At 58.2% G+C, this 57235-nt stretch carries 54 protein-coding genes and 1 pseudogene (1 of these 55 cut by a window edge); 45 read left to right on the top strand and 10 right to left on the bottom strand.

All coding sequences use genetic code 11. The features are described 5' to 3' along the window. On the top strand, window positions 1-6 hold the 3' end of the coding sequence (locus ADS46_RS03715) for a GntR family transcriptional regulator (protein WP_066316418.1). 672 nt of this gene lie to the left of the window's left edge; only the last 6 of its 678 coding nucleotides appear in the window; its start codon lies beyond the left edge, outside the window; the stop codon is at window positions 4-6. A 214-nt stretch (window positions 7-220) separates the two neighbouring features. Next, on the top strand, window positions 221-1414 hold the full coding sequence (locus tag ADS46_RS03710; protein ID WP_066316417.1) for a DcaP family trimeric outer membrane transporter: 1194 nt from the start codon (window positions 221-223) through the stop codon (window positions 1412-1414). A 166-nt stretch (window positions 1415-1580) separates the two neighbouring features. Here the strand turns inward: ADS46_RS03710 and ADS46_RS03705 are convergent, their stop codons facing one another. Continuing rightward, complete coding sequence (locus ADS46_RS03705) at window positions 1581-2816, bottom strand: thiolase family protein (RefSeq protein ID WP_066316416.1); 1236 nt, start codon at window positions 2814-2816, stop codon at window positions 1581-1583. An 84-nt stretch (window positions 2817-2900) separates the two neighbouring features. Beyond that, complete coding sequence (locus tag ADS46_RS03700) at window positions 2901-4709, bottom strand: feruloyl-CoA synthase (RefSeq protein ID WP_234346758.1); 1809 nt, start codon at window positions 4707-4709, stop codon at window positions 2901-2903. A 145-nt stretch (window positions 4710-4854) separates the two neighbouring features. Here ADS46_RS03700 and ADS46_RS03695 point away from each other — a divergent pair, with 145 nt between their 5' ends. From ADS46_RS03695 to ADS46_RS03650, 10 genes are all read left to right on the top strand, one after another. Continuing rightward, window positions 4855-5358 (top strand): MarR family winged helix-turn-helix transcriptional regulator, encoded by a 504-nt coding sequence (locus ADS46_RS03695; RefSeq protein WP_082925971.1) that lies wholly within the window; start codon window positions 4855-4857, stop codon window positions 5356-5358. 201 nt (window positions 5359-5559) lie between these two features. Beyond that, window positions 5560-6159 carry a TRAP transporter small permease gene (locus tag ADS46_RS03690; RefSeq protein ID WP_066316410.1) on the top strand — a complete coding sequence of 200 codons (600 nt, stop codon included), beginning with the start codon at window positions 5560-5562 and terminating at the stop codon, window positions 6157-6159. Further along, a complete protein-coding gene (locus ADS46_RS03685; protein WP_066316407.1) occupies window positions 6159-7478 on the top strand; it encodes a TRAP transporter large permease in 1320 nt (439 codons plus the stop codon). The genes ADS46_RS03690 and ADS46_RS03685 overlap by 1 nt, the downstream gene beginning before the upstream one ends. A 169-nt stretch (window positions 7479-7647) precedes the next feature. Further along, a complete protein-coding gene (locus ADS46_RS03680) occupies window positions 7648-8478 on the top strand; it encodes a p-hydroxycinnamoyl CoA hydratase/lyase (RefSeq protein ID WP_066316404.1) in 831 nt (276 codons plus the stop codon). Window positions 8479-8523: 45 nt separating this feature from the next. Beyond that, entirely contained in the window at window positions 8524-9972 is a 1449-nt protein-coding gene (locus ADS46_RS03675; protein WP_066316402.1) for an aldehyde dehydrogenase, read from the top strand. Between the two features lie 55 nt (window positions 9973-10027). Next, window positions 10028-11074 carry a TRAP transporter substrate-binding protein gene (locus ADS46_RS03670; RefSeq protein ID WP_066316401.1) on the top strand — a complete coding sequence of 349 codons (1047 nt, stop codon included), beginning with the start codon at window positions 10028-10030 and terminating at the stop codon, window positions 11072-11074. Window positions 11075-11307: 233 nt separating this feature from the next. Further along, entirely contained in the window at window positions 11308-12336 is a 1029-nt protein-coding gene (locus ADS46_RS03665; protein ID WP_066316397.1) for a TRAP transporter substrate-binding protein, read from the top strand. A 6-nt stretch (window positions 12337-12342) separates the two neighbouring features. Continuing rightward, on the top strand, window positions 12343-12870 hold the full coding sequence (locus ADS46_RS03660; RefSeq protein WP_066316396.1) for a TRAP transporter small permease: 528 nt from the start codon (window positions 12343-12345) through the stop codon (window positions 12868-12870). Continuing rightward, a complete protein-coding gene (locus ADS46_RS03655) occupies window positions 12860-14149 on the top strand; it encodes a TRAP transporter large permease (RefSeq protein WP_066316392.1) in 1290 nt (429 codons plus the stop codon). The genes ADS46_RS03660 and ADS46_RS03655 overlap by 11 nt, the downstream gene beginning before the upstream one ends. Before the next feature lie 121 nt (window positions 14150-14270). Beyond that, on the top strand, window positions 14271-15362 hold the full coding sequence (locus ADS46_RS03650) for an NAD(P)-dependent alcohol dehydrogenase (RefSeq protein WP_066316387.1): 1092 nt from the start codon (window positions 14271-14273) through the stop codon (window positions 15360-15362). A gap of 149 nt (window positions 15363-15511) precedes the next feature. Here the strand turns inward: ADS46_RS03650 and ADS46_RS03645 are convergent, their stop codons facing one another. Further along, window positions 15512-16441 carry a helix-turn-helix domain-containing protein gene (locus ADS46_RS03645; protein WP_066316382.1) on the bottom strand — a complete coding sequence of 310 codons (930 nt, stop codon included), beginning with the start codon at window positions 16439-16441 and terminating at the stop codon, window positions 15512-15514. 143 nt (window positions 16442-16584) lie between these two features. Between ADS46_RS03645 and pobA the strand changes: the two genes are divergently transcribed. Next, window positions 16585-17769, top strand: a complete 1185-nt coding sequence (gene pobA, locus ADS46_RS03640) for a 4-hydroxybenzoate 3-monooxygenase (RefSeq protein WP_066316379.1) — start codon at window positions 16585-16587, stop codon at window positions 17767-17769. A gap of 142 nt (window positions 17770-17911) precedes the next feature. On the opposite strand, the gene ADS46_RS03635 is transcribed toward pobA, so the two are convergent. From ADS46_RS03635 to hemC, 4 genes and pseudogenes are all read right to left on the bottom strand, one after another. After that, complete coding sequence (locus ADS46_RS03635; protein ID WP_066316375.1) at window positions 17912-19171, bottom strand: heme biosynthesis HemY N-terminal domain-containing protein; 1260 nt, start codon at window positions 19169-19171, stop codon at window positions 17912-17914. Further along, window positions 19168-20667, bottom strand: a complete 1500-nt coding sequence (locus ADS46_RS03630; RefSeq protein ID WP_082925970.1) for a uroporphyrinogen-III C-methyltransferase — start codon at window positions 20665-20667, stop codon at window positions 19168-19170. Before ADS46_RS03630 ends, ADS46_RS03635 begins: the two co-directional genes overlap by 4 nt. Window positions 20668-20683: 16 nt before the next feature. Next, window positions 20684-21462: pseudogene (locus tag ADS46_RS03625) on the bottom strand (uroporphyrinogen-III synthase). Continuing rightward, entirely contained in the window at window positions 21459-22403 is a 945-nt protein-coding gene (gene hemC / locus ADS46_RS03620; RefSeq protein ID WP_066316372.1) for a hydroxymethylbilane synthase, read from the bottom strand. The pseudogene ADS46_RS03625 and the gene hemC overlap by 4 nt, the downstream one beginning before the upstream one ends. A 138-nt stretch (window positions 22404-22541) precedes the next feature. Between hemC and ADS46_RS03615 the strand changes: the two genes are divergently transcribed. The 8 genes from ADS46_RS03615 to ADS46_RS03585 all read left to right on the top strand — a co-directional run bounded on the left by ADS46_RS03615 (window position 22542) and on the right by ADS46_RS03585 (window position 31115). Continuing rightward, window positions 22542-24974 carry an EAL and GGDEF domain-containing protein gene (locus ADS46_RS03615; protein ID WP_066316369.1) on the top strand — a complete coding sequence of 811 codons (2433 nt, stop codon included), beginning with the start codon at window positions 22542-22544 and terminating at the stop codon, window positions 24972-24974. 105 nt (window positions 24975-25079) lie between these two features. Next, window positions 25080-26486 carry an argininosuccinate lyase gene (gene argH / locus ADS46_RS03610; protein ID WP_066316368.1) on the top strand — a complete coding sequence of 469 codons (1407 nt, stop codon included), beginning with the start codon at window positions 25080-25082 and terminating at the stop codon, window positions 26484-26486. Further along, on the top strand, window positions 26483-26593 hold the full coding sequence (gene lptM, locus ADS46_RS18435; protein ID WP_082925969.1) for an LPS translocon maturation chaperone LptM: 111 nt from the start codon (window positions 26483-26485) through the stop codon (window positions 26591-26593). The genes argH and lptM overlap by 4 nt, the downstream gene beginning before the upstream one ends. Continuing rightward, the gene (gene lysA, locus ADS46_RS03605) at window positions 26594-27865 is read left to right on the top strand and encodes a diaminopimelate decarboxylase (RefSeq protein ID WP_066316367.1); all 1272 of its coding nucleotides are present in this window, start codon (window positions 26594-26596) and stop codon (window positions 27863-27865) included. It abuts the gene before it with no gap. Continuing rightward, complete coding sequence (gene dapF / locus ADS46_RS03600) at window positions 27865-28698, top strand: diaminopimelate epimerase (protein ID WP_066316366.1); 834 nt, start codon at window positions 27865-27867, stop codon at window positions 28696-28698. Before lysA ends, dapF begins: the two co-directional genes overlap by 1 nt. A gap of 74 nt (window positions 28699-28772) precedes the next feature. Continuing rightward, the gene (locus tag ADS46_RS03595) at window positions 28773-29483 is read left to right on the top strand and encodes a DUF484 family protein (RefSeq protein WP_066316364.1); all 711 of its coding nucleotides are present in this window, start codon (window positions 28773-28775) and stop codon (window positions 29481-29483) included. After that, window positions 29476-30381: a tyrosine recombinase XerC gene (locus ADS46_RS03590; protein WP_066316362.1), complete on the top strand. Its 906-nt coding sequence runs from the start codon at window positions 29476-29478 to the stop codon at window positions 30379-30381. The genes ADS46_RS03595 and ADS46_RS03590 overlap by 8 nt, the downstream gene beginning before the upstream one ends. Continuing rightward, a complete protein-coding gene (locus ADS46_RS03585; protein WP_066316357.1) occupies window positions 30378-31115 on the top strand; it encodes an HAD family hydrolase in 738 nt (245 codons plus the stop codon). The genes ADS46_RS03590 and ADS46_RS03585 overlap by 4 nt, the downstream gene beginning before the upstream one ends. Here the strand turns inward: ADS46_RS03585 and yihA are convergent. Then, the gene (yihA, locus tag ADS46_RS03580; protein ID WP_066316354.1) at window positions 31109-31744 is read right to left on the bottom strand and encodes a ribosome biogenesis GTP-binding protein YihA/YsxC; all 636 of its coding nucleotides are present in this window, start codon (window positions 31742-31744) and stop codon (window positions 31109-31111) included. The two genes, ADS46_RS03585 and yihA, sit on opposite strands and share 7 nt — an antisense overlap. 216 nt (window positions 31745-31960) lie before the next feature. On the opposite strand from yihA, the gene ADS46_RS03575 reads away from it, so the two are divergent. The 10 genes from ADS46_RS03575 to dtd all read left to right on the top strand — a co-directional run bounded on the left by ADS46_RS03575 (window position 31961) and on the right by dtd (window position 40634). After that, on the top strand, window positions 31961-32581 hold the full coding sequence (locus ADS46_RS03575) for a c-type cytochrome (RefSeq protein WP_066316351.1): 621 nt from the start codon (window positions 31961-31963) through the stop codon (window positions 32579-32581). A 105-nt stretch (window positions 32582-32686) separates the two neighbouring features. Beyond that, window positions 32687-33319, top strand: a complete 633-nt coding sequence (locus ADS46_RS03570; protein ID WP_066316349.1) for a thiol:disulfide interchange protein DsbA/DsbL — start codon at window positions 32687-32689, stop codon at window positions 33317-33319. A 35-nt stretch (window positions 33320-33354) separates the two neighbouring features. Next, window positions 33355-34164: an endonuclease/exonuclease/phosphatase family protein gene (locus ADS46_RS03565; protein WP_066316346.1), complete on the top strand. Its 810-nt coding sequence runs from the start codon at window positions 33355-33357 to the stop codon at window positions 34162-34164. Window positions 34165-34263: 99 nt separating this feature from the next. After that, window positions 34264-34824, top strand: a complete 561-nt coding sequence (locus tag ADS46_RS03560) for a TRAP transporter small permease subunit (protein ID WP_066316345.1) — start codon at window positions 34264-34266, stop codon at window positions 34822-34824. Further along, window positions 34824-36233 carry a TRAP transporter large permease gene (locus tag ADS46_RS03555; protein WP_066316343.1) on the top strand — a complete coding sequence of 470 codons (1410 nt, stop codon included), beginning with the start codon at window positions 34824-34826 and terminating at the stop codon, window positions 36231-36233. The genes ADS46_RS03560 and ADS46_RS03555 overlap by 1 nt, the downstream gene beginning before the upstream one ends. A gap of 177 nt (window positions 36234-36410) precedes the next feature. After that, window positions 36411-37523, top strand: coding sequence for a TRAP transporter substrate-binding protein (locus ADS46_RS03550; protein WP_066316342.1), 1113 nt, complete (start codon window positions 36411-36413; stop codon window positions 37521-37523). Between the two features lie 116 nt (window positions 37524-37639). Then, entirely contained in the window at window positions 37640-38470 is an 831-nt protein-coding gene (gene thiD, locus ADS46_RS03545; RefSeq protein WP_066316340.1) for a bifunctional hydroxymethylpyrimidine kinase/phosphomethylpyrimidine kinase, read from the top strand. A 102-nt stretch (window positions 38471-38572) separates the two neighbouring features. Continuing rightward, a complete protein-coding gene (locus ADS46_RS03540) occupies window positions 38573-39415 on the top strand; it encodes a universal stress protein (RefSeq protein ID WP_066316339.1) in 843 nt (280 codons plus the stop codon). Window positions 39416-39484: 69 nt separating this feature from the next. Continuing rightward, a complete protein-coding gene (locus ADS46_RS03535) occupies window positions 39485-40144 on the top strand; it encodes a chalcone isomerase family protein (RefSeq protein ID WP_234346757.1) in 660 nt (219 codons plus the stop codon). 52 nt (window positions 40145-40196) lie between these two features. Then, window positions 40197-40634 carry a D-aminoacyl-tRNA deacylase gene (gene dtd, locus ADS46_RS03530; protein ID WP_066316337.1) on the top strand — a complete coding sequence of 146 codons (438 nt, stop codon included), beginning with the start codon at window positions 40197-40199 and terminating at the stop codon, window positions 40632-40634. Between the two features lie 8 nt (window positions 40635-40642). Here dtd and ADS46_RS03525 read toward each other — a convergent pair whose 3' ends face one another. Then, window positions 40643-42589 (bottom strand): ABC-F family ATP-binding cassette domain-containing protein, encoded by a 1947-nt coding sequence (locus tag ADS46_RS03525; RefSeq protein WP_066316336.1) that lies wholly within the window; start codon window positions 42587-42589, stop codon window positions 40643-40645. A 29-nt stretch (window positions 42590-42618) separates the two neighbouring features. Between ADS46_RS03525 and ADS46_RS03520 the strand changes: the two genes are divergently transcribed. The 7 genes from ADS46_RS03520 (at window position 42619) to ADS46_RS03490 (ending at window position 48906) form a co-directional block, all read left to right on the top strand. After that, window positions 42619-43206: a TIGR02444 family protein gene (locus ADS46_RS03520; RefSeq protein WP_066316335.1), complete on the top strand. Its 588-nt coding sequence runs from the start codon at window positions 42619-42621 to the stop codon at window positions 43204-43206. A 171-nt stretch (window positions 43207-43377) separates the two neighbouring features. Then, window positions 43378-44400 carry a TRAP transporter substrate-binding protein DctP gene (gene dctP, locus ADS46_RS03515; RefSeq protein WP_066316334.1) on the top strand — a complete coding sequence of 341 codons (1023 nt, stop codon included), beginning with the start codon at window positions 43378-43380 and terminating at the stop codon, window positions 44398-44400. 257 nt (window positions 44401-44657) lie between these two features. Beyond that, the gene (locus ADS46_RS03510) at window positions 44658-45236 is read left to right on the top strand and encodes a TRAP transporter small permease (RefSeq protein WP_066316332.1); all 579 of its coding nucleotides are present in this window, start codon (window positions 44658-44660) and stop codon (window positions 45234-45236) included. Between the two features lie 30 nt (window positions 45237-45266). After that, on the top strand, window positions 45267-46550 hold the full coding sequence (locus ADS46_RS03505) for a TRAP transporter large permease (protein WP_066316331.1): 1284 nt from the start codon (window positions 45267-45269) through the stop codon (window positions 46548-46550). Window positions 46551-46571: 21 nt separating this feature from the next. Further along, entirely contained in the window at window positions 46572-47015 is a 444-nt protein-coding gene (locus ADS46_RS03500) for a universal stress protein (protein WP_066316329.1), read from the top strand. Window positions 47016-47163: 148 nt separating this feature from the next. After that, window positions 47164-47844 (top strand): FKBP-type peptidyl-prolyl cis-trans isomerase, encoded by a 681-nt coding sequence (locus ADS46_RS03495; protein WP_066316327.1) that lies wholly within the window; start codon window positions 47164-47166, stop codon window positions 47842-47844. A 3-nt stretch (window positions 47845-47847) separates the two neighbouring features. After that, the gene (locus ADS46_RS03490) at window positions 47848-48906 is read left to right on the top strand and encodes an alpha/beta fold hydrolase (protein WP_066316325.1); all 1059 of its coding nucleotides are present in this window, start codon (window positions 47848-47850) and stop codon (window positions 48904-48906) included. Here the strand turns inward: ADS46_RS03490 and ADS46_RS03485 are convergent. Further along, window positions 48903-49493, bottom strand: coding sequence for an SCO family protein (locus tag ADS46_RS03485; RefSeq protein ID WP_066316323.1), 591 nt, complete (start codon window positions 49491-49493; stop codon window positions 48903-48905). The two genes, ADS46_RS03490 and ADS46_RS03485, sit on opposite strands and share 4 nt — an antisense overlap. Window positions 49494-49609: 116 nt before the next feature. Between ADS46_RS03485 and ADS46_RS03480 the strand changes: the two genes are divergently transcribed. The 7 genes from ADS46_RS03480 to ADS46_RS03450 all read left to right on the top strand — a co-directional run. Next, window positions 49610-50527 (top strand): AEC family transporter, encoded by a 918-nt coding sequence (locus ADS46_RS03480; RefSeq protein ID WP_066316321.1) that lies wholly within the window; start codon window positions 49610-49612, stop codon window positions 50525-50527. Between the two features lie 401 nt (window positions 50528-50928). Continuing rightward, window positions 50929-51840 carry an ectoine hydroxylase gene (gene thpD, locus ADS46_RS03475; RefSeq protein WP_066316319.1) on the top strand — a complete coding sequence of 304 codons (912 nt, stop codon included), beginning with the start codon at window positions 50929-50931 and terminating at the stop codon, window positions 51838-51840. Between the two features lie 567 nt (window positions 51841-52407). Then, window positions 52408-53331: a 5-dehydro-4-deoxyglucarate dehydratase gene (kdgD, locus tag ADS46_RS03470; protein ID WP_066316515.1), complete on the top strand. Its 924-nt coding sequence runs from the start codon at window positions 52408-52410 to the stop codon at window positions 53329-53331. Window positions 53332-53355: 24 nt separating this feature from the next. Then, window positions 53356-54348: a TRAP transporter substrate-binding protein gene (locus tag ADS46_RS03465; protein ID WP_066316314.1), complete on the top strand. Its 993-nt coding sequence runs from the start codon at window positions 53356-53358 to the stop codon at window positions 54346-54348. Between the two features lie 52 nt (window positions 54349-54400). Continuing rightward, window positions 54401-54928, top strand: coding sequence for a TRAP transporter small permease (locus ADS46_RS03460; RefSeq protein ID WP_156524467.1), 528 nt, complete (start codon window positions 54401-54403; stop codon window positions 54926-54928). 9 nt (window positions 54929-54937) lie between these two features. Next, window positions 54938-56218 carry a TRAP transporter large permease gene (locus ADS46_RS03455; RefSeq protein ID WP_066316311.1) on the top strand — a complete coding sequence of 427 codons (1281 nt, stop codon included), beginning with the start codon at window positions 54938-54940 and terminating at the stop codon, window positions 56216-56218. A gap of 40 nt (window positions 56219-56258) precedes the next feature. Then, on the top strand, window positions 56259-57235 hold a 977-nt coding region (locus tag ADS46_RS03450; RefSeq protein WP_066316509.1), incomplete at its 3' end, for a mandelate racemase/muconate lactonizing enzyme family protein.

Here is a 57235-nt window from a genome sequence, read left to right as displayed (position 1 = left end):
CTCTGAAGCGAAGAGTCATCTAGTTTCAATGTGTAATTAAACCAAAGTATTAACCATTTAAAATTTAATTTAATCAATAGCTTGGGTTTTTAAATTAGATAAGACCTCCGCCTTAATTGACAGGTGGAGGTTTTTTTTGCAGCTTTAGTACGTAATGCGGATCAACGTTCGCATTGAGAACAAATACAATTGGACTCGACACTAAAAGCAGAGATCAACAATGAAAATGAACCGTTTTGTTGCATGCGCCCTTCTGACACCCTGCGCTTTTGCTGTTCAGGCTCACGCCTTTGACGTAGTGGAAGCAGGGCAACCCGTGGTGACCGGTGAGCCAAGCCGTGTAGGCCCGCCCTGGAACCATCGGTCGACGATCAATATTCCCGGCACGCAAACGGATATCGCCTTCGGGGGGTACGTCAAGCTTGATGCCTTTTACGACTTCGATTATGACCTGGGCACATCGACCGATCCTTACGCGGTCATGAACCCTGGCAATCAGACCGATGGCCGCACCAGCTTTACGGCCTATGAGTCTCGCCTGAATTTTCGCACGCAGACCCAAACCGACTATGGGCGTCTATCTACCTACTTCGAGGGGCATTTTGTCCCCGACGGCAAGTTTGGCCTGCGCCATGCCTACGGAGAGCTCAATGGATTTCTTGCCGGGCAGACATGGTCAAACTTCATGAGCTTTGTGGGCGGTACGCGCACGCTGGCGTTAGGCGATCCCAAGGGCTACGCCTTCGAGCGGCAGGCGCAGTTACGCTATACGCAACCGGTGGGCGCCGGTACGTTTTCTGCTGCCCTGGAAAACCCCACCACCGTCATTGCCCGCAATGACGCCGACGTTGCCGATGGCGAGAGCCAATTGCCCGACTTGACGCTGCGCTATGAATACAAGCGCCTGTTTGCCCTGTCGGGGATAGCGCGTCAACTGTCGACCAATAACATCACCAATACCATCGATGACGAAGCCACTGGCTATGGGGTTCAGGCGCAGTTCAATATGCCTTTCAGCTCGACGACCAGCTTGCGGGGCAGCGCTACCTTTGGCGAGGGCATCGGTAACTATATGGGGAATCCCGGCAATGTGGGTCACCGTAATGCCCCGGATGTTTATGTGGACGGTACTGACATCGAAACGATCGAGACCCAGGCGTTTGGTCTCTCGCTCAATCATTACTGGACGGATAGCTGGTTCAGCTCTGTAGGCGTTTCGCGCCTTGAGCAGGACCTGCCATCAGACTATGGCGATCATTTCGAAACCCTTGACTACGCGTTTGCCAACGTCATCTGGGATGTCACCGAACGCATGGCGGTCGGTCTCGAATACCAGCATGCCGATATCGAGCAGGTGAATGGTGATGCCAATGATGCAAGCCGACTGCAGGCAAGTGCCACCTTCCAGTTCTAGCGATCTACGCTTTGCAGTGATGTGAAGGTGTCAGTGATGTACCGCTGTTTTGATCACGTTTTGGGCTGGCACTTTGCCAGCCTTTTTTGCGCATGTGTGCAGGGGTAGCGGGAAGGGTTTGCTACGCAGCTGCTCAGTCGCTTGATAGTCGCCGTGAGCCCAAGGCTTATTCGGGCATGTGCTCAAGCAGTATGGCCATGCCTTGTCCGCCCCCGATACAGGCGGCGGCGATGCCATAGCGCATCCCATCGCGTTTGAGCTGGCGAGCGAGCGTCATCGCGAGACGCAGGCCGGTCGCGGCCAGCGGATGGCCAATGGCGATGGCACCGCCATGGACGTTGAGTTTGGTGAGGTCGAGATCCAGCTCGCGGGCGACGGCAAGCACCTGTGCACCCTGAGCCTCATTGATCTCAAGGCGGTCAATATCGTCGAGCGTGAGGCCACTGCGTTCCAGCAGCAGACGAATAGCGGGGGCGGGCCCGATACCCATGAGCTCGGGGGCGACGCCGACCACGGCGGTGGCGCACAGGCGTGCCAGAGGTGGCGTGCCCATGTGCGAGCCCGCCATCACCAGCGCCGCTGCGGCACCATCGACAACGGCGGCGCTGTTGCCTGCGGTTTGTACGCCGTCGTCGTATACCGGCGGTAACGGGGTCAATACGCTCCGTGGCGAAGGCCGGATATGCGTATCCTGGTCCACGCGGTTGATCTTGCGGGGTAGACGTATGCCCCGGTCATAATAGCCAGGCAGGGAGAAGGTTTCGTTGCCAACCGCTACGATCTCCGCAGAGAAAATCCCTTGCGCCTGGGCGTCGACCGCACGGGCGAAGCTGCGCTCGGCAAAGGCGTCTACCTGCTCACGGGTGATGGCATAGCGCTGTGCCAGGGTGTCGGCGGTCTGGATCATGGATACACTAGGCGCCGGATCCATGAGCGCTTCCCACAGGAAGTCCTTGAAGGCCACTTGTTCACCCAGTTTGAAGCCTCCTCGGTGCTTATAGGCGACAATCGGGTTGCGGGTCATGGATTCCGCGCCGACGCACAGCACGCGCGTGGCCTGGCCAAGGGCAATCTGCTCCGCGGCCTGCTTCAGCAGTTCAAACCCAGTGCCGCAGACGCGTTGCGAATGCAGGGCAGGTACCTCCTGGGGCACCCCCGCATACAGCCCAATATGGCGGGGGAGTAAGTAGGCATCGACACTGGCTTGTGCCACTGAGCCTGCGATGACGGAATCCACGTCTGCGGGTGACGTACCGCTTGCGGCCAGCACCTCCCGGGCCACCTTGATACCAAGGTCGGTGGGTGAAGTGGCGCCTAACGCACCGTTCAGGTCGGTAAACGGCGTGCGCAAGGCGGCAACCAGGTGGATGTCTTCAAAGGCCGCGTAGTGGCCGCGTGTCATGAGCATGCTCCCAACGTGGTATCGGGAGCAGCCTCGAGCGGGTCATGTGCTCCCCTGAGTGGCGGGGTATCGGTGTCTAGGTGCTCAACTGGCGGGCAGCACAATGCGTGCATCCCGAGGCGGCTCGGCGTAAAGGCAGGCCACAAGATTCGGGTAGCGCTCGCGAACCAGCCGCTGATTCACCGACCCTTTGTCGGTGACTTCGCCCTGATCGGCGGAAAGTGGCTGATCCAGCAGGAGCAGGCGATCCAGCCGCATGGAGCTTGACTGGCCGTGACCATGCGCGGCCAGGCGTTCGGCGAACCATTGGTGCAGCTCGGGGTTCGTGGCGAGCGCCTCGAGGGAAGCGCTTGCCAGGCCAAGGTGCTGTTGGCAGGCTGGCAGATTCAAGACGACGAATCCGGTGAGGTAGTCGCGCCCTTCGCCAACCACCACGATGTCCTGTACCAGAGGAGCAAAGTGCTCCACAAGGTGGAGGCGTAGCGTGCCCACATTGACCCAGGTGCCGGTGACCAGCTTGAAGTTCTCGCTGAGTCGCCCGTCGAACAGTAGTCCCCGCTCCGGGTGGTCGGGGTCAAGCAGGCGCATGGCGTCGCCGGTGCAGTAGAAACCTTCGTCGTCAAACGCCTCGTGCGTCCGCTGGGGATCCCGCCAGTAGCCTGGCGTGACGTTGAGACCCTTGAGGCGCGCTTCCCATTTATCGTCCGTGGCCACCAGCTTGAGCGTCATGCCGGGAACGGGCACGCCTATCAGCCCCGGTATATCGCCAGGGTCGTCGGTGCAGAAGGCCAGGCACGCTTCCGTGGAGCCCAGGCCGCTTAACATGGGCACAGGGGCGCCACGGCTCTGTCGTCCCAGGGTTTCCAGGGCGGTTCGCACATGCCCGGGCAGCACGGCCCCTCCGAAGTGCATCATCTCCAGATGGCGGAAGAAGGCGGCGCGCAGCGTGTCGTCGTCGCGTAAGTGTTCGACCAGTGCCTCGAACCCCTTGGGGACGTTGCAATAAAACGTGGGTGAAACCTCGCGCAGGTTCTCGACGGTACGACGAACCCCCTGGGCCGTGGGGTTGCCGTCATCAATGTATAAAGCGCCGCCGTTGTGAATCGCCATTCCCAGAATGGTATTGCCGCCGAAGGTATGGTGCCAGGGCAGCCAGTCGACCAGCACGGGTTTGCGCTGCTCCAGAAAGCCCAGTCGCTTCGTCAGCATGGCTTGATTGCTACACAGCATGCGGTGGGTGTTAATCACCGCCTTGGGCATGCCCGTCGATCCTGAGGTAAAGAGTAACTTGGCGACACTGTCAGGCGTTACGCGGTCATGGGCGGCGTCAACTGCGGCGCTTGCCGGTGTCGCGGCGAGTGACGCGAGCGCCAGGGACCGTTGAGCCGGCGCGCTGGCTACGCAGGTAATGCTGTCGTCGCAAACGGCCGCCAGCGCCTGGCTAAAGCGCGACTCGTCATCGACAAAAACCATGCCCGGTGTCACCAGCGCCATCACATGCCGCAGCTTGACGAAGTCTTCGGACAGCAGCGCGTAAGAAGGCGAGACCGGCACGTAGGGAATGCCGACATGCATAGCGGCACAGGCCAGCAGGGCATGGTCAATGCTATTGCCGGACAGCACCATCAGCGGACGTTCCGCTGACAAGCCGTGATCGAGCAATGCCTGTGCCAGGCAGGTCACCCTGGTCATCGCATCGCCAAACGTTAGCGTTCGCCACTTCTGCGGTCCATCCACTCGCTCCGCCAGGAACGTTTGCTGCGGTGTTTCACTGGCCCAGTGTGCGAGGCGTTGGGTCATGGCGCGGGGGTAGTCAGGTACTTCGCCACCGTGTAGTTGGTGTTCTTGAGCGTGGTGCGAGTGGCTGGGCGACGGGGGGGAGGGGCGTGACATTCGTGGCTCCATAGCGAAAAATCTTGGTTTTATTGTGTGCTGTCATGCTGGCGCATATAGTTATAGTTGTTAACTAGATGGTTGGCTAGGATGCCAGTGTAAGACCTTGGTTGTATCTAACTAACTCGAGACGGGAATTATTTTCATGACCATATCCAAGAAGAGCGCGCCTGTTCACCAGGTCGAACCCGAAGAAAAAGAGCCGACGTCCGTTGCCGGACTGGTGCTTGAAAACCGCTTGGGCTACGCCTTGAGGAGAGCCCAACTGACGGTTTTCAAGCATTTCAACGAGGCCATGCAGGCGTATGAAATACGTCCTGCCCAGTTCTCTTCGCTGGTGGTGATAGAAGGATATCCAGGAATAACTCAAACGAACCTGGCCAAGGTGCTGGACATTGACCCGCCAAGAATCGTTAGCCTTATCAATCACCTGGAGGAAAGAGGGCTGGCTTTGCGGGTACGCTGCAAGCGTGATAAGCGCTCTCACGGGATTTTCCTCAGCAAAAAGGGTGAGGCGTTGACCCAGCAGTTGAAAGAGCTGGCTGAGCAAAGTGATATTCAAGCAACTCAATCACTTAGTGAGATAGAACGGCGTCAATTGCTGTCTCTGCTGGTAAAAATCTATGCGCCGGATACCGCCGACGAATAATGCTTTAGTCGTATTTTTAATAACGCTGCTTGCATGCTGCCGAAAAGGAAATTACTTATAGTTGGTAACTAGTTTGGTGTTGGCGAGCCCGGTTGTGCATGTCATGGGATGTTCCGCATCCAGGGTGGCGTCCTGACCAAGCAAGAAACGATGCCATGCGTCACGCCAGACGGCGAATTCATATAACAAAGAGACAAGATAATGAGCAGCCTAGCGACGGTGCCAACAACCGGTACTGCACTGATAAGCCGCAGCCTTGAGACGCTCTGTCGGTTTGCCGCAATAAGCGGCGGCTTGCTGGTCGCTTCTCTTGCGCTCATCACCGTCGTCAGCATTCTGGGGCGATGGCTGGCAAGCGCGCCTGTTCTTGGCGACCTGTCCTTGCTGGACTGGGTGGGCCCCATCACGGGAAATTACGAACTGGTGGAGATGGGCACGGCCATCGCGGTGTTTCTGTTCCTGCCCTACTGCCATCTTCGCGGCGGTCACGTCACGGTGGATCTGGTGGTGATGCATGCGCCGACCGTTATTCAGCGCTTGCTGGCCATTGTTGCCGAACTCCTCTTTCTGGCGGTCGCGGGCTTGATGACCTGGCGCCTTTATCACGGCTTGCTGGATAAGCATCGCTACATGGAAACCAGCATGCTGCTGGATATACCGCTCTGGTGGGGGTACATCGGTGGCATCGTGGGCCTGGCACTGTTGACGGCGGTCTGCCTGTATCGCGCCATCGATGCTTTTGCATATGAGCCCAGGTCTCAGGCCCCGACGCAGGATAATGCCGACCAGGGAGGTCTGTGATGACACCGCTGACCTTGGGCGCTGGTGGTTTTATTGTCCTGCTGTTCATGATGGCTTCACGTATTCCTATCGGCCTGGCCATGCTGGTCGTCGGTGGAGTGGGCACGATGCTCATCACCGGCCCGATGGGCATCTTGAATGGCTTGAAGACACTACCTTACGAGCATTTCTCCAGCCATACGCTATCCATCATTCCGCTTTTCCTGCTAATGGGGCAGTTTGCGGCGAGAGCTGGGCTTTCCCAGGCCATGTTCCAGGCCGCCAACGATTGGCTGGGTCACCGTCGCGGTGGGCTGGCGATGTCCACGATTGGCGCCTGTGGCGCTTTTGGCGCCATTTGCGGCTCTTCGCTGGCCACGGCGGCGACCATGACGCAAGTGGCGCTTCCTGAAATGGAGCGCCAGGGATATCGCGGTAGCCTGGCGACCGGTGCACTGGCGGCGGGTGGCACGCTCGGGATCCTGATCCCCCCCTCTGTGGTGCTGGTCATCTATGCGATTCTGGCTGAACAGAACATTAACGAAATGTTTGCCGCCGCCCTGGTGCCGGGGCTGCTGGCGGTATTCAGCTATATGCTGGCCATCTCGCTATACGTGCGGCTCGTTCCGAGTAGTGCGCCGAGTAAAGCAAAAGCCTCACGGGGAGAGCGTTGGCGCTCGCTGCTGGAAGTATGGCCTGGTGCCGCCATTTTTATCGTGGTCATCGGGGGCATTTATACCGGTGTCTTTACGCCCACCGAAGCGGCAGCCGTGGGCGCGGTTGCCACGGGGATTCTGGCGGTGACCCGCGGCGGGCTGCGCTGGAGCGGGCTGCGCGATTGCGTGCTCGACACCGCCGTGACCTCGGCAATGATCTTCTTCATCGTGCTCGGTGCCAGCGTTTTCAACAGCTTCCTTGCCCTGACCCAGCTGCCACAAATCACTGCTGGCTGGATCGTAGGGCTCGAGATCAGTCCCTGGGTGGTGCTGGCCGGTATCTTGTTATGTTACCTGGTGCTCGGCTGCTTCATGGACAGCCTGTCGATGATATTGCTCACCGTGCCCATCTTTCTGCCCATCATCATGGGTATGGACTTCGGCATGCCCGCCACGGATGTGGCGATCTGGTTCGGTATCCTGGCGTTGGTGGTCGTCGAGGTTGGCATGATCACGCCACCAGTAGGGCTGAACATCTTCATCATCCACTCCATGGCGCCGCGCATTCCCTTGACGGAAACCTTTAAAGGCATCCTGCCTTTCCTGGTCGCTGACCTGATCCGCATCATTCTGCTGGTGCTCTTCCCCGCCATCACGCTCGGCTTCGTCTACTTAATCAATTGATCAAGGAGTAAGACATGAATAGTCCGCGTCGCGACCCAGCGAAGATTAAAGCTCCTCGTGATGCTGAGGAGATAGCTAACCGAAAAGATTCAGCGCTGAACAGATAGTTAAAAAATCATTCCTGATACGTAACGTTGTAAGTCGTTTGATAAACCCCGAGGAGCAAGAGATGAGTCATTACCAGGATCGCTGGCAAACCGTGAAGGTTAACGTCGAAGAGGGCATTGCCTGGGTGACGTTGAACCGCCCTGAAAAGCGCAACGCCATGAGCCCGACGCTCAACCGGGAAATGATCGATGTGCTGGAGACCATCGAGCTGGATCAAGAGGCCCACGTACTGGTGCTGAGTGGCGAGGGCGAATCCTTTTCTGCCGGCATGGATCTCAAGGAGTACTTTCGCGAGATCGACGCCAGCCCCGAGATCGTTCAGGTCAAGGTGCGCCGCGACGCCTCTACCTGGCAGTGGAAGCTGCTGCGTCACTATGCCAAGCCCACCATCGCCATGGTCAATGGCTGGTGCTTTGGCGGGGCCTTCTCGCCGCTGGTGGCCTGCGACCTGGCGATTGCCGCCGATGAGTCGGTATTCGGCCTCTCGGAAATCAATTGGGGCATTCCTCCGGGCAACTTGGTCAGCAAGGCCATGGCCGATACCGTGGGCCACCGTGAAGCGCTCTACTACATCATGACCGGAGAAACGTTTACCGGGCCCGAGGCGGCCAAGATGGGGCTGGTGAATAAAAGTGTGCCGCTGGCCGAGCTGCGTGACGCCACCCGGGAGCTTGCGACCACGCTGCGTGACAAGAACCCGGTGGTGATGCGTGCCGCCAAGATCGGCTTCAAGATGTGCCGCGAACTGACCTGGGAGCAGAATGAAGAGTACCTCTACGCCAAGCTTGACCAGGCGCAGCAGCTTGATCCGGAACAGGGTCGTGAGCAAGGGCTGAAGCAGTTCCTCGACGAAAAGAGCATCAAGCCGGGGCTTGAGAGCTACCACCGGTAAGAACCGGACAATAACAACCGACAATGCTGTAAACGAGAGGTTGCCATGGATCTTGAACTGTTAATTGGCGGTGAGCGGCATGCCGCTGAACAAGCCGCCCACTTTACGCGGGCCAATCCGCTGACCGGTGATGTCGTCACCCAGGCGGCGGCGGCCTCTGCCGCCGATGCGGCGCGGGCCGCAGACGCCGCCGCGAACGCCTTCCCTGCCTGGTCAAGAACGGCGCCCGGCGAAAAGCGCGCCAAGCTACTCAAAGCTGCAGAGGCAATGGAAGCGCGCCAAGTCGATTTTATCGAACGCATGGTGGAGGAAACCGGCGCCACACCAGGCTGGGCAGGCTTTAATGTCATGGTGGCCGCCAGCATCCTGCGCGAGGCCGCGTCGCTGACCACGCAAGTGAATGGCGAGGTCATCCCGTCCAACGTGCCCGATAACCTGGCGATGGGCGTGCGCGTGCCCTGCGGCGTGGTGGTGGGTATCGCCCCCTGGAACGCGCCCATCATTCTGGGTACCCGTGCCATCGCCACACCTCTGGCGTGCGGCAATACGGTAGTACTCAAGGCTTCCGAACAGTGCCCCGGAACCCACCACCTGATCGGGGAAGTGCTGGTCGAGGCGGGCCTGGGCGATGGCATCGTTAACGTGGTGACCAATGCGCCCCCGCAGGCCGCCGAGGTCGTCGAGGCGCTGATCGAGCATCAAGCCGTGCGGCGTATCAATTTCACCGGCTCGACCGAGGTGGGGCGCATCATTGCCGAAAAGGCGGCGCGCCATCTCAAGCCAGTCCTGCTGGAACTGGGGGGCAAGGCGCCGTTCGTGGTACTGGAAGATGCCGATCTTGATGCCGCCGTGGAGGCCGCTGCCTTTGGCGCCTTCTTCAATCAGGGGCAGATCTGCATGTCCACCGAACGGCTGATCGTTGTGGATGCGGTCGCCGATGCCTTCGTCGAAAAACTGGCCCGCAAGGCGGAAACTCTGCACGCGGGTGACCCGAAAGAAGAAGGCAATGCGCTGGGGACGCTGATCAATCGCGAATCGGGCGAGAAGCTCAATGCCCTGATCGACGACGCCCGGCAGCACGGCGCACGCCTCGCCTGCGGCGGCAAGGCCGAAGGCGTCATCATGCAGCCGACCGTGGTCGATGGGGTCACCAAGGCGATGCGTCTGTATGGCGAAGAGTCGTTTGGCCCGGTGGTGGCGCTGATGCGTATCAAGGATGAGGAAGACGCTCTGCGCGTGGCGAACGATAGCGAATACGGCCTTTCCGCCTCCGTCTTCAGCCGCGATACCGCCCGGGCGATGCAGTTTGCCCAACGCATTGAATCGGGTATTTGCCATATCAATGCGCCCACCGTGCACGATGAGCCGCAGATGCCCTTTGGCGGCGTCAAATCGAGCGGCTATGGACGCTTCGGCGGCAAGGCCGGGATCGAGGAGTTCACCGACTTGCGCTGGATGACCATGCAGCTTGGTCCGCGCCATTACCCCATCTAGATAAGCTAGACCAATTGACCAGCAAGATAGCAACATAAACAAGGAGTTCATTACAATGACAATAAAACCCACACTCGCCAGCCTCGCCTTGATCAGCGGCATGCTCTTCAGCGCGGGTGGCCACGCCCAAGACACCGTGACCCTGCGGCTGCACCACTTTGCTGCCCCTTCCACGCCCGTGCAGACCGAGTATCTGGAACCCTGGGCCAAGCGGATCGAAGAGCAATCTGAAGGGGCTATCAAGGTGGAAATCTTCCCAGCCATGCAATTGGGTGGATCGGCCCCTTCGCTTTACGACCAGGCCAAGGACGGGGTCGTCGACATTGCCTGGACCTTGTTGAGCTATACGCCAAACCGATTCCCGGCGTCCGAGGCATTCGACCAGCCTTTCCTGCCCACCACCGGGGAAGCCACCAGCATGGCGGCCCATGAGTTTGCGACGACGCATATGCAGGATGCCTTCGAGGGTGTCTACCCTATCGCCGTCTTTGCCCATACGCCGGGCAAGCTCCATACCAGAGACGTATCTATTGAAAGCGCTGATGATCTCGATGGTCTGGCCCTTCGTGCACCTTCGAAGACCATGAATCGTTATCTGGGGCTGCTTGGTGCGCAAGCAGTGGGCATGCCGATGCCGCAAATTCCTGAAGCCATCTCCCGGGGGGTGATCGACGGCCTGGCACTGCCGTTTGAAAGTGCGGCGGCGCTGGGCGTGCTGGACGTTGCCCAGAACCACACCTTTTTTGAAGGTGAACATGGGCTATATACGGCCATGATGGTGCTGGCCATGAACCAGGCTAGCTATGACGCGCTTTCGACGGAGCAGCAGCAGGTGATTGACGATAATGCCGGGCTTGCGGAAGCACAGCGCATCGGTCAGGTCATGGATCAAGCAGAAGAGAAGGCGATTGACGCTATTGAAGCGACAGCGGAAGGTGAAATGCTCTACATCACCGAGGATTCACTGCAACCCTGGCAGGAGGCTGCCGAAACGGCCACGGCTCAATGGATTGACGATATGGAGAGCCGTGGCTTCGATGGCAAACGGCTTTATGATGAGGCGACGCGACTGGTAGAGATGTATACAGAGCAGACAAAGTAGCCTTTATTTTTATCTGGCATCGTCAACCGCCTTCGCTCCTGCGAAGGCGGTTTTTTGCTATGTGAGGGGCTTGGGCCGATCCGATGCGCAGGAGCAGAGTAAGGCGTCCGACGGATTATAGACCAATGTCGATTAGCCCCGCGCTCCATAGTGGACTAACGTAGTGTTATGTGGCGAACTAATATTCGCTATGCGAACTAGCATGAATCCAAGAATAAATGCCTGGAGCCCCTATGAAAACGATGCTTACTCGCTGCTTTCTTGCAGCTGCCGTCGCCGGTGTGACAGCCGCCTCGGCGCAAGCAGAAACGACCCTGCGTATGGCGCATTTCTGGCCTGGTGCCTCGGGTATCAATGAAGATATTTTTGAAGCCTGGGCCGAAACCATCGAAGAAGTGTCTGGCGGCGATCTAACCGTTGAAATGTTCCCTTCCGGCACCCTGGCCAAGCCAGACGCCATTTATGAGGCCGCTGCAAATGGCATCGCGGACATCGGCGCAACCGCGCAGGGGTATACCGCTGGGCGCTTCCCGCTGTCGCAGATCGTCGAACTGCCAGGCGTCGCGACGACCGCGACCCAGGGAGCGTGTGTGCTGCAAACGCTTTACGACGACGGCCACCTGGATAGTGAGTATGAGGACACGCGCCCGCTGTTCATGTTCACCACCGGGCCAGGCGGTATCCATACCATCGATACGGACGTGCAACGCCCAGAAGACCTTGAAGGCCTGCGCATCCGGCGGCCAACGGCTGTGGCGGGCCAGATGCTGGACAACATGGGGGCCGAACCGGTCGGCATGCCGGCACCGGATATCTACACGTCCATGCAGCGCGGCGTTATCGATGGGCTGAGCTTCCCCTGGGAAGGCCTTAAAGGCTTCCGCATCAATGAACTGGTCAACTACCACACCGAGGTGCCGTTCTACACGTTGATTTTCGTCGCCACCATGAATCAGCGTGCTTACGACAGCCTGACGCCTGAGCAACAAGCCGTCATCAATGACAATGCGGGTATGAAGTGGGCAGAAAACGCAGGCGAGGTATTTGATCGCCTGGACGTTGAAGGCAAGCAGGAAGCGGTCGACGCGGGTCACACCATCCGCGAAATCGACAACCCGCTGGATCATCCCGATTGGCAAAAGCCGCTCAGGGACGGTATCGAAAGCTATCTCACCGAGCTTGAAGAGCGGGGCCTGCCAGGCCGAGAGGTTTACGATGCCGCGCTTGAAGCCAGCGAGTCCTGTGCCACCCAACAGGGGTAGTCCGTCATGCAGTCAATCCTGTCAAGGGCCAGCCATTGGTTGGCCCTGTTTTGCCGTCTGGTCGCAGGTGTTGCGCTTATCAGCTTGTTGGCAGTCACCATCGCGGACGTTTCCACGCGTTATTTATCAAAGCTTACCGAAGGGGCAATAGCATTCCGCGTGAGCGGCAGCGTTGAGCTGGTTAGCTACCTGATGTTGTTTTCTTTATTGGCTGCCATGGCGGCCAATGTCGAGAAAAGCCAGGTGGTGGTGGAGGCTTTCTCCCATGGCCTTCCGGCAACGCTGAAAACGAGGCTGCATGGCGTCTATCTATTGGGATTTGCAGCCCTTGGTCTGGTGCTCTTCTTCGGCCTGCTGGACTCCGCCGCCTCGGCGGCCCGCCATGGGGAGGTAACGCAAGACCTGCGCATCCCGATGGGTCCGGTTTACTATCTGGCGGCCTTCTTGAGCATATTGCTGGGCATACGCAGTGCCATTCATGCGCTGTTGGGCATGCTGTTTGGCGTTGAAGAGGAGGTGGCCCATGGGGAGTGAAGCGATCGGCGCCATGGGGCTGGGGCTGTTATTGGTACTGATGATTCTGCGTGTGCCCGTTGCCTTGACGATGCTGATCGTCGGCGTGGTGGGGTTTGCCCAGATCATCAGTTGGGATGCGGCTATCGCCCAGCTGAAGACAGTGCCTGTGGAAGTGCTTTCGAACTACAGCTTCAGTGCTGTGCCCATGTTTGTCCTGATGGGCGTACTGGCTGCGCATTCGGGGATGGCCGGTAAGCTGTTTGATTCGACGCGAACCATCTGCGGCGGCTGGAAAGGCGGCTTGGCTATCGCGGCGGTGGGCTCCTGCGGCATCTTCTCCGCTATCTCCGGCTCTTCGCTAGCAACGGCGAGCACCATGACCCGGGTGGCGTTGCCGGAGATGGAGCGCTACGGCTATAACCGTGGCTTGGCGACGGGTGCCCTGGCCGCAGGCGGCACGCTGGGTATCATGATTCCGCCGAGTATCGCGCTGCTTATCTACGCCATTCTTACCGAACAGTCCGTTGGCGATATGTTCATGGCTGGGCTGATTCCGGGCCTGCTGGGGCTGGTCATGTATGCGCTGACCATTACGGTGCTCATGCGATTGCGTCCCTCGCTTGCCGTGGCCGGTGAGCCGACCGCCTGGAAAACCAAGCTCGCTTCGCTGACGGGGTTGCTGCCGTTTTTTGGCGTTTTCCTGATCATGATCCTGGGTATCTATTTCGGCGCCTTTACGCCCACCGAAGGGGCCAGCGTCGGCGCTTTTGCAACACTGCTCTATGCACTGTTTAAGGGTATGCGGATTGATGGCCTGTGGCGAAGCGTGCAGGAGACGTTAGCCTTGTCTGCCGTCGTCTTCTTTATGCTGGTAGGAGCGGAAACGCTCGGCTACTTCATTTCGGTATCGCGCATCTCGTTCTCGATTACCGACGTGCTCTATGGCATGGATTTGACGCCCTTGGTCGTCGTGCTGTGCATTCTGGCGCTCTACTTTGTGCTGGGCATGTTCATGGACTCCATCGCCATGCTGGTGATCACCGTGCCGGTGGTATACCCCATCATCCAGGCCATGGGTATCGACCCGGTATGGTTCGGCATCATCACCGTTCTGACGGTGGAACTGGGGCTAATGACCCCGCCGGTGGGGATGAACGTGTTCGTGATCAAGGCGATGGCGCCGCACGTGGGGCTGGGGGAGATATTTAAAGGGGTGGCACCCTTTGTGGTGTCTGACCTGCTGCGCCTGACGCTTTTGATTCTGTTCCCGGTACTCTCGACCTTCTTTTTGCTATGAGGAATATTGGATGTCGACGCAATAATTGTTGGTTGGTGGCTCCACTTATGATGAGCCTGCGTCCTTCTCGGCTACCGATGGATATCCCGGCTTCTAAACCTTCTTGATAAGGAAGCTAACCATGCAAATTCAAGCGGCAGTGATTTCTGAGCAGGGGCATGACTTCGAGTGGCAGACGGTCGAGCTGGCAGAGCCCTCTATGGGCGAGGTGCGGGTGCGCATCGTGGCCACCGGTGTCTGCCATACGGATGCGGTGGCCCGTGACCTAGGCCTAGCTCCCTTTCCCATCGTGCTGGGCCATGAGGGCGCCGGAGTAGTGGAAGCCCTTGGCGAGGGAGTGAATGGGCTTGAGGTGGGCGATCACGTGGTGTTGTCGTTTGCCCACTGTGGCGGATGCGGTCACTGCCTAACGGGTCATCCCACAGTCTGCGATGCCTTTAACGAGCTTAACTTTGGTGGTGCCATGGATGACGGTAGTCATCGTCTGGCGCGGGGGGATGAGGCGCTGGCCACCTTTTTTGGTCAGTCGTCCTTTGCCACCCACGCCGTGGTTAGCGCTCGCAATGTGGTGCTGGCCGACCCGGAGGTGAACCTGGCGCTGCTCGGTCCGCTGGGTTGCGGCATCCAGACAGGCGCTGGCACGGTGCTCAACCGGCTCAAGCCTGAGTTCGGGTCAAGCTTAGTGGTCTATGGCTGTGGGGCCGTTGGGCTCTCCGCTATCATGGCAGCCAGGATTGTTGGTTGCCGTCAGATAATTGCGGTGGACGTCCACGACAACCGTCTTGAGTTGGCCCTTGAGCTGGGGGCGACTCATGCAATCAATGGACAGCAGGACGACACCGTCGAGCGCGTGCGAGAGATCACCGGTAGCGGCAGCCAGTTTGCCGTAGAGACCACCGGGGTGCCGATGGTAGTGCGCCAGTCTCTGCAGGCGCTGTGCCCACTTGGGGTCTCAGCCATAGTGGGTGTCACTCCCGAGGTCACTCTGGACGTGCATCATGATCTGATGGCCGAGGGCAAGTCGATGATCGGGGTGATAGAGGGGGACTCGGTGCCGCGCGTTTTCATCCCGCAACTAATTGCCTACTTCAAGGAAGGGCGCTTTCCCTTCGATCGGCTGGTTAAGTTCTACGCACCCGAGCAGATCCATCAGGCATTCGAGGACTCGAAGAACGGCACCACCGTCAAGCCGGTCATCCAGATTGGCCAGTGAATCGAGTCCCAGAGCAGCAAGACTGAATGAAGACATAGAACTGCCGTACTTTCTCGGTTTTCCTTAACGTAAACGACGAGTTATGAGTCTGCACGCAACCACAATCGATGCTCGGCCGCTTGAACGAGCCGCCGCCTACTCGCTCTCGGTCAGTTCGCCTGATCGATGGCTTGGGAGGCTGCATTATCATTTTGACGCGACCGAAATTCACGTGGCGAGATCGTGGTATTGCGCTTGAAAAAGCGTGTGAAGTAAGCCGGTTCAGAGAACCCCAGGCTGTCAGAGACCTGGCCAATGGTCATGTTGGTATAGGTGAGCTGTCGCTTGGCCTCCAGCAGCAGGCGCTCATGCAGCAACTGCAGGGCGCTGCGCCCGGCGAGTTGGCGGCAGAGCAGGTTCAGATGCGCGCTACTCACCCCGATCTCCCCGGCCAACTGTTCAATACTTGGCTGCTCGCGATAGTGGGCTTCGATCAGCGCTTGATAGTGCTCTAAATGATGCCGACCTTTGTCACGCTGGCGGGGGCCGTAGCGTTTTGCCATGCGGCCGGTATAAGCACAAAGGCGCGATAGCTCGACCACCAAGGCTTGAATAAGCGCTTCAAGTAGGCTGTTGCGTCCAGGGGCCGGTTGGCGGTACTCCTGGTCGATCTGGGTCACCAGCGTGGCAATTCTGTCGGTCTGGTTTGGCTGGAGCAGCGGATAGAAGTCGGCTTCTTTTAGCGTACTGTTCTCACCCATTAGTGCATGTAAGTGTTCGGCCAGCGGTTTGGCCAGGGTAATAATGTGTCCTTCCACATCCGGTGAAAAGAGAAAGCCATGAATCGCCATGGCGGGAACAACGATAGCGCTGGCACTTTGCAGCTGATGGCTTGTTCCCTCCAGCTCTAACTCAACACTCCCTTGAGCAATAAACAGAATATGCACGAGGTCGGCATGCCGGTGTGGTCGAATCCGCCAATTATGTAAACGGCTGCGTTCGGCAATGGATTCACAGTGCAGCAGGTCAGGCGTGGGCCAATGCTGCGTCTCGCCATACAGCTTAAATACTGGAACGGACGTTGCAGACGAGGCTGGCATCACCTACATCTCCTATACGACTAAGGTTGAGTAATAATGCGCTAAATGTCCAATAATTGATCTATATCATGCCTTATTGTGCGGCGTGTTTCATTGAAAAATACAAGTCACACGTTTTAGATAATGACAATGAGGCATTCGCTATGAAGACACAGGTCGCGATTATTGGCGCAGGCCCTTCTGGTCTGCTGCTCGGGCAGCTACTCCATCGCCAAGGCATTGATAATGTGATTGTCGAGCGGCGTAGCGGTGAGTATGTATTGAGCCGTATCCGCGCCGGTGTACTTGAACAGGGCATGGTGGACCTGCTGCGCGAAGCGGGTGTCGACCAGCGGATGGATGAAGAGGGCTTACCCCATGACGGTTTTGAGCTTGTTTTTGATAACCGCCGCGTGCGGGTTGCGCTGGATGAATTGACCGGCGGCAGCAAAGTGATGGTATACGGCCAAACCGAGGTGACGCGGGATCTGATGGAGGCCCGTGCTGCTGCTGGTGCGAAAACGCTCTACGAGGCGGAAAACGTTCAGCCTCATGATGTGGATAGTGACCACCCCTACCTAACCTTTGAGCACAACGGCGAGTCGGTCAGGCTTGAGTGCGACTACATCGCCGGGTGCGATGGCTACCATGGCGTCTCCCGTCAGGCGATCCCTCAAGAGCGAATCAAGGAATTTGAGAAAATTTATCCGTTTGGCTGGTTGGGCTTGCTATCGGATACCCCGCCGGTCTCGGATGAATTGATCTATGCGAGCCATAAGCGTGGCTTTAGTCTGTGCAGCATGCGCTCCGCCACCCGTAGCCGTTACTATATCCAGGTGCCGTTAGATGAAAAGGTAGAAGATTGGTCGGACGAGCGTTTTTGGCAAGAGCTGAAGCGCCGCCTGCCTGACGACGTTGCCGCAAAGTTGGTGACTGGGCCTTCGATCGAGAAGAGCATAGCACCGCTGCGCAGCTATGTGGTCGAACCCATGCAGTTCGGGCGGTTGTTCCTGGTCGGCGATGCGGCGCATATTGTACCGCCCACCGGTGCTAAAGGGCTTAACCTGGCCGCCAGCGACGTCAATACGCTCTATCGGCTAATGGTGAAGGTCTACCAAGAGGGCCGCACAGATTTGATCGAGCGCTACTCGCAAACCTGCCTGAAGCGTATCTGGAAGGCGGAGCGCTTCTCCTGGTGGATGACCTCGATGCTGCATAATTTTTCCGACGAAGAGGATTTCAACAGCCGCATGCAGTTGGCCGAGCTGGACTACGTAACCAGCTCAAAAGCGGGGCTGACGACTATCGCGGAAAACTATGTGGGATTGCCCTACGAACCGCTGGAATAGCGCCTGACCTCTCCATTTATCCTACTCGTCCAGGTTTGACGCTTGGGCCTTTGGGAGTCGCCTGCCTCAGCGCTTCTATGCCTTGCTCACCAGCCAAAAGGGGGCTCAATGAGCCCCCTCTTGAACTTCAGCTGTTTCCGCATCAGGCGCGTTTCTTCGCCCGCTTGCCGTCCGGCTGACTGTCGTTTGCATCGCTTGGCTGCGGCAACGACGGCAGTGACTTGGCCAGCATTTCCACACTGTGGCGGTAGTACAGCTGGCTCTTGTTATGCTCGCCGAGGCTGGCGTAGAGGCGGGCAAGCTCGGCGCAGACCACACCGCTGGGGCGTTGGCGCTGGCTGGCCTCAAAGTACTCTTGCGCTTTGGTCCATTTACCGGTGCGAAGTGACAAACGCCCGCAGGCGAGCAGCAGCTCGGGGTCGTTGGGCCGCTCCTGGAGCCATTTTTCGGCCTTGACGAGCTGGCGCGACGGGTCGACGTTGAGCAGCCCGTAGCGCTTCACAAGCCGGGCATCCCAGTGATGGTCGAGAGAGTGGTTGAGCAACCGTTCGGCAATGGTGTCTTCGTTGGCCTGAAGAAGTGCTTCGGCGTACAGCACGATGAGCTCTGTCTTGCCGCGGAGGTAGTCGGGCATGTCGGCCCAGAGGCTGCGAACGCGTTCGATATCGCTCGGGTTTTTGGCCTCGAAGATAATCAGCTCACGGTATGCCTTGAACTCGAGCTCCTCGCGCTCCTGTTGTGAAATCAGCTTTTGCGCGGCCAACCGGGGGATCAAGCGGCGTAGTCCTTCCCAGTCGTTGACACTCAGGAAGACCTGCTTGAGCAGCTTGAGGACTTGTGGGTGATTCGACAGCTGCTTGTCCAGGCGGTTAAGAATTGCCAGCGCTTCTTCAGGCTGCTGGCGGTCGATCAGTAATTGCGCCTGCATCAAGCCAATCGCGGTATCGGCACCTTCCGTGGTCAGTTGGGCCTGATTGATGTGCTCCTGGGATTGGGTGTAGTTGCCTTGATAGTGCGCTGCCAGGGCTGCCGAGAGGTAGTTGACCAGCGGCGTGCTGGAATCATCCGCCGCTTTCACCAGGGTTTTCTCTGCGCGCTTCCAGCGTCCTTCGGTCATGGCCACCAGCCCTCGCACGGTACGCTTCATGGCACGGCGGTTGCGGGCGCGGCTATTCCAGGTACGAAATCGGCCTACCGGGCGAATCATGCCGCTTAGCAGGCGCAGTATGAAATGCAGCACCAGGAAGGCAGCCAGCAGCAACACAAGGCCAAACCAGAAGGAGGTTTGCACCGAGGTGTCTCCGACGCGTATCAGCCAGTAGCCGGGCACTGACATCATCAGATGGCCAAACAGCGCCCCAACGGCTAGCCCGGCGACAATCAGCAGGATGAGCTTTCTCATGACTCACCTCCCTCTTGCTGGCGCGACTCGTGACGGTTGTCGATAAATTCCGCCATGGCCTGCTGTGACCCGCTGATATCAGGTAGTTCGGGCTCGACGGTCACGCCTCGGAGCTCTTCAAGGCGTTCGATAACACGCTGGGCTTCCTGGCGAGAGGTGTCGTAGTAGCCGTTGATCAGCTCCAATGCCTTATCGATACTGGCTTCGTAAAGACCCTGTTCTTCTTTGAGCAGCGCTAGCTGGGCTTGCTCGAGTATCAAGCGCAGGCTTTGACGCAGGTACGACTCCTGTTCCGGTGTCACCAGTGCTTCCAGAGCCTCGTCATGGTGACGGATCATGACCAGGTCTTTCAGCTCTTCGCCGAAGCGCGCCAGCTGGCGCTGGAAGGTACCGGAGGGCGGCTGCTCGATGCTCGAGGTCACCGCACGCTCTTCCACTGCCTGGGAAAGGCGCAGCCCGGCGACGCGCTCCTGTTGCGCATTCAGCGCCAGATAGATCCCGGTGCGGTCGAGGCGCGGAACGGCGTCAAGGGCGGCCAGTTCGTTGGCAATTTCACGCCGTACGGGGGTCAGTGCCGGGTTGTCGGCATCAGCCAAGCGTGCATCGGCGGTGCGCAGCAGGGCGGTGGCACCCTCAACATCACCTTCCAGCTGTAGACGCTGGTTGGCGAGACGCAATAAATAAGCGGCTTCGGCATGCAGCCAGTCGCGTTCATCGGTTTCCTGCTCTTGAGATAGCTGGGCGAGGACGTCGTCCAGGGTGTCGTCGACGTTGCTGCGATAGTTGGCAAACTCATCGCGCAACTCGCTGATAGTGCTATCCAGCCGTTGCTCGCGCTCGGCCTGAGCGCTTTCAAGCTGCGCGGCAAGGTCGTCAACGGACTGTTGCGTCGCACTGCTTTCACTGAGTTCATTAAGCCGCTGTTGCTGGGCTTCCAGGCGGAGCCAGCCCTGCCAAGCGACCACGCCAACCGCTATCGCCAATAGCAGTACCAGCACAATGGCGACTCCACCTTTGCCTTTTCCGCCGCCGCCAGTCGGCGTCGTGGCCTGGGGCGGCGGGGTTTGCTTGTTGCCCGAACCCGAAGAAGGCGTTGACGACGAAGCAGCACTGTTAGCGCTGTTGGAGGGGTTGTCCTGTGAAGAGGTGGTCTTCTTGGGATCGCTGGACGCAGAGGCTTTTTGCCCGTCGCTTGACGCGCTTGATTGATTGGCACCTTGATGCTTTTGCTGGGCCGTCTCCTGAGCCGCATTCTTGGCACTTTTCTGGCGTCGCCGTGAGCGCTGGCCATTGGATGAGGAAGCCGTCGTCTGTGACGACGGTGAGGCGGGTGCGCCCGTCGAGGGGCCGGCGTCATCGCCACGATTACCAGCATTGGGGCTACCTGTATTTGGGGAACCCGTTGTGGAGGATGGCGACTCGGCTGTCTTCGCCTCACCGGCGTTATTGGCCGCGTTTTTTGGGGTGTCGTCCTGATCGCTTGTTTGTTTGCTCATCTGTCGCTAGCCCTTGTTAAGTTCCTTGATCGACATCGGCACCCGCTGGGTCTAGGCCCGAGCCAACGCGGCGATTAACGCCGGTGGTGTGGCTCCTGACGCCACGATGGGGGCATAAAACCCCAGTCTTTCAGCCAGTGTAGCCAAACGGCGACTGGAAACGATTAGCGGTTGGTTCAACGCTGCCGGTTGGCACCATTTTGCCAGATGTTCTAAGAGTTCGCCGCTGGTGACGATCAACGCCCGGTAATTACCCGCCGCGAGACGGTCTTGCATGGGGCGCGATGGCGCCAGCAAGTGGCGTCGATAAACGGCCAAAGGTGTCACCCGGGCGCCGCGTTCGGCAAGCGTATCGGCCAGCAGCGAGCGCCCGCTTTCTCCTGCAACGATCAAAACGCGCTGATGAGAAAGCGTTTGCAGTGATGCCAAGCGGAGCAGTGCCTCGCTGGTATCCTCGCCTTCACGCGGCGGCGGCACATGCACACGCACGCCTAACTGGTCGTAAAGCAAGGCCGCCGTACTTTGGCCAACGCTATAGTAGTCAATGCCAACCGGCAGCTGTGGCCAGTAGCGGTCGAGCGCCTCGCTCAAACAGCCAGCGGCAAAGGGACTCACAACGACGATCTTATGGTACTCATCAATATTCAGCCAAACCTGACGCATGGCAGCGTCTTCGGGCAGCGCCTGAAGCTGCATCACGTCCAGCGCTTCAACACTGACGCCTGCGCTGCGCAGCGCCTCTGCCAGTGCTATCCCTCTAGCCCCGGGCCGGGTGATCAGTACCGGTAGCGTCATATGTCGTTGCCGTATACCTCGGCCAGAATCTTGCCAGCGCCTTGATCCAACAGCTCCTCGGCAATGCGAATCCCCAAGGCTTCGGGTTCGTGCATCGAGCCGTGGCCTTCCGCACGGAGCACTTCGGTGCCTTCCGGATTGCCTACCAGCCCACGCAGCCACATCGTCTCATTATCAAGGTCAAGCACCGCATGACCGGCAATGGGCACCTGACAGCCGCCTTCCAGGCGCGTATTCATCGCTCTTTCCGCGCGAACACGTGTAGCCGTATCAGCATCATCCAACGGCGCCAGAAGTGCAATCAATTCAGGATCGTGCAGCCGACATTCAATGCCAAGGGCGCCCTGACCGCAGGCAGGCAGGCAGATTTCAGGCGGCATTGCCTGGGTAATGCGGTCGTCCAGTCCGAGCCGTTTGAGGCCGGATGTGGCCAGGATGATCGCATCGAATTCACCGCTATCCAGTTTGCCCAGGCGGGTCTGGACATTGCCGCGCAGATTCAAAATACTGAGATCAGGGCGCGCTTCGCGCATCTGCAGTCCCCGGCGCAAGCTGGCCGTGCCAATGCGTGCTCCCTCCGGCAGCTCGTCAAGACTTTGATAATGGTTTGAGACAAAGGCGTCGGTGGGGTCGGCGCCTTCGAGAATGATCGACAGGCCCAAGCCTTCCGGGAAATGCATGGGGACATCTTTCATGGAATGCACCGCGATGTCGGCGCGACCATCCAGCATGGCTTCTTCCAATTCCTTGACAAACAATGCCTTGCCGCCAATTTTGGAAAGCGGTGTATCGGTGATTTTGTCGCCTCGCGTGGACAGTGGCACAAGTTCGACCTCAAGTCCGCTGTGTACTGCCATCAGGCGATCACGAACATGCTCCGCTTGCCACATCGCCAGCTGGCTTTTCCGGGTGGCGATGCGTAGTTTGGTGATAGATGCCACGTTATTCTCCTTTTGCCGCTGACACGGCGCGTCAAACTATGATAATTCTCATCATAAAGCACCCGGCTACCCAGTAAAAATAACCAATGCTGCAAGCGACCTTGAATGCGTCCCAAGTTGCTTGCCTCAGGATACCCTATGACGCCCTCTGCACCGCATGGACAGCTGGATCAGTTTTTCTTGCTTTCTCATGACCTGTTTTGCTGCCTGGACCTGAAGGGGCAGGTTCTGCAGGTGAACCCTGCCTTTGAAAGCCTTCTGGGCTACCCTGCCCGCGAACTGCTGGGTAAAAGTGCCGGGAAGGTGATTGATAAGCGCGATCATGGGGTGATCGAGGCGAAGCTTGCGTGCCTGGTGGCGGGGGAGGAGGTCGCGCCCTTTGAGGTGCGCGCACGTTCGACCTCAAAGGCACTGCATTGGCTGGAGATTGACCCCTCCCTGGGCGAGGGCATGGTCTATGTGGTGGCGCGGGTCGTTACCAAGCGCAAGCACGTGGAAGACCAATTATGGCGTACCCAGCAGTTGTTCAGGATCGTTGGGGAGACGGCATTAATCGGTGGCTGGTATGTGGACATGGACGAGGGAAGGCCCACCTGGTCTGATGAAGTCTGCCGGATTCATGGGGTGGAACCGGGGTTTCAGCCCACCTATGAGGACGCCGTTGGGTTTTATACCGCGGCGTCACAGCCGCGTATCAAGGCACGCTTTGCCGCCTGCTGTGAACGGGGAGTCGATTTTGATGAAGCCTTTGAAATCGTTACCCGCGACCACCGGCCGATCTGGGTACGCGTGATCGGCAAGGCGGTTCGCGATAGCGAGGGCAATGTGATTCGGGTGCAGGGCTCCACCCAGGATATAACCGCCAGCAAAGCCACCGAGCGCCAGTTGCAGTTGCTGGAGCGCAGCGTCGAGTCCAGCACCAATGGTATCTTGATCGTGGATGCGGGGCGCGCCGACCTGCCCATCGTGTATGTCAACACGGCATTTGAACGGATTACTGGCTATAACCGGCAAGAGGTGAAGGGGCGTAATTGTCGCTTCCTGCAAGGTGAAGAGACCGACCCTAACGCCGTTAAACAGTTACGCAAGGCCATTGCGGCGCAGACCGAAGCACATGTGGTGATTCGCAATTACCGCCGTAGCGGCGCCCCGTTCTGGAACGACCTGTACATTTCGCCGGTACGCGATGAGTTGGGGCAGGTAACGCATTTCATCGGCGTGCAAAACGACATCTCCGAACAGCGTGAATACCAGGCACAGCTGGCTTATAACGCCAACCATGACGCGCTGACCGGGCTGCCCAACAGGGTGCTGCTGACCCAGCGGCTGGAGCAGGGCTGCTTGGTGGCGCGCCGCTACCAGCGCCATATGGCCGTGCTGTTTATCGATCTTGACGAATTCAAGCCGATCAACGACACCCTCGGGCATGAAGTAGGCGACTTTATCCTGGTAGAAGTTGCCAAGCGTCTGGAAGAGGAACTGAGGCCCTGGGATACCGTGGCGCGTTTTGGTGGCGATGAATTCGTGGTGTTGCTGCCGGATCTGGCCGACCCAAACGATGTCATTCAAGTGGTGGAACGGATTCTCACCCGCTTGGCGACCCCCTATTGGCACCAAGGGGGCGAGCTGCGTATTACCGCGAGTATCGGGGTGGCGATGAGCGACGGTACCGTCAGCGACCCGCCCCAGCTGATCCAGCAGGCCGACTTGGCGATGTTCAAAGCCAAGCGGCGTGGGCGTAATACCTGCCAGTGGTATACGGAGGATCTCAATCGCAAGGTCAGCGAACGGGTCAGTCTGCGCAATGCACTGCAGCATGCGATTGAGCAACAGCAGTTCGAACTGCACTTCCAGCCGCAAATGCACGGGCCCAGCGGCAAGGTGGTGGGCGTGGAAGCGCTGGTCCGCTGGCCGCACCCCGAGCGCGGTTTCATTCCGCCCGGCGATTTTATCGGTCTGGCGGAAGACACCGGGCAAATCATCCCGATCAGCGACTGGGTGCTCGACACCGCTTGCCGTGTTGCCAAACAGCTGAACGAGCTGGGCCTGGGGCGCATTACCATGGCGGTCAACGTCTCGCCGATGCATTTCCAGCGCCCCGGTTTTCTGGAAACGATTGAGCGGGTGCTGGAGGAAAGCGGCCTGGCGCCGGACCTGCTAGAACTGGAGCTGACCGAAGGCGTGCTGATGGATAGCGCAGAGCAGGCCATTCAAGCCCTGCAGAACATACGGCAGTTGGGCGTGCACATTGCTCTGGATGACTTCGGCACCGGTTTTTCCAGCCTGAGTTACCTGAAGCGCCTGCCCATTAACAGAATCAAAATAGACCGTTCATTTGTGCGTGATGTGATTACCGACCACTACGATGCCGCCATCATCGACGGCGTTGTCGCCATGGTGGGGAAAATGGGGTTAGAGGTGCTGGTCGAGGGTGTGGAAACCGCTGAGCAGTTTGCCTACCTGGCGCAGCGTCACTGTGACTACTTTCAAGGCTACTACTTCGCCCGCCCCATGCCATTAAACGCGCTGCTTGCTTTTTTGGTTTCCCCTCCAGCGTTGATGACGCCATAGCGATTGAGGCCGTCGTGATAAAAACGGCGTCCCGCTCCCGACGGCGACTCTGTTACACTTTCCGCTATCGACTCTAATTGTTTTTGTCAGCAGGATATGCCTCCGATGAGCCAAGCTACGAACCAGTCTTGGGGCGGTCGCTTCAGCGAGCCCACCGATGCCTTTGTGGAACGCTTTACCGCGTCCGTCAATTTTGATCAACGCCTGGCCCCCCAGGATATTCAGGGTTCCATTGCCCATGCCACGATGCTGGCGCGTGTCGGCGTGCTGACCGACGACGAGCGTGACGCGATTATCAATGGCTTGAGCGAGATCAATGGCGAGATCGAGCGCGGTGAGTTTGAGTGGTCGGTGCCGCTGGAAGACGTGCACATGAACATCGAAGCCCGGCTGACCGACAAGATTGGCATTACCGGCAAGAAGCTGCACACCGGCCGCTCGCGCAACGACCAGGTGGCCACCGATATCCGTCTGTTCATGCGCGACGCCATCGACGTCATCGAAGCCGAGCTTGTTCGCCTGCGTGAAGGCATGATCGGGCTTGCTGACCGCGAGGCCGAGACCATCATGCCGGGTTTCACCCATCTGCAAACGGCCCAGCCGGTGACCTTTGGCCATCATCTGCTGGCCTGGCAGGAAATGATTGCCCGGGATCACGAGCGCCTGCTGGACTGCCGCAAACGCATCAACGTGATGCCGCTGGGCGCCGCCGCGCTGGCCGGTACCACCTATCCGATTGACCGCCATGTCACCGCGGAGCTGTTGGGCTTTGAGCGCCCGGCGGAAAACTCGCTGGATGCCGTGTCCGATCGTGATTTCGCCATCGAATTCACCAGTTTCGCCAGCATCCTGCTGATGCACCTGTCGCGCATGAGCGAAGAGCTGGTGCTGTGGACCAGCGCCCAGTTCGACTTTATCGACCTGCCCGACCGCTTCTGCACCGGCTCGTCGATCATGCCGCAGAAGAAAAACCCCGATGTGCCCGAGCTGGTGCGCGGCAAGACGGGGCGCATCTATGGCCACCTGATGAGCCTGCTGACGTTGATGAAGTCCCAGCCGCTGGCCTACAACAAGGACAATCAGGAAGACAAGGAACCGCTGTTTGACGCCGTGGATACCGTGCGCGACTGCCTGAAAGCCTTTGCCGACATGGTGCCGGCCATCGAGCCCAAGAAAGCCAGCATGTTCGAAGCGGCGCGCAAAGGTTTTTCTACGGCCACCGACCTGGCTGACTACCTGGTGCGCAAAGGGGTGGCCTTCCGTGATGCCCATGAGATCGTCGGTCAGTCGGTGGCCTATGGTTTGAAGGCTGAAAAAGACCTGTCGGAAATGACGCTCGATGAGCTCAAGCAGTTCTCGGCCACCATTGAGCAGGATGTGTTCGAGGTGCTGACGCTGGAGGGCTCCGTGGCCGCGCGCAATCACATCGGCGGGACGGCCCCCGACCAGGTGCGTGCCGCCGCCCAGCGTGCCCGCGACGCTCTGGCCGCCATCAAAGGGGAAGCGCAATGAAAAAAATCGCCTTGCTCGCCGTTGTCGCGCTACTGCTGGTCGGCTGCGGACAAAAAGGGCCGCTCTATCTGCCCGATGACGATAATGTCGATCAGCAGGAGGGTTAAGTGGATCATTTCAACGACCGTGACGGCCTGCTTTTTGCCGAAGATGTCCCGCTTGACCGTATCGCCGAGATATACGGTACGCCTTGCTACGTCTATTCAAAGGCAACCTTGACGCGCCATTTCCGCGCTTATACCGAAGCGCTGGGTGGCCACCCGCATCTGATCTGCTACGCGGTAAAGGCCAACTCCAATATCGCCGTGCTGGGGCTATTGGCCAAGCTCGGAGCGGGTTTTGACATTGTGTCGGTGGGCGAGCTCGAGCGTGTGCTCAAGGCGGGCGGCGACCCGGCCAAGGTCGTGTTTTCCGGCGTGGCCAAGCAGCCAAAGGAAATGGCCCGTGCGCTTGAAGTGGGCATCAAATGTTTCAACGTCGAGTCACGCCCCGAGCTCGAGCGGCTGAACGCCGTGGCGGGCGATCTGGGCAAGGTGGCCCCGGTGTCGCTGCGGGTCAATCCCGATGTGGACGCGGGCACCCACCCGTACATTTCCACCGGCCTCAAGGACAACAAGTTCGGCATACCCGTCGACGATGCCCTGACGGTGTACGAACTGGCCGCGAGTCTGCCCAACCTGCAGGTCAAGGGCCTGGATTGCCATATTGGTTCCCAGCTCACCGAAACCGCGCCCTTTCTGGATGCCCTGGAACGTTTGCTGGTGCTCATGGAGCGCCTGCGCGAGCGTGGCATCGAGATCGACCACCTGGATCTTGGCGGCGGCCTTGGCGTGCCCTACCGGGATGAAACGCCGCCACACCCGTTTGACTACGCCAGCCAGCTGCTCTCGCGGCTGTCGCGCTGGGAAGGCGGCGAGCAGCTGACACTGCTGTTCGAACCCGGTCGTTCGATTGCCGCCAATGCCGGGATCATGCTCACCCGAGTGGAGTTTTTAAAGCCTGGCGAAACCAAGAACTTTGCCATCGTTGATGCCGCCATGAACGATCTGATACGCCCGGCGCTGTACCAGGCATGGCAGGCCATTGTGCCGGTGGATACGCGTTTGGCGCGGGACACCTCCACTTACGATGTGGTGGGGCCGGTCTGTGAAACGGGCGACTTCCTGGGCCAGGAGCGCGAGTTGGCGATTGCCGCGGGTGACCTGCTGGCCGTGCGCTCCGCCGGCGCCTATGGGTTCGTCATGGCCTCCAACTACAACAGCCGCCCGCGCCCCGCCGAAGTGATGGTGGACGGCGAACACTGCCATCTGGTGCGCGCCCGTGAAACGCTGGAAAGCCTGTGGGCCGGTGAAGCCTTGCTGCCCGAAGGAGGCGTTTAATGCTTTTGCACTTCACCAAAATGCATGGCCTCGGCAATGACTTCATGGTGGTCGACCTGGTCACCCAGCGCGCCCGCCTGCGCGACGAGCAAATCCGTCAACTGGCGGACCGGCGCTTTGGCATCGGTTTTGACCAGCTGTTGATCGTGGAGCCGCCCAGCGACCCCGATATGGACTTTCGCTACCGGATTTATAACGCTGATGGCAGCGAAGTCGAAAACTGCGGCAATGGGGCGCGCTGTTTTGCGCGCTTCGTTCGCGACCAGCGACTGACCCACAAGCACGAAATTCGTGTTGAAACTGCTGGCGGCCCGCTGGTACTGAACGTTCAGCACGACGGCATGGTGCGTGTCGATATGGGGCAGCCGCGTTTTAAGCCGTCAGCCGTGCCATTCGACGCGCCGGGGGACCAGCCGCTGCACGATGTCGAGGTGGACGGTGAAACGCTGTCACTGGGTGTGGTATCGATGGGCAATCCCCATGCGGTGCTACAGGTGGATGACGTTGATACCGCCCCTGTGGCGCGTTTGGGGCCGCTGATCGAAGCGCATCCGCGCTTTCCCCAGCGGGTTAACGCTGGCTTTATGCAGGTGCTGTCAGCAAGCGAAATCCGGCTGCGGGTGTTTGAACGCGGTAGTGGCGAAACGCTAGCCTGTGGTACCGGGGCCTGCGCCGCTGTCGCCAGTGGTATCCGCCAGGGGCTGTTAAAAAGCCCGGTGCGTGTCCATTTACTCGGCGGTGAGTTGAGTGTTGAGTGGCCGTCACCCGAGTCACCGCTGATCATGGTCGGCCCGGCGACGCATGTCTTCGACGGCCGAGTGGCGGTTTACTAACGCTTTTGAACAACTGAACGCTTTTGAACAACTGATAGCACAAGCAGTCTTTGACTAACCCAAGGAGAACGGCGATGTCTCAAGCCCCAGAACCGCGCAAAACGCTCGACCCCGATCAAGTCGCGTTTTGGCTGGCGCGTCATCCCGATTTTTTCGTGGGGCGGGAAGGGCTGCTGCAGCAGTTGCAGGTTCCTCATCCGCATATTGACGGGGCGGTGTCGCTGCTCGAACGCCTGGTGATCGACTTACGCCAGCGCGCCGAGACCGCCGAAGGGCGTCTTGAGCATTTGCTGGAAACCGCCCGCCATAGCGAGGCGCAGTACCGGCGGCTGCGCGAAACGCTGCTGGCGCTGGTGGAAGCCGACACGCGTGACGCTTTGGCCCAGGCGTTGGCCACGCAACTGAGTGAGCGCTTCAACACCCCCGCCATGGCGCTATGGTGCCCGGCGACATTAAGCGACGACGAACCCTCACTGCCGCAGCCGCCCCGTCATGTGCTGGATCAGCATGCCAGTGCCCGGTTGGCGGCGTTGCTTGATGGCCGCACCAGTCGTTGCGCCAAGCTCAGCGTCAGCGACTGGAAGTGTTTGCTGCCTCACGTCAAAGCGCCGCGCAAGGCGGGTTCATGCGCCATTTCGCGGCTCTCGGCGGGCGAGCCGCTGGGTTACTTGCTGATTGCCAGCCCCGATGCCGATCAGTACCGTGCCAGTATGGACACGCTGTTTACCGAGTACCTTGGCGACATCGTGGCACGGCTGCTGATTCGCCTGGCCCCCCATGAATGACGACGCCACCCGCCAGCACGCTGAGGGGTTTCTCGCCTCGCTCGCACGCCACGCAAGCGAGGCGACCGTGGCTGCCTACCGCCAGGATATCGGCGCACTGTGCGGGTTTATTGAGCGCCAGAATGACGATGCCGCCCCATTTGACCAGCACCTGCTGCGCGCATTTCTAGGGGAAGAGCGCCGCCGGGGGCTTGCGCCACGCAGCCTGGCCAGGCGCCGCGCGGCATTATCGCGGTTTGCCGATTACCTGGTGAAACAGGGCGTCATCGCCGATAACCCGCTGGATCTGGTCCGTACACCCAAGCAACCCCAGCACTTACCGCGCCCGGTGGATGTCGATACGCTGGCGCGCTTCCTGGATACGCCGCACGATGACTCACCCCTGGCACGGCGCGATCAGGCCATGCTGGAGCTTTTGTACTCGAGCGGCCTGCGCCTGGCGGAGCTGGCGGCGCTCGACCTCGACGCCTTGCAGGACCGACGTGTCCGTGTGCTGGGCAAGGGCGGCAAGCCCCGCCAGGTGCCGGTGGGTGACCGTGCCCGGCAGGCGTTGGCGGCCTGGTTGAGCGTGCGGTCTCATCTGGCGCCTGACGCTGAAACCGCGCTGTTTGTCGGCCAGCGCGGGGCACGCCTGGGGCATCGGGCGATTCAAAAGCGCCTGGCGTCCCTTGCCATCGAGCGGGGGCTACCCGAGCATTTGCACCCTCACCGGCTGCGCCATTCGTTCGCCAGTCATTTGCTCGAGTCCAGCCAGGACCTGCGCGCGGTGCAGGAGCTGCTGGGCCATGCCAACCTCTCGACCACCCAGGTGTATACGCGGTTGGACTGGCAGCACCTGGCAACCAGCTATGACGCCGCGCACCCCCGCGCTAAACGCCGCCCACGGAGCGAGCCATGACCTCTCTCAAAGTGATTACCTTTGATCTGGACGATACCCTCTGGGATAACAGCGGCGTGATGGCGCGCACGGAAACCGGGCATTACGGCTGGCTGCTTGACAACCTGGCCGCATGGTTGGAAGCGCGTCGCTGGCCGCCGTGGCGGCTAGATGTTGATCAGGGGCTTGAGGATTATCTGCAACGCCGAAAGCGGCTGGCCCTGGAAGTACCCGAACGGCGTGGCGACTTTACCTGGCTGCGTTTGCGTGCCCTGGAAGCGCAACTGGAGGCTCAGGGCTTGCCGCGTAGCGCCGCCACACTGTGGGCCGCCGCCGCCATGAATGAGTTCCATCGTCTGCGCGTGCAGGTAACGCCGCACCCCGAAGCCGCCGAGTTATTGGCAGACCTGGGGCAGCGCTATCGGCTGGCGGCCATCACCAACGGCAATATCCACCTGAAACGTCAGCCGCTGGCGGATTACTTTGAAATGGCGATCGCCGCCGGTGAACTGCTGGCCCCCAAGCCCGACCCCACGGCATTTCTCACCGCGCTTGAACGCTTCGAGGTCGCGCCCCAAAACGCCATGCACGTGGGCGATTCCTGGGAAGAAGACATAGTCCCGGCCCTGCGGTTGGGCATGCACGCGGTGTGGGTCAGCGAGGAGCGTCACGACGCGCTGCCCAAGGGCGTCCATCGGATTGGCCATGTGAGAGAACTGCGCGGCGTGCTGGCGGCGTTGAAGAGCCCCTATTGAGGCGTTTGCAACCACTGGTCCAGACGCTGTGCCAGGGTGTCGACCCCGTCACGCTTGAGCGACGAGAACAGCTGAACCGATACCAGGTCCTCCCACTCCTTCAGGCGTGAACGCACTTGCTGCAACGCCGCGCTGGCGGGGCCCTTTTTCAGCTTGTCGGCCTTGGTGAGCAGAATATGCACCGGCATGTCACGCTGGTCGGCGAACCCCAGCATCATCTGGTCAAACTCGGTGAGCGGGTGGCGTACATCCATCAACAGCACCAGCCCGCGCAGGCTGAAGCGGCCGCGCAGGTAGTCAGACATGTGTTGCTGCCACTCCTGCTTGACCGTTTCGGGGACTTTGGCGTAGCCGTAGCCGGGGAGGTCGACCAGGCGGCGTGCCTCATCATTCATGACGCTAAAGAAGTTGATCAACTGGGTGCGCCCCGGCGTACGCGAGGTGCGGGCCAGCGCTTTCTGCTGGGTGAGGGCATTGATCGCGCTGGACTTTCCCGCGTTCGAGCGGCCTGCAAAGGCGACTTCGGCACCGGTATCGTCCGGGCAGAGGGCGAGCGTTGGCGCACTGGTCATAAATTGCGCGGTAGGGTAATTAAGTCGCACAGCTGAACTATCATGGGGGGTAGGCATGGCATTAATCCCGACAAACAAAGATAAAAACAATCAATAAGGTGACCAACAATGTGCGACAAGATTTCTGCAATTTGGAGGCTTCGCTATACTGCACACAGATGGGTTTCTATGGCCCGCGGGTAGTGTAACACCGTGCTCTGCCGGGCAGCGACCAAGGTGTCAGCTTGTGTGTCGTGCGGAGGCTTTGATAACACCAACCATAATGGAATTGCGATGAGAACATTACTGGCAAGCCTGGCCATTTCCCTGGGTGCCGCGGGGGCCGCCGCGGCAGATCCTCGGTCGGAGGCTGACGCGGCCGCCGGTGAAACCCTGGCAACGCCCTGTGCGGCTTGTCACGGACAAGCCGGCATCAGCCCCACGCCGACATTTCCTCATTTGGCGGGCCAGCAGATGTCGTACCTTGCCAAACAAATCATGGATATTCGTGATGGCCGCCGTGAGGTGCCGCAGATGGCGGGTCAGGTGGATGACTTCGATGACCAGGACGCCTGGGACGTGGCCGCCTTTTACGCCGAGCAGGACCCGCATCTCGGTCAGGCTGATGACGACGAAGCGCTGTTGGCCCGTGGCGAAGAGCTGTACCGGGCCGGTGATATGGAAAATGGCATTCCGGCCTGCAGTGCCTGCCATACGCCGACGGGCCGGGGAATAGGCAGTGCGGCTTATCCAGCACTCTCGGGGCTACAGATCGATTACACGGTCAGCACCCTGCAGGACTTTGCCGCCGGTGACCGGGACAACGACCCCAACGGCGTGATGCGTGATATCGCGTCAAAAATGAGCGATGACGACATGCAGGCGGTAGCCAATTATCTGCTGGGTTTGAATTAAACGACCGCCCTCAATAAGCTCATGTCCTTCACTTGCTTTGCCAAGCGGGGAACCCCAGCCGAGCGCTGGGGTCACAAAGACGCTTTCCCACGGAGAAGAGTCACTATGCTGAAAACGTTAATGGTTGCGGTTGCCGGATTAAGCTTGTCAGCGGCGGTCAGTGCCCAAGAGCTGGTTGAAGGACAGCACTACGAAGTACTCGACGAGCCGGTCGAGACCCAGGTTGATGAGGGGCAAATTGAAGTGCTGGAGGTATTCTGGTTTGGCTGCCCGCACTGCTACCGTCTGCAATCACACGTTAATGAGTGGTACGAAACCCTCGATGATGACGTGACGATTGAAAAAATGCCGGCGACCATGGGCGGCGACTGGAATACCCACGCCAATGCCTTCTATGCCGCCAAAGAGCTCGGCATTGAAGAGGAGCTGCACGCGGATTTCTTCGACGCCATTCATCAGGACGAGCGCTCCTTGACCGATGAAGACGAGATCGCCGCGTTTTTCACCGATTACGGCGTTAGCGAAGAGGAAGCCAAGGAAGCCCTCACCGCCTTTAACGTTCGCAGCAACGTGAACAAAGCCCATAGCCGCATGCGTGATATGCGCCTGATGGGCGTGCCTGCACTGGTGATCGATGGTCGCTACGTCGTGACGCCAAGCAGTGCCGGTAGCCTTGAAAACATGCCTAATGTCGCCGATGCCCTGGTTGATCAGGTACGCGAAGCGCGGGAAGAATAACGCTGTCTGACGCTGTATTCGGCACGGGGTTTTGCATGAAAGAGCTGGAGGCACACGCGCCGCTGCTGAGCAGCGGCCACCTGCGCCTGTTAACGTTTAATCTCCAGGTCGGGATTCAGACCTCGGCGTATCATCACTACGTGACGCGCAGCTGGCAGCATCTCCTGCCCCATCCCCAACGCTTGCAGCGACTGGCATTGATGGCCGAGGTGATGGGCAGGTTCGATGTGGTCGGGCTGCAGGAAGTCGATGGCGGCAGTTTTCGCTCAAGCCGCGTTAACCAGGTCGAATACCTGGCCGCCAAGGCGGGGTTGCCCCACCATTTCCAGCAGTTGAACCGCAACCTGGGGCGCATTGCCCAGCACAGCAACGGGCTGCTGTCACGCTTGGTTCCCAGTCAGGTAGAAGAGCATCGTTTGCCAGGCGCAATGCCGGGGCGCGGTGCCATCCACGCGCGCTTTGGTGAGGGGCCGGATGCGCTGCATATCTTTGTGGCGCATCTGGCGCTGAGCCATCGCGGGCGAGTGCGCCAACTCAACTACCTCAGTGAAATCATCCAGCCGCTGCGCCATGTGGTGGTGATGGGAGATTTGAACTGCACGCCGGATCAGTTGCATGCCCATGAACGCTTCAATAACGCCTTGCCGCTACATCCGGTAAAACCCCTGCTGAGCTACCCTTCCTGGCAGCCGCGGCGGGCGCTGGATCATATTCTGCTCTCCCAGTCCCTTGAGGTGGTGGACGTACAGGTGCTGGATCATCTGTTCTCGGACCATCTCCCGATCGCTGTCGATCTGCCACTTCCCGACGCTTGTCTGGCGGCGATTCGCGCAAGCGTTAAATAATAAGCGCGTCTCGCTGTTTAGGGACGCTGCAATGTCTGCGTATTTGCGCTATTGTCTGGGTCGCTGACTCTTCTTAGCCGTTTTACGCGAGACACTTCCATGTCGGACACAACAAAACTACCTGCCTTGATAGGTGCGCTGGACCGCGCTTCTGAGTGGTTCGGACGATCCCTTGCGTGGCTGATCATCATCATGATGCTGATTCAGTTCGCGATTGTACTGCTCCGCTATGCGTTCAGCGTGAACAGTATCTTCATGCAAGAGCTGGTGATGTACATGCATGCCAGCGTCTTTATGCTTGCCGCCGCCTATACCTTTCGCCACGACGGTCATGTGCGGGTCGATATCTTCTACCGGGGAATGTCGCCACGCCGCCAGGCCCTGATCAATGTGGTGGGCATTGTGACGTTATTGATACCGGTGATGGTGTTCATCATTGCGTCGAGCCTGGGTTATGTGGCCAATTCCTGGCGCATCCTTGAAAGCTCTCCTGACCACGGCGGCATTCCGGCGGTATTTGCCCTGAAAACCTTGATACCGCTGTTTGCCCTGCTGATGATCCTGCAAGGCGTGATTGAAGTGGTGCGCAACGGCTACATCCTGTCCGGACGAATAGCGCCGCCTGATGCGGATGATGACCATCTTGAGGAGCGCCTTTGATGCTGGAATTCATGCCGATCGTTTTATTTGCCGTCATCTGTATTGTCCTGATGTTCGGCTTTCCCGTGGCGCTCTCGCTGGCGGGCACGGCGCTGCTGTTTGCCGGTATGGGGCTGGGCCTCCAAGCCATGGGAATCGATGCCAATTTCGATGGTGGCTATCTTGCCGCGCTGCCCAACCGGTTATACGGCATCATGACCAACCAGACGCTGTTGGCGGTGCCGCTGTTTGTCTTGATGGGGGTTTTGCTCGAGAAATCCAAAGTCGCCGAAACCCTGCTCGATGCCATGGCCCTGCTGTTTGGCGCCATGCGCGGTGGCTTGGGTATCTCGGTCACACTGGTGGGCATGCTGATGGCCGCATCCACAGGCATCGTGGGGGCGACCGTGGTCACCATGGGGCTGATGTCGCTGCCGACGATGTTGAAGCGCGGCTACAGCACCTCGCTTGCGACCGGGACGATCTGCGCCACCGGTACGCTGGGTCAGATCATTCCCCCTTCCATCGCGCTGGTACTGCTCGGCGATGTGTTGTCATCGGCGTATCAGCAGGCACAGCTGGACATGGGGATTTTCAGCCCGAAAACGGTATCGGTGGGCGACCTCTTCATGGGCGCACTGGTGCCGGGCTTGATCCTCGTGGTCATGTACATGATTTATGTGGCGGTCATCGCGTGGTGGCGCCCGAACATGGCCCCCGCCGCTGACCGAAATGAACTGATGGAGGAGCTTGGTCACACCTCGGGGCTGGGCATGTTGCTGCTCAAGGGGCTGGTGCCGCCCGTGGTGCTGATTGTGGCGGTACTGGGGTCGATCCTCAGTGGCTTTGCGACACCCACCGAGGCTTCCGCCGTGGGCGCCTTTGGTGCCCTGGTGCTGGCGGTGGCCTATCGCCAGCTGGATATGGCGACCCTGAAAGACGTGCTGCGTTCGACGACCAACGTCACCACCATGGTGTTTCTGATCCTGATCGGGGCGGCGCTGTTTTCGCTGGTGTTCCGGGCCTATGGTGGCGAGCACATGGTCACCGAGCTGTTCGAGGGCATGCCCGGCGGCGTAGTCGGCGCGACGATCATCGTGATGTTAGTGATCTTCCTGCTCGGCTTCATCCTCGACTTTATCGAAATCACCTTTGTGGTGGTGCCCATCGTCGGCCCGATTCTGCTGGCCATGGGGCTCGACCCCATCTGGCTGGGCATCATGATCGCCATCAACCTGCAGACCTCGTTCCTGACGCCACCGTTTGGTTTTGCACTGTTCTATCTGCGCGGGGTGGCGCCGCCGTCGGTGCCGACCTCGGCCATCTATCGCGGGGTGATTCCGTTTATCCTGATGCAGTTGGGCATGTTGCTGATGCTGACGTTCTTTCCGCAGCTGGCAACGTGGCTGCCCGCGCAGTTCGGCGGCTAGCAATAAGTTGAAAGTCGCCGCTGCTATCAACGCAAGGACGTGACAACCTAGTACTTACGCAGTTAAATAACGCATTAACAATTTGCAGCAAGCCGCTTGGTCCAACGCCTGAGGTACTCGGCTGAGCGGTGTTTTCCTACTCATAACAGTAATAATAGAAAGCTAGAGGGTTCATGTATGAAAGTTAAAACACTCCCCGTCGCCATTGCCATGACGACCGCCATGTCAGCCAGTCTGCTGGCGGTGTCGAGCATTGATAATCACGCCCAGGCTCAAGAAGAAGAATTCCGCTGGAAGATGGTCACGTCCTGGCCGAAAAACTTCCCTGGGGTGGGCCAAGGCCCAGAGCGTCTTGCCGAGCTTGTGGATGAAATGTCGGATGGCCGCCTGACCATCGAAGTCTTCGGTGCCGGGCAGCTGGTACCGGGCTTTGAAGTCTTTGATGCCGTTTCAGACGGTACCGCTGAGCTTGGCCATTCCGCTTCCTATTACTGGAAGGGCAAAGCCCCCGCCGCCCAGTTCTTTGCCGCCGTGCCGTTTGGCATGAACGCCCAGGAAATGAACGCCTGGCTGCACTTCGGTGGCGGGATGGAGCTGTGGAACGAGCTTTACGATGAATTTGGTGTCGACGTGCTGGTGGCCGGTGCCTCGGGTGTGCAAATGGGCGGCTGGTATAACAAGGAAATCAACTCGGTTGATGACCTGGATGGCCTGAAAATGCGCATGCCGGGCCTCGGTGGTGAAGTGATGAGCCGCATGGGTGTGGCGATCGTCAACATGCCGGGCGGCGAGATCTTCACCTCGTTGCAGTCGGGTGCGATCGACGCAACCGAGTGGATTGGCCCTTATAACGACCTGGCCTTTGGTCTGCACCAGGCGGCGGATTACTACTATTATCCCGGCTGGCACGAACCGACCGTGATGTTCGAGGCGATCGTCAACGAAGAGGCCATGGCCGAGCTGCCCGCGGATCTGCAAGCGATCCTGAAAACCGCGGTACGCGACGTCAATGCCAACGTGCTGGACGAGTACACCGCGCGTAACAACGACGCGCTGGAAACCCTGGTCAACGAGCATGATGTCGAGCTGCGTCGCATTCCCGACGATGTGCTGGCCCAGGCACGTGAGCACTCCGAAGACGTCGTGGCCGAACTGGCGGAATCCAGCGAGATGGCGACGCGTATCTACGAGTCCTACAGTGCTTTCCAGGATAAGGTCGAGGATTATCACGCGATCTCCGAGCAGGCTTACTACAATGCACGTAACCCTGAAGGCGACAGCGCCGAATAAGACGCCGAGCCTTGCATGAAATGGCCGCCCTCGGGCGGCCATTTGCGTTTTTAAGGCAGCCAAAACGCCTCCGCTTGGGTATCCTGGCCAAATACTGTGTTTATCCGAGGATCACCATGTCTAATGATTCCCGCCTGCGCAATGTGCTTACCATCGCCGGTTCCGACCCGTCCGGCGGCGCTGGGCTGCAGGGCGATTTGAAAACCTTCTCGGCACTCGGTGTCTACGGGACCAATGTGATTACGGCGGTGATCGCCCAGAATACCTGCGGTGTCGCCTCGGTATACCCGGTGTCGCCCCAGGCGATTCGTGAGCAGTTGGAGAACCTGCTCGACGATGTCGAGATCGATGCCGTCAAGATCGGCATGGTCGCCAGCCGCGACGTGGCCGAGGTGATCGCCGAGGTGCTGGGGCAGCGGCGGCCACGCTGGATCGTCCTCGACCCCGTGATGGTGGCCAAAAGCGGCGATATTCTGGTCGATAATGAAGGTATCCGGGCGGTGCGCGATATCCTGGTGCCACTGGCGGACGTGATTACCCCCAACCTGCCCGAGGCCGCTGTTTTGCTCGACGCGCCATCGCCCACTGGGCTGGATGAGATGGAAGCGATGCTGCCGCGCTTGACGCAGCTTGGCGCGCCCTATGGGGTGCTCAAAGGGGGCCACCTGCGGGGGGAGACCTGCCCCGATCTGCTGGCGACGCCCAAGGAGCATCGCTGGCTGCCAGCGTCGCGGATCGCCACGGAGAACCTGCACGGCACCGGCTGCGCGCTGTCGTCAGCCATTGCTGCCTGCCTGGCCAAGCTTCCGGCAGGGGCTGAAAATGACGCCCCGGTCGCCGCGATAGCCGAAGCCAAGCAGTGGCTGCATGCCGGTCTGGAGGCCAGTGTCAGGCTGAATGTAGGTAAAGGACGTGGCCCGGTGCACCACTTTCACGCCTGGTGGTAAAGCGCAGCGCCGCTCGCCGGGCGGGCGTCACCGTTTCGCTTGCGCAATGGGCCGTTGCGCACCATGCTGAAGGGTGTCCGCCAAGGCTGAGGAGCGTTTGCGATGACTCGTACCGTACTGTTTGCCACTGACCTCTCTGCCGAAAATCGCGCGGCCTTTGCCAGGGCGCTGCGCCTGGCCTACGCCGATGGGGCCCAGCTCGACATTATCCATGTGCTGGACCCCTACTTACCCCGTCGCGTCTTTCACGAGGTTGAAGCGGCGGTGGTAGACGATATCGCCGCCACCCTCAAGGACGTCCGTGAAGATTATGCCCTCGAAGAACCCAAGACGCTGATCCAGACGGTCGCTGGCGCGCCTTACGTCGAAATTATCCGCGAGGCCCACGAACGTCAGGCCGACCTGGTCGTGGTGGGCATGCATCGCAAGCGCGGCCAGAAAGACCTACTGGCGGGAACCAGCCTGATGCGCATCATCCGCAGCGCGCCCTGCCCTGTGGTGGTGGCCTCGCAGCCGCCGACCCAGCCGTGGGAGTCGATACTGGTACCCGTCGACTTTTCTCTGACGGCCCGGCACAGCCTGCGTGAAGCGTTACAGCGTTTCCCGGATACTTCACTGACACTGTTGCATGCCTGGAGCTTGCCGGGCGAGCGTGAACTTGGCTCGCATCCCTACTATGCCCAATGGCGCGATCATGAGGTGACACGGTTGCGCGAACGGCTCGCTCAGGAAATTGACAGCCTGATGAGCGAGCTGGCGGGCGTTCCCGACGTTGAACTGGTGCTGGAGCACGGTTCCCCGTGTGAGGTCCTGAATGCCTACATCAAGCGCCACACCCCCGACTTGGTGGTAATCGGCAGCCGAGATCAACCACACCATGCGAGCCAGTTGACCGATATGCTGTTGAGTGAACCGCATTGCGACGTGATGCTATGCAGGGCATAGCTATACGGAACTTTTATTCATATTCTATGTAGTATAGGCATCGTCTGGAAATTATAGAGGTGCCTTACTATGCCATCGCTAACACTGACCCATGTTTTCAAAACGAGTGTTTTCAAAGCGAGCGTTTTCAAAACGAGTATTTTTAAAGACGATGGCCTGATGCCGCGCATGCCTCGCGTTGCGGCGTGGCTTCTAGGTGGGCTGCTGTTGTTCGGGTCGCCTGTTCTCTGGGCGCAGACGGTCAGCGAAGAGGGCGAGCGCTTCGAGCGAACCCTGGAAGAGAACGGTCAACGCTATGCGCTTATCGGCAGCGGCGTTTTTACCTACATGATCTGGACCGCCTATGCCGGGGCGTATTACCAGGCAGAAGGCGAAACTGACCCCCGGCCGCAAAGCGATATACCCCGCCGCCTCGAGTTGGCCTACTTCCATGATATCGAGGCCGAAGAGTTTGCCGACGCCACCACGGAAACGCTGCAAAAAAACCTGACCGCCTATGAGTACTCGCAGCTGGAAACCGATATTAATGCCTTTAACCAACGTTATCAGGATGTCGAACCACAGGATCGCTATGTATTGAGCTGGGACGGCGATACGCTGCGTTTGGCACTGAATGGCGAGGTGCTGTTCGAGGGCGCAAACGCGGAGCTGGCCAGCGCCCTGTTTGGTATCTGGCTAGGCGAGCGCCCCCTGGGTGAAGACTTCCGCGATGCGCTGCTAGGGAGGTAATCACGCCTTGGCATGCACGCTATACTGGCGCTTTTGCGAGTGAGGCATAAACGTGAAAGCACTGATACAGCGGGTAACCCGGGCAAGTGTTGATGTCGAAGGCCATACCGTGGGCGCCATTGACCACGGGCTATTGGCACTGGTGGGCGTCGAAAAGGGCGATGGCCAGGCGGATGCCGACAAGCTGCTGCACAAGCTGCTGAATTACCGCGTGTTCAGTGATTCGGACGGCAAGATGAATCTGAATGTGCGGCAGGCTGAGGGCGGCCTGCTACTGGTGTCACAGTTCACCCTGGCGGCCGATACGCGTAAAGGCCTGAGGCCCAGCTTTTCAAGCGCCGCGCCCCCTGATGAAGGCGAGCAGCTGTTTAACTATCTGGTGACCCAGGCGCAATCCGCCTGGCAGAACGTCGCTACCGGCGAGTTTGGCGGCAATATGCAGGTCTCGCTGGTGAACGACGGGCCGGTGACCTTCTTGCTGGCGAGCTGAGCGGGTCTTCAGGCGTTCTCGTTGGCCACTAGTTCAGCTTCCATGGCTTCCAGCGCCTCTTCGGCGGCCAGCCACTCGGCTTCGGCGTCGTTCAGGCGCGCCTTGATATCAGCCTGGCGGGCCAGGGCATCGGTTAGTTCAGCCTTTCGGGCGCTGTCGGTGTAAAGTTCAGGGTCGGCCAGTATTTCCTCGACCTTTTCCAGTGATTGCTGGGTCTTTTCCATCGCCTTTTCCGCCTGGTCGCGCTGCTTTTTCAGTGGACGCAGTTTCTCACGTAGTTCGGCGGCTGCCTTGCGAGCGGCCTTGCGGTCGCCACTGGGCTGTTGGGCCTGGCGTTCGTTTTTCTCGCTACGATTATCGCGGCGGCTTTCTTCAAGGCGCGCCTTGAGCCAAGCCCGGTAGTCGTCCAGGTCGCCGTCAAAAGGCTCGACGCGATGGTCGGCGACCCGCCAGAACTCATCCACCGTGGCGCGCAGCAGGTGGCGGTCGTGAGATACCAGAATGACGGTGCCTTCGAAACTGGCCAACGCCTGAGTGAGGGCCTCGCGCATTTCCAGATCCAGGTGGTTGGTAGGCTCATCCAGCAGCAACAGATTGGGCTTTTGCCACGCCACCAGGGCCAGCGCCAAACGGGCCTTCTCGCCACCTGAAAAGGTGCCCACCTGGCCGAAAGCGTCGTCGCCTTTAAAGCCAAACCCGCCCAGGAAATTGCGGATTTCCTGGTCACTGGCGGTGGGCGATAGCCGCTGCACATGCACAAACGGCGTGGTGGTCACGTCGAGCCCTTCCAACTGATGCTGGGCAAAGTAGCCAATCGCCAAGTGCTCGCCGGGCACCCGCTTGCCGTTTAACAGTTCGAGCTCGCCAGTGAGCGATTTGATCAGCGTTGATTTACCCGCCCCGTTGGGACCTAGCAGACCGATCCGGCTACCCGGCAGCAGGGTAACATTGACCTTGTCCAGCTGGACGATATCGCCCGCATCGCCGCGATAACCCAATGTGGCCTGGTCGAGCACCAGCAGCGGATGCGAGGTTTTATCCGAGGCGGGCAGGGTGAAATGAAAGGGCGAGTCGACATGGGCGACGGCAATATCCTCCATGCGCTCCAGCATCTTGACGCGGCTTTGGGCCTGCTTGGCCTTGGTGGCCTGGGCACGGAAGCGCGCGATAAAGCGCTCGATTTCCTCGCGTCGTGCCTGCTGCTTGGCGGCTTCGGCACGCTGGAGGGCGAGCTTTTCGGCGCGGGTGCGCTCAAAAAGCGAGTAATTGCCGCGGTAAAGTTCCAGCGTCTGGTGATGCATATGCACAATGTGATCGCAGACGGCATCCAGGAAATCGCGGTCGTGGGAAATCAACAGCAAGGTGCCGGGGTAGCGGGTGAGCCACTGCTCCAGCCACAGCAGTGCATCAAGATCCAGGTGGTTGGTGGGCTCATCCAGCAGTAGCAGGTCGGAGGGCATGAACAGCGTGCGAGCCAGGTTGACGCGCATCCGCCAGCCCCCGGAAAACGCTGACAGCGGCCGGTCGAGGTCGGCCTGAATAAAGCCGAGCCCGACCAGCAGTTGCGCCGCGCGGGACTCGGCGCGATAGCCGTCGAGGGTTTCAATCAAGCCGTGCAGTTCAGCCTCCCGGTGGGCTTGACCCGCGTCACGGGCGGCCTGTAGATCCGCTTCGGCCTGGCGAAGGGCGATGTCGCCATCCAGTACATACTCGATAATCGGCCGGTCCAGCGCATCGACCTCCTGGGCCATGTGCGCGATACGCTGCCCGCCGCTCAGTTCAACGTCGCCCTGGTCCGGGCCGAGTTCGCCCAGCAGCAGCTTAAAGAGGCTCGATTTGCCTGCACCGTTAGCCCCGATGATCCCCGCTTTCACCCCGTCGTGGAGGGTGAGGTCGGCGTTGTCGAGTAGCGTTTGCGTGCCGCGTTGCAGAGCGACTTGGCGCAGTGCGATCATGCGTTCTCCCGAATAAGATGGGGCATACAATGCCAGATTCTATGGCGCTTGATTCTACCCGATTCGCGGCGCTTCAGCAGACACCGCTGTGGGATTTCGCGCTAACCTTCTATAGCCGCCCCGGCGTCGAGCCGTCGTGCCTGACGCTACAGGACCATGCAGGTGTGGATGTCTGCGAGCTGTTGTTTCATGGCTGGCTGTATGTGCATGGACTCGAGGCGTTACCCGAATCGCTTGTCACGCAGCGCCAGGCGCGCCGTGATTGGCAGGCGGGAGTCACAGAGGTGCTGCGTGGGCTACGGCGCGACTTAAAGCATCATGATGCACCCAGCGAGACCGTCTCCGCCCTGCGCGAGCGGATCAAGCAGGCTGAGCTGCTCGCCGAGCGTGAAAACCTTCAACGTTGGCAAAGGTGGGCATGGGACCACGAGCAGCCCTCGACGCGCCTGAAAAATATGCCAGCCAACTCGCACGATACGGGAAGATGGCTGCAAGAACGTGTTTTATTGCCGCACGATTCGATGCTGGATGATGACGAGCCAGAAGCCCGCGAGGCCCTTGAACATGCCTTTAGGGTGCTAGGTCAGCAACTTGACCCCTTACGGCGAGCGCGCTAGCCTGAAAATTAGCTGCTTTTGAATAACTCATTGTTATTCGGCCTTTGAGATGTGCAGCGCCACTCAGCGATTGCACAATGGTCAATGACACCGCGCGTTGTGAGACGCGCCGATCAAAGCAGATTCCTGCGCACTCGTACAGCGCGCTTACCACTGCAAGGGGAACACCGCATGAAGGCAAGCAAGTTAGTAACGACGGCGAGCGTCAGTGCACTGTTGGTTGGTATGTCAGGCGTCGCTCAGGCTGACAACTGGCGTTACGCGCACGAAGAATACGAAGGCGACGTTCAGGACGTTTTCGCCTATGCGTTCAAAGAGCACATTGAGGACAACTCCGATCATACCGTCCAGGTCTATCGCTTTGGCGAGCTTGGCGAGTCCGATGACATCATGGAGCAGACCCAGAACGGTATCCTCCAGTTCGTCAACCAGTCGCCTGGCTTCACCGGCTCACTCATCCCCGAAGCACAGATCTTCTTCATTCCTTACCTGCTTCCCACCGACGAAGAAACCGTGCTTGAGTTCTTCGACGAGAGCGAAGCTATCAACGAGATGTTCCCGGAGCTTTACGCCGAGCAAGGCTTAGAGCTTCTGCAAATGTATCCAGAAGGTGAGATGGTCGTCACCACCAACGAGCCGTTCACTTCCCCCGAAGGGCTGGATAACAAGAAAATCCGTACCATGACCAACCCGCTGTTGTCTGAAACCTACGACGCATTCGGGGCTACGCCAACGCCATTGCCCTGGGGTGAGGTATACGGCGGTCTGCAGACCGGCGTTATCGACGGTCAAGAGAACCCGATCTTCTGGATCGAATCTGGCGGTCTTTATGAAGTATCGCCGCACCTGACCTTTACCGGTCACGGCTGGTTCACCACCGCGATGATGGCCAACCAGGATTTCTATGAAGGGCTTTCCGAAGAAGACCAGCAACTGGTCCAGGAAGCGTCTGAAGTGGCTTACGATCACACCATCGAGCATATCCAGGGTCTGGCCGAGGAATCGCTTGAGAAAATCCAGGAAGCTTCCGACGAGGTCACCGTCACTCGCCTGAACGAAGAACAGATTCAGGCCTTCCGTGAGCGTGCGCCTCAGGTTGAAGAAGCATTTCTGGAAATGACCGGCGAGCGTGGCGAAGAGCTGCTCAATCAGTTCAAGGAAGATCTGGAAGAAGTCTCCAGCGACGAAGAATAAGCAGCCCTCGCCATACAAGGTGCTGCAATGGAAGGACCAAAGGGGCGGCCGGCGGCTGCCCCTTTCTCATATGATCAACAGCGATATCAACTCGCGAGTTGGAAAGAAAGTCGTTCATCCAGCGTTGAACCAGTCTCGTTGGGTTACCGCTAGGCTAGTCATATTAGCGGTGGATGGCACAATAATTTTCGGCGTTTAGATCAGTACGGAAAGGTGAAATCGCTAGCGCAAGGTTGCCTGATAAAAGGAGTCCGGCCATGACCGAAGAAGAGTCTGAGAAAAGCTACCGCTCTGGCTTGCCCGGTTTTTTAGGGGTGATTGATACAGCGATCAGCAAATTAGAAGCCGTCATTTTGGCGATGGGTGTTTTGCTCATGGCGCTGAATACGGTCACTAACGTGGTCACACGCTTTGTGTTCGGCCACAGCATCATGTTTACAGGTGAGCTCAACCGGATCCTGATTATCATGATTACGTTTGCCGGTATTGGCTACGCCGCCCGGCACGGTCGGCATATACGCATGTCGGCCATCTATGATGCTCTCCCCACCGGGGGTCGCAAAGTACTGATGATCGCCATTGCCTTGTTTACCTCGATGGTCATGTTCTTTTTGCTTTACTACTCGGTGTTTTACATCATCGATTTGTATAGCAAAGGGCGCGTGTTGCCATCTTTGGGGCTACCCATCTGGATCATCTACCTCTGGGTACCGATGGGCTTTTTGATTACCGGCATTCAATACCTGCTAACGGCAATTAAGAACATGACCTCCCGGGATGTGTACCTCTCCACCGGGGTGGTGGATGGCTATAAAGATACCGAAACGGAAGTCTAACGCAGGGCAACGCTGCCTAGGGGAACCGCTATGACGACAATAATGGTCACTACGATGATTGCCCTGCTGTTGCTGGGCTTTCCGATGATGATCCCGTTGATCACCGCCTCGGCCATTGGCTTTTACATGATGTTCAACGGGCTGGGGCAGATGGAAACCCTGATTCAGCAGATGATGGCGGGGATACGCCCCGCATCGCTGATCGCGGTACCGATGTTTATTCTCGCCGCCGACATCATGACCCGGGGCCAGTCTGCCAGTCGCCTGATTGACATGGTCATGTCGTTTATTGGCCATGTGAAAGGCGGCCTGGCTGTCAGCACCGCTGCCTCGTGTACGCTGTTCGGGGCAGTGTCGGGATCGACGCAGGCCACCGTGGTGGCCGTTGGTTCGCCGCTGCGGCCGCGTATGTTGAAAGCGGGGTATTCGGATTCGTTCACCCTGGCGTTGATTATCAACTCCAGTGATATTGCCTTTTTGATTCCGCCGAGTATCGGCATGATTATCTACGGGGTCATTTCAGGTACGTCCATTGGTGAGCTTTTCATTGCCGGGATCGGACCTGGCTTCATGATTCTGATGATGTTTGCCGCCTACAGCATGATCTATGCGACGGTGAAGAAAGTGCCCACCGAGCCAAAAGCCAGTTGGGGAGAGCGTGGTAGGGCCGTGCGCATGGCGCTATGGCCGCTGGGCTTCCCGGTGATTATCGTGGGCGGTATCTACGGCGGTATTTTCAGCCCTACGGAAGCGGCGGCGGCCTGTGTACTGTATGCCGTCTTCCTTGAGTTCCTGGTCTTTCGCTCGCTGAAAATGAGCGATATTTACGCCATTGCCAAATCGACGGGCTTGATAACCGCCGTGGTGTTTATTCTCGTGGCCGTGGGTAACAGCTTTTCGTGGATCATTTCGTTTGCGCAGATTCCCCAGGCGATTCTGGAATCGGTAGGCGTCAATGAAGCAGGCCCCACCGGCGTGCTGATTGCCATCTGTATCGCGTTCTTTGTTGCGTGCATGTTTGTCGACCCGATTGTGGTCATCCTGGTACTGACCCCCATCTTTGCGCCAGCAATTGCCTCCACGGGGCTGGACCCTGTGCTGGTGGGGATCTTGATTACCCTGCAGGTGGCCATCGGCTCGGCGACGCCGCCCTTCGGGTGCGATATCTTTACCGCCATTGCCATCTTCAAGCGCCCGTATTGGGATGTGATCAAGGGTACCCCGCCGTTTATCTTTATGTTGATTCTGGCGGCCGTGCTACTGATCATGTTCCCGCAAATTGCCCTGTTCCTGCGCGATGTAGCGTTTCGCTAAGTCGTCACAAGGAGAACGCCAATGTTCAACCGCATTTTAGTGCCGGTGGATGGCTCCAAGGGCGCCCTCAAGGCGCTTGAGAAGGCCGTAGGACTGCACATGCTGACCGGCGCAGAGCTGTATCTGCTATGTGTGTTCAAGCACCACAGCCTGCTCGAGGCGTCGCTTTCCATGGTGCGGCCGAGCAAGCTGGATATCCCCGACGATGCGCTGAAGGAGTACGCCACGGAAATCGCGGTGCACGCCAAGTCCCATGCGATAGAAATGGGGGCTGACAGCGGAAGCGTGCGGGCCTTCGTCAAGGGAGGTCGACCCTCGCGCACCATCGTTCGCTTTGCCCGCAAACGTGAGTGTGACCTGATCGTGATTGGTGCCCAAGGCACCAACGGCGATAAAAACCTGTTGCTGGGCAGTGTGTCCCAACGAGTGGCAGGCTCAGCCCACTGCCCCACCATGGTGGTGTAACGCTCTTCCCCGGAGATATCGCTGGGTAATAACACCCGCCGCCTTGGCAGATGCAGCCTGGGGCGGCGGGTGTTACTCTTTTAAGTGTCCTTTCAATACGCATCAATTACCCATACCACGGTGCTTCGCACCACAAAAAAGGTGTTCTATGAACGTAGCGATTTCCTCAACGGCCCTGGTTGGCTTACTGCTGGTGGCTCCCTTGGCCGCTGCAGCGCCGGAAACGGAAGAAGAGCGTTTGGCTTATAGCCTGGGCGTTACGCTGGGTGAAAGCATGCAGGCCGATGTCGAAGACCTGGATATCGATTCGTTTACCGACGGCATACGCGATGTATTTGAAGGTAATGATCTGGCGCTTGATGACGCGCAAATGAGCGAAGCTTTGATGGCTTTTCAGGAGCAGTCCATGGCGGCCCGCGAAGCGGAAGCGGCGCAAGCCAGTGAAGCAAACCGAGAAGCCGGTGAAGCCTTCCTGGCCGAAAACGCTGAGCGCGATGAAGTGACGGTCACCGAGTCAGGCCTGCAGTACGAAGTGCTTGAGTCGGGCGATGGGGAGTCGCCTGGCCCCCAAGACACCGTCGAGGTGAATTACGAGGGCATGCTGCTGGACGGTACGGTATTTGATAGCTCCTATGAACGTGGTGAGTCGGTTAGTTTCCAGGTCAATCAGGTGATCGAAGGTTGGCAAGAAGCCCTTCAAGCAATGAGTGTGGGCGACAGCTGGATGCTGTATATCCCTGCTGACCTGGCCTACGGTGAAGGTGGCCAGGGCCCGATTGGCCCCAACGAGGTGCTTACCTTCCGCGTAGAACTGTTGGACGTTGAATAAGTGATGCCTTTTCCGTCGCGTTTATCCCTAAGCTGCTTGGTCAGTGGGTTACTGTTTATCGGTAGCTGGCAGGGAGCGACGGTGGTTCAGGCAGCGCCCGGGCCGTTAGCTGCGCTGGGCGCTGGCAGGGACGTCAGCGTCGTGGGTATTTCGTCCGGTGGTTACATGGCCACGCAGTTGGCCGTCGCCTTCCCCGAGCGCTTCAGTGCAGTGGGCGTATTGGCGGCCGGCCCCTGGGAGTGTGCAGAAGGTTCGTTAAGCCGGGCGCTGAGTTCCTGCATGGCGACATCGGGCGGCGAGCCATCTCTCGACAGGCTTGAAAATCGCCGTCGCCGCTACGAGGCGGCAGGTCAGGTGGGGCCACGGGAAACGCTCAGTCAATTAAGGGTGTTTCTGTGGCATGGCGAGGATGACGATGTCGTAGAGCCTGAGTTGGGCGATTTATTGGCGGCTCAGTGGGAACGCTGGCTGGCCAATGCCGATCAGCTGCGCGTCGTTCGGCGAGAAGACACCGGCCATGGCTGGCCGGTAAGCCTGGACGATGAGGCGCCGCCTCCACGAACCTTGGGTGACTGTCAGCAGGGCGGTGGTAGCTACCTGCTTGCCTGCGATGACGATGTCGCTGGCGCCATGCTGCGCTTTTTGTACCCTGATCGCGAAAAGAACGATGAAGGCCGGGGGCAATTAAGCGCCTTTGATCAGTCTGACTTTGCGGTGACCGGGCTAGCGGATCGCGGCTTTGTTTATATACCGGAAGGTTGTGAACAGGGCGGATGCCAGGTCACGTTGGCCCTTCACGGTTGCCAGATGAGTGAAGACGCGATTGGCGATGCGTTCGTAAGGCACAGCGGCCTCAATGACTGGGCAGCACTGCATCAGCAGATCGTGCTTTATCCCCAGGTAGAGAACAGCATGATGAACCCTCAGGGCTGTTGGGACTGGTGGGGCTATGCCGAGCCCTCCTCACAGTTAGCCCCGATGCACAGTACCCGTGAAGGTGTTCAAATCAAGGCGCTAATGACCATGTTGGAACGCCTTCAAGCAACACCCGAGCAGGATTAACGACTCAGCTCATGCGATAAGGCAGCCGTAAGCCCTTGAGGCGTTGGCGAATACAGCACACGCTGCAAAATATCGCCGTCGCGGTCGACCAGATAGAGTGATGAGCTATGGTCAATGGTGTACTCGATGGCTGACTCGGGCGCTTCAACGCGCCGCGTGATCACCCCATAACGGGACATCACGTCATCCAGTTCGGCTTTGTTGCCCCTGGCGCCGATAAAGTCCTCGCCGAAAAACGCCAGGTACTCTTCAAGCCGTTCCAGGGTATCGCGCTGTGGGTCGACGGTGACCATGACAGGCACCACCTGTTCGCGTTGCGATGCCGAAAGCTCAGCCAGCGCCTGGCGCTTGACCGACTGCGTCATGGGGCATACGTCAGGGCAATACGTATAGCCGAACGACAGCAGGGCAATTTGATCATCGGCAAGCTGGGACAGCGAAAAGTCGCCTTGAGTGGACGGCAGTTCAATCTCACCGCCAGGTGGCATGTCGTCTTGAGGAGGCAGCGTGGCCTTGTAGAGCATGATGCCACTCGCCACGACCAGCGCGGCGACGCCGACGCCTAGCCATAATTTCGGATAGGCCATGGTATCTCCCTGCAGGCGATGAACCAGCGTCCGTTGATGACTGAAACCCTCTGTTCATAGTAACAGTAAACCTGTAACTGTCACGGCGTGGTCGATCAAAAGGAGAAGGATACTCGATGGAAAGTATTAGCGGTGCCCTCGGCCCCCTGTTTCTCTTGATCTTGATGGGCGCAGCGCTGGGCGTTAAACGCTGGCCCAGCGATACATTCTGGCCGTCCATGGAGCGGCTGATCTACTTCGTACTCTTTCCGGCCATGCTGGTGTCGACACTGGCGACGGCGAATGTCAGCCAGGTGCCCGTGACCCGCCTGGCCCTGGTATTGCTGGGCGCGATGGCTGTCTTTGGCGTATTGCTGTGGCGTCTGAGAACCCAGCTCAAGCTGACGCCCGGGGCATTTACGTCGGTATTTCAAGGTGCCGTGCGATTCAATACGTACGTCGGGGTGGCGGGCGCGGCGGCCTTGCACGGCAGTGCAGGTGCCACTACCGCCGCCGTGGCAGTGGCGCTGATGGTGCCGGTGGTCAATATCATGTGTGTGGCAAGCTTTGTCGCCGCTGGCACCCTGGGTAACGCAAGTCTCGGCAAAAGCGTCATGGCGCTGATCAAGAACCCCCTGATTCTGGCGTGCTTGCTGGGTATTGTGCTGAACCTTTCCGGCATAGGGCTGCCGGGCTGGAGCCACGATACCGTCGACCTATTAGGCCGTGCCGCCTTGCCGCTTGGGCTGGTTGCTGTGGGGGTGGCATTGCGCCCGGCAGCGCTGCTGCGCGTTGATCGCGGCGTGCTGGCGACGAACAGTGTCAAGCTGGTGCTGATGCCCGCGCTGGTGCTGATACTTGCGTGGCTGGTTGGCCTGGATACGGTGAGCCGCGACGTCGCGCTGTTGTTTGCCGCACTGCCCACGGCGACGTCTGCGTATATTCTGGCACGCCAGCTGGGCGGCGATGCCGAATTGATGGCCGCGATCATCACCGGTCAGACGCTACTGGCGATGCTGACGCTACCGGTTTGGCTTCAATTGGCGAGCGGCTGAAAACGGAATAAAAAATATTCGTATTTGTGTTGACGTGCTAAATGAGAATTATTACATTGTGATTATGGCGTTTGATGAGACGCCACAGACCACGACAGATTTGGCAATTCATACCATTTTCCTGTCATGGTTTCTCCCTCTCATTGCTAGTCACGGTCTTTTGCCGCTCCCCTGGAGCGGCTTTCTTTTTTCTGAGCACCGGTCTCTGAGTACCAGCCAACGCCCCTTTCTCTGCGCGGTTTTTTGGCGACTTCCCTCCCCCTGCATAAATAAAATGATGACCGTTCGAACGCTTTATGAGCGGGTATGGCGCGATTGCCGGAAGGCGGGTTCGTGTCTACGTTTTATAAGGAGTACCTGAAAAGCGTTTATTGGCCTGGATACTAACGGAGGAGTTTGCCATGAGCGATACCCAAGACTTATTCCCTACCCGCCTGGAACGAAAACTGGGAATGTTTAAACGCATTGACCCCGTGGTGTTTGGCGATGAGTCCCAGCTTGCCAATGGTCCATTGGATAGGTCGCAAATTGAGGAATATGAAAGAAAAGGGTTCCTGTCATTTGAAGGTTTTTTTGATGCCGATGATATGCAGGTTTTTCTTCAAGAGCTGCGCGAGTATGAAGACGATGCTGACCTTAAGCTTTCCGAGGGCACGATCCTGGAACCCGGACGTGAGGAAATACGTACTGTTTTCGGTATTCATCAAGTCTCAAAACGTTTCCAGCGCTTGACTCAAGATCCCAAGTTGCTGGCGATCGTCAAGCAGTTGCTGGGCAGCGATGTTTATATCCACCAATCAAGGATCAACTACAAGCCAGGATTTAAAGGCAAAGGGTTCGAGTGGCATTCGGATTTTGAGACCTGGCATAGCGAAGACGGCATGCCGCGGATGCGAGCGCTCAGCTGTTCCATCGTCCTCACGGATAACGGCGAGTTTAACGGGCCTCTGATGCTGATTCCCGGTTCGCATCACTACTTTGTTCCCTGTGTGGGGCGGACGCCGGAGGATAACTACAAGGAATCGTTAAAAAGCCAAGAGGTAGGGGTGCCCCCGGCGAGCAGCTTGCGCGAACTGATGCTGGAAAACGATATTGAAGCCCCTAAAGGGCCAGCCGGCTCTCTAGTGATTTTCGAATGCAACACCATGCACGGGTCCAATATCAACATGTCGTGCTGGCCGAGAAGTAATTTGTTCTTTGTTTACAACAGTGTTGAAAATACGCTTCACGACCCTTACTGTGGCAACCGACCCAGGCCCGAATTTCTGGCCAATCGCTCGGAATGGGATCCAGTGCAACCGCTGGAAGAGTAACGGCGTCAATGCATAGCGCTGGACGATCATCTGTGAGGCGATGTCCAAAAATAAATAAAAACCGTTCGCATTATTATTGACGTAGTAAATGAGAACTATTACAGTGTGGGTGTGGCGTTGATGAGACGCCACAGACCACGACAGATCGGGTAATCATTACCAGTTTCCTGTCATGGTTTCTCCCTCTCATTGCTAGTCACGGTCTTTTTGCCGCTCCTCTGGAGCGGCTTTCTTTTTGGGGCCTGGGCAGCTCAACTGACCCGCACGACTGCCTGCCCCCCGAGCTGTGAGCAGATTCACCTATCCCTCTGTACAACCTCGTCTTTTATCACTAAGCCGCTATCAATACAGATATTTATCTGTGCGATAGGCTTAAGTGTGATATCCGAAGCGTAGGCGACTGGCCTTCAACTTTGGTTGTATTTTGTGTCATGTGCCTTGCCTGATGGGACCATGCGGCTTAACTTCTTACTTGTACGATGTATGACAACTAGGCGGTTGTCACGATTTAGAGCCTCGCTAATGGGTGTTGGCACACTGCAACGAGGGAAGCATGAGGATGGTGGCGTGAAGTTTTCCAAACAAGACGTAATACAAGCGATCGGCGATGGCCTGCTCTCGTTCCCGATCACCGACTTCGATGACAACGGCCAGTTCGATGAAGCCAGCTACCGCGAGCGGCTAGCCTGGTTTATCAGCCATGATATTTCCGCCGTGTTTGTGGCGGGCGGCACCGGTGAGTTTTTCAACCTATCGCTGGAAGAGTACCGCCGTATCGTTCAGGTGGCGGTTGAGGTCATTGACGGCAAGCTTCCCGTGATTGCCAGCGCCGGTTTGAGCGTGGCGACAGGTAAAGCCTTTGCCAGTGCCGCGGAAGAGGCCGGCGCCGATGGTATTTTGCTGATGCCGCCCTACCTGACCGAGTGCCCGCAAGACGGCCTGGTCGATTACGCCCGGCAAATTTGTGACTCAACGGCAATTAACGTTATCTACTACAACCGCGGTAACGGCATTCTCAATGCGACGTCTGTTCAGGAGCTGGCGGATGCCTGCCCGAACCTGATTGGCCTGAAAGATGGCAAGGGCGATATTCAAGCGCTTAACAAGATCGTCAAGACCGTGGGCGACCGCCTGACCTATATCGGTGGCGTGCCCACCGCCGAGATTTTCGCCGAAGCGTATCTTTCCATCGGTGTTAATACCTATTCCTCGGCCGTGTTCAATTTTGTTCCCGATATGGCGGTGGCTTTCTATCGAGCCCTCCGCGCTGGGGACAGCCGTGTCGTTAAGCAAATTACCCAGGACTTTTTTATCCCGTTTATCGATTTGCGGGATCAAAAAGCCGGGTATGCCGTGAGCCTGATCAAAGCCGGTGCCGAGATTATTGGCCGCCCGGCTGGAGAGGTTCGCGCGCCTTTAACGATGCCCACGTTGGAAGAATGCGAACACCTTTCGCGTTTAATTGAGCAACAAAAACACAATAACTTATAACTTTTCCTGTAAGAGGAGAGCGTCATGTACAACTACAAGATCAACGTTTCACTAGCCACTATCGCGACGGCAAGTGTTTTGAGCGCACTATCGTTTTCAGCACAAGCCGCTGAGTGGCGGGGCTGGAATATCCATCCTGAGGGTTACCCTAACTCTGATGCGCTGGAGTCGTTTGCTGAAAAAGTGGCGGAAAGAACTGAAAACCGCATTGAACCACGCCTCTACCACAGCGCCGTATTAGGCGATCAGCCTGATGCGATCGAGCAAACGCGTAATGGTGCCCTCGATTTTGCTAACTTCAACATGGGGCCGATGGGTCCGATCGTAAAAGAGACCAACGTGCTCTCGCTGCCTTTTCTGTTCAACAATCGCGAGCATATGTATGAAGTGATGGATGGTGAGATCGGTGATCGGTTTGCTGCTGCGTTGGAAGATGAGGGGTTGGTGGCGCTTTCCTGGTTCGAGTCCGGCGCGCGCAGCCTGTACAACACTGAAAGGCCGGTTGAAACACCTGAGGATGTAGAAGGCTTAAAAATTCGAGTAATGAACAACGACCTCTATGTCGAAATGATTGAGGCAATGGGTGGCAACGCAACCCCCATGTCGTACGGTGAGGTTTATCAATCGCTGAAAACAGGCGTACTTGATGGGGCGGAAAATAACTTCCCATCGTTTGAATCAAGCAACCATTACGAGGTTTCACAATATTACTCGTTAACTGAGCATCTGATTATTCCAGAGTGTTTGTGTGTTGCTAAATCAACGTGGGATTCGCTATCTGAGGAAGATAAAACCATTGTTGAAGAAGAGGCTTTGGCAGCAGCGGAGCTACAACGTGAGCTTTGGTCAGAAGGGTCGAAGGAAAGCCGAAAAATCGTCGAAGAAGCAGGCGTTGCAATTAATGAAGTGGAAGACAAGCAGGTTTTTCAGGATATGATGCAGCCTCTTTACGATGCGTTCATCGAAGAAAACCCGGATCTTGAATCATTAATCACGGATATCCGAGAAACCATCTGACGATCCGAATACGCTCCCTGTTCTCTTGGGCAGGGAGCAGTAGGAGATAACTGTGAACGCCAACTCTGATACTCATCAGGACCCGAACGATAAACAAACCAGTCTTCTAGACAGAGTGCTAGATAGTGCAGCTGTGGGTTGTTTGATCATTGCAGGCATTTTATTAGTGCTGCTAATTATTTTATTTGGGTGGCTTGTGTTTGGGCGCTATGTACTTAATGACACGCCTACCTGGGTAGAGCAGGTATCACTATTAATTGTTGTGTACATCACTTTTCTAGGGGCAGCGGCAGGTGTAAGGAATCGTAGCCACTTAAGTATCGATTTTATTCGCGAGGGGCTGCCCTCTTTTTGGAACAAGCTTTTCCATGCCATTGCTGATTTTTTTGTTATTGGGTTTGGCATTTTTATGACTTATCAGGGATCGCTATTGGTGCTTAACAACCTGGAGCGGGCCATCCCAATGATTGGTTTATCAGAAAGCTGGAGAGCTGCGCCTTTAGTGATTTGTGGTGTGCTCATAGTCTTGTTTTCTGTTGCCGACATGTTGGGAAGAGTCACTAATAGCCGTCTTAAATAAGGAATTATCATGGGTCTCGCTATTCTCTTCGGGCTGTTTTTTCTGGGCCTTATTGTCGGTGCCCCCGTGGCATTTGCGGTGGGTCTGGCAGCGGTAGTTACCTTTATTTATGAGGGCCTGCCTCTATTTGTGGCCTTCCAGCGCATCTTGTCGGGGATCTCGGTATTTTCACTGCTGGCGATACCGTTCTTTATCTTCGCGGGCGAGTTGATGCTTCAGGGCGGCATTTCAGCGCGCCTTGTTCGTCTAGCATCTGCCATGGTGGGTAAAGTCAGAGGTGGCTTAGGCCTGGTGAACGTGAGCTCGTCAATGCTGTTTGGGGGAATTTCTGGCTCGGCGGTGGCGGATACGTCCGCGCTGGGTTCATTGCTGATCCCGGTGATGAAGGAGAAAGGTTATGACGCTGACTACGCAGTCAATGTCACGGTGACCTCTTCTGTCGCCGGTGTCGTGATTCCGCCTAGCCACAACATGATTTTATACGCTGTGGCGGCGGGTGGTGGCATCTCGGTCACTCAGCTATTCATTGCCGGTATTGTGCCGGGGATATTGATGTGCCTTTCACTGGCGGTAGCCGCCTACATCGTGGCGGTTAAGCGTGGCTATAAAGGGGAAGAGTTTCCCGGCTGGCAAGCTCTGTTGTTTAGCCTTGTCGCTGCTGTGCCTGGCTTATTGACGGCCGTCATCATTGTGGGAGGCGTACTCTCGGGCGTTCTGACAGTGACCGAGTCGGGTGCTTTTGGTGCTATCTACGCTATTTTAGTGACGGCATTTGTATATCGTGAGTTGCGTTGGGAATCGTTTAAAGCGGCAGTGTATCAAGCGGTTAAAACTACGGCACTGGTGATGATCTTGGTCGGTTGCGCGTCGGCATTTTCCTACCTGCTGGCGCTTTATAACGTTCCGGAACTCCTGATGGGGGCGTTAACGACCATTTCCGATAACCCCATCGTCATTCTGTTGATGCTCAACCTGATTTTGCTCGGGCTAGGCATGATCATGGACATGGCGGCGCTGATTTTGATCTGTACGCCAATTTTCCTGCCGGTGGCAACGCAGTCAGGTATGGATCCTATCCAGTTTGGCGTGATGCTGATGATGAACTTGGGGCTTGGACTATGTACGCCGCCAGTAGGAACCTGCCTATATGTCGGATGTGTGGTCGGGAAAATCCGTATTGAAAAAGCGGTACGCACGATTTGGCCCTTCTATTTAGCCTTGTTTGTGGCATTGATGCTGGTGACTTATGTCCCCGCTGTCTCGCTGACATTGCCCGGCTTTTTTGAGTAGCTGTGCCATTTATTACCGCTTTTGATAAGGAGTCTGCGCTATGAAGGTGCAATCTGTTCACACACATTTACTGGATTATGCTTTAGATACCCCGTTTGAAAGTGCCTCCATGCAATTTTCCAGACGCCAGCACTGTTTAGTCGAGGTCATATGTGACGATGGCACTGTTGGGTGGGGTGAGTGCCTGGGCCCGGCCAAACTCAACGCGGCTGTCGTGGCTGCTTATGCGCAAAGCCTAATAGGGCAGGACCCGTTACAAACAGAACGGCTCTGGTTAACGCTTTATAACCAGCTGCGTGATCAAGGGCAGCGCGGGCTCACCGTGACAGCGCTTAGCGGTATTGACATCGCTCTTTGGGATATTAAAGGCAAACACTTTGGTGTGCCTATTTCCACCCTGCTGGGCGGCAGAGTGCGGGAGAGTGTAAGCGCTTACGCGACCGGCTCATTCCGGCGTGACGGGGTTGATCGTGTATCGGACGTGGCTGAAGAGGTAGCGGGTTATCGTCGCGAGGGTTTTCACGCGGTGAAGGTGAAAATTGGTTTTGACGTTGAGGAAGACCTGGCGGTGATTGCCGCTGTGCGTGAAGCCATCGGCCCTGATATGAGTTTGATGATTGATGCCAACCATGGCTACGACATGTTGGAGGCTGTGGAGGTGGGTAAACGCGCTGCTCAATGGGGCGTCGACTGGTTCGAAGAGCCGGTGCTACCTGAGCAGCTGTCAGCGTACCGCGCCGTGAAAGCAGGTCAGCCTATCCCGGTAGCTGGCGGCGAAACCTGGCATGGTCGCTACGCGATGCAAGCGCCGCTTGAAACGCGGGCGGTGGACATCGTTCAGCCAGATATCTGTGGTGTTGGCGGTTTTACCGAGATACGCCGCGTAGCCGATATGGCGGATTTGCACGGTGTGCGTCTTATCCCGCACGTGTGGGGTACGGCGGTTTGTATTGCCGCCAGCCTGCAATTTATGGCGGCATTATTACCGAACCCGCCGCGGCGAGAGCCACGCCCACC

Origin of the sequence: Halomonas sp. G11 (genome assembly GCF_001663515.1) — a bacterium.
Lineage (GTDB): Bacteria > Pseudomonadota > Gammaproteobacteria > Pseudomonadales > Halomonadaceae > Vreelandella.
This window is presented reverse-complemented; position numbering and strand designations above follow the sequence as displayed.

Bases quoted from the DNA above. Each gene is read 5' to 3' on its own strand.
- ADS46_RS03710 (WP_066316417.1), top strand. From the start codon at position 221: ATGAAAATGAACCGTTTTGTTGCATGCGCCCTTCTGACACCCTGCGCT.
- ADS46_RS03705 (WP_066316416.1), bottom strand. From the start codon at position 2,816: ATGACACGCGGCCACTACGCGGCCTTTGAAGACATCCACCTGGTTGCC.
- ADS46_RS03700 (WP_234346758.1), bottom strand. From the start codon at position 4,709: ATGTCACGCCCCTCCCCCCCGTCGCCCAGCCACTCGCACCACGCTCAA.
- ADS46_RS03695 (WP_082925971.1), top strand. From the start codon at position 4,855: ATGACCATATCCAAGAAGAGCGCGCCTGTTCACCAGGTCGAACCCGAA.
- ADS46_RS03690 (WP_066316410.1), top strand. From the start codon at position 5,560: ATGAGCAGCCTAGCGACGGTGCCAACAACCGGTACTGCACTGATAAGC.
- ADS46_RS03685 (WP_066316407.1), top strand. From the start codon at position 6,159: ATGACACCGCTGACCTTGGGCGCTGGTGGTTTTATTGTCCTGCTGTTC.
- ADS46_RS03680 (WP_066316404.1), top strand. From the start codon at position 7,648: ATGAGTCATTACCAGGATCGCTGGCAAACCGTGAAGGTTAACGTCGAA.
- ADS46_RS03675 (WP_066316402.1), top strand. From the start codon at position 8,524: ATGGATCTTGAACTGTTAATTGGCGGTGAGCGGCATGCCGCTGAACAA.
- ADS46_RS03670 (WP_066316401.1), top strand. From the start codon at position 10,028: ATGACAATAAAACCCACACTCGCCAGCCTCGCCTTGATCAGCGGCATG.
- ADS46_RS03665 (WP_066316397.1), top strand. From the start codon at position 11,308: ATGAAAACGATGCTTACTCGCTGCTTTCTTGCAGCTGCCGTCGCCGGT.
- ADS46_RS03660 (WP_066316396.1), top strand. From the start codon at position 12,343: ATGCAGTCAATCCTGTCAAGGGCCAGCCATTGGTTGGCCCTGTTTTGC.
- ADS46_RS03655 (WP_066316392.1), top strand. From the start codon at position 12,860: ATGGGGAGTGAAGCGATCGGCGCCATGGGGCTGGGGCTGTTATTGGTA.
- ADS46_RS03650 (WP_066316387.1), top strand. From the start codon at position 14,271: ATGCAAATTCAAGCGGCAGTGATTTCTGAGCAGGGGCATGACTTCGAG.
- ADS46_RS03645 (WP_066316382.1), bottom strand. From the start codon at position 16,441: ATGCCAGCCTCGTCTGCAACGTCCGTTCCAGTATTTAAGCTGTATGGC.
- pobA (WP_066316379.1), top strand. From the start codon at position 16,585: ATGAAGACACAGGTCGCGATTATTGGCGCAGGCCCTTCTGGTCTGCTG.
- ADS46_RS03635 (WP_066316375.1), bottom strand. From the start codon at position 19,171: ATGAGAAAGCTCATCCTGCTGATTGTCGCCGGGCTAGCCGTTGGGGCG.
- ADS46_RS03630 (WP_082925970.1), bottom strand. From the start codon at position 20,667: ATGAGCAAACAAACAAGCGATCAGGACGACACCCCAAAAAACGCGGCC.
- ADS46_RS03615 (WP_066316369.1), top strand. From the start codon at position 22,542: ATGACGCCCTCTGCACCGCATGGACAGCTGGATCAGTTTTTCTTGCTT.
- argH (WP_066316368.1), top strand. From the start codon at position 25,080: ATGAGCCAAGCTACGAACCAGTCTTGGGGCGGTCGCTTCAGCGAGCCC.
- lptM (WP_082925969.1), top strand. From the start codon at position 26,483: ATGAAAAAAATCGCCTTGCTCGCCGTTGTCGCGCTACTGCTGGTCGGC.
- dapF (WP_066316366.1), top strand. From the start codon at position 27,865: ATGCTTTTGCACTTCACCAAAATGCATGGCCTCGGCAATGACTTCATG.
- ADS46_RS03595 (WP_066316364.1), top strand. From the start codon at position 28,773: ATGTCTCAAGCCCCAGAACCGCGCAAAACGCTCGACCCCGATCAAGTC.
- ADS46_RS03590 (WP_066316362.1), top strand. From the start codon at position 29,476: ATGAATGACGACGCCACCCGCCAGCACGCTGAGGGGTTTCTCGCCTCG.
- ADS46_RS03585 (WP_066316357.1), top strand. From the start codon at position 30,378: ATGACCTCTCTCAAAGTGATTACCTTTGATCTGGACGATACCCTCTGG.
- yihA (WP_066316354.1), bottom strand. From the start codon at position 31,744: ATGCCTACCCCCCATGATAGTTCAGCTGTGCGACTTAATTACCCTACC.
- ADS46_RS03575 (WP_066316351.1), top strand. From the start codon at position 31,961: ATGAGAACATTACTGGCAAGCCTGGCCATTTCCCTGGGTGCCGCGGGG.
- ADS46_RS03570 (WP_066316349.1), top strand. From the start codon at position 32,687: ATGCTGAAAACGTTAATGGTTGCGGTTGCCGGATTAAGCTTGTCAGCG.
- ADS46_RS03565 (WP_066316346.1), top strand. From the start codon at position 33,355: ATGAAAGAGCTGGAGGCACACGCGCCGCTGCTGAGCAGCGGCCACCTG.
- ADS46_RS03560 (WP_066316345.1), top strand. From the start codon at position 34,264: ATGTCGGACACAACAAAACTACCTGCCTTGATAGGTGCGCTGGACCGC.
- ADS46_RS03555 (WP_066316343.1), top strand. From the start codon at position 34,824: ATGCTGGAATTCATGCCGATCGTTTTATTTGCCGTCATCTGTATTGTC.
- ADS46_RS03550 (WP_066316342.1), top strand. From the start codon at position 36,411: ATGAAAGTTAAAACACTCCCCGTCGCCATTGCCATGACGACCGCCATG.
- thiD (WP_066316340.1), top strand. From the start codon at position 37,640: ATGTCTAATGATTCCCGCCTGCGCAATGTGCTTACCATCGCCGGTTCC.
- ADS46_RS03540 (WP_066316339.1), top strand. From the start codon at position 38,573: ATGACTCGTACCGTACTGTTTGCCACTGACCTCTCTGCCGAAAATCGC.
- ADS46_RS03535 (WP_234346757.1), top strand. From the start codon at position 39,485: ATGCCATCGCTAACACTGACCCATGTTTTCAAAACGAGTGTTTTCAAA.
- ADS46_RS03525 (WP_066316336.1), bottom strand. From the start codon at position 42,589: ATGATCGCACTGCGCCAAGTCGCTCTGCAACGCGGCACGCAAACGCTA.
- ADS46_RS03520 (WP_066316335.1), top strand. From the start codon at position 42,619: ATGCCAGATTCTATGGCGCTTGATTCTACCCGATTCGCGGCGCTTCAG.
- dctP (WP_066316334.1), top strand. From the start codon at position 43,378: ATGAAGGCAAGCAAGTTAGTAACGACGGCGAGCGTCAGTGCACTGTTG.
- ADS46_RS03510 (WP_066316332.1), top strand. From the start codon at position 44,658: ATGACCGAAGAAGAGTCTGAGAAAAGCTACCGCTCTGGCTTGCCCGGT.
- ADS46_RS03505 (WP_066316331.1), top strand. From the start codon at position 45,267: ATGACGACAATAATGGTCACTACGATGATTGCCCTGCTGTTGCTGGGC.
- ADS46_RS03500 (WP_066316329.1), top strand. From the start codon at position 46,572: ATGTTCAACCGCATTTTAGTGCCGGTGGATGGCTCCAAGGGCGCCCTC.
- ADS46_RS03495 (WP_066316327.1), top strand. From the start codon at position 47,164: ATGAACGTAGCGATTTCCTCAACGGCCCTGGTTGGCTTACTGCTGGTG.
- ADS46_RS03490 (WP_066316325.1), top strand. From the start codon at position 47,848: ATGCCTTTTCCGTCGCGTTTATCCCTAAGCTGCTTGGTCAGTGGGTTA.
- ADS46_RS03485 (WP_066316323.1), bottom strand. From the start codon at position 49,493: ATGGCCTATCCGAAATTATGGCTAGGCGTCGGCGTCGCCGCGCTGGTC.
- ADS46_RS03480 (WP_066316321.1), top strand. From the start codon at position 49,610: ATGGAAAGTATTAGCGGTGCCCTCGGCCCCCTGTTTCTCTTGATCTTG.
- thpD (WP_066316319.1), top strand. From the start codon at position 50,929: ATGAGCGATACCCAAGACTTATTCCCTACCCGCCTGGAACGAAAACTG.
- ADS46_RS03465 (WP_066316314.1), top strand. From the start codon at position 53,356: ATGTACAACTACAAGATCAACGTTTCACTAGCCACTATCGCGACGGCA.
- ADS46_RS03455 (WP_066316311.1), top strand. From the start codon at position 54,938: ATGGGTCTCGCTATTCTCTTCGGGCTGTTTTTTCTGGGCCTTATTGTC.